Annotated in this window: 49 protein-coding genes and 2 riboswitches (2 of these 51 cut by a window edge); of the genes, 28 read left to right on the top strand and 21 right to left on the bottom strand. The window is 75.9% G+C overall.

Going from position 1 to position 57,671, the window contains the following annotated elements; translation table 11 throughout:
- Positions 1-1,822 carry the 5' portion of an alpha/beta hydrolase family protein gene (locus H7K62_RS00720; protein WP_186715483.1) on the bottom strand. Its footprint begins 257 nt before the window's first position, so 1,822 of the gene's 2,079 nt are visible here — the first part of the coding sequence; it begins with the start codon at positions 1,820-1,822; its stop codon lies off the left edge, out of view.
- Positions 1,823-1,867: 45 nt separating this feature from the next.
- Positions 1,868-2,341, bottom strand: a complete 474-nt coding sequence (locus H7K62_RS00715) for a tRNA (cytidine(34)-2'-O)-methyltransferase (protein ID WP_186715481.1) — start codon at positions 2,339-2,341, stop codon at positions 1,868-1,870.
- Positions 2,342-2,613: 272 nt separating this feature from the next.
- Here H7K62_RS00715 and H7K62_RS00710 point away from each other — a divergent pair, with 272 nt between their 5' ends.
- Complete coding sequence (locus H7K62_RS00710; protein ID WP_186715479.1) at positions 2,614-3,195, top strand: hypothetical protein; 582 nt, start codon at positions 2,614-2,616, stop codon at positions 3,193-3,195.
- 65 nt (positions 3,196-3,260) lie between these two features.
- The gene (locus tag H7K62_RS00705) at positions 3,261-4,475 is read left to right on the top strand and encodes an NADP-dependent isocitrate dehydrogenase (RefSeq protein ID WP_186715477.1); all 1,215 of its coding nucleotides are present in this window, start codon (positions 3,261-3,263) and stop codon (positions 4,473-4,475) included.
- Between the two features lie 114 nt (positions 4,476-4,589).
- Here H7K62_RS00705 and ribH read toward each other — a convergent pair whose 3' ends face one another.
- From ribH to ribD, 4 genes are read right to left on the bottom strand one after another with little or no spacing between them, the layout of a single operon-like run.
- Complete coding sequence (ribH, locus tag H7K62_RS00700; protein WP_186715475.1) at positions 4,590-5,090, bottom strand: 6,7-dimethyl-8-ribityllumazine synthase; 501 nt, start codon at positions 5,088-5,090, stop codon at positions 4,590-4,592.
- On the bottom strand, positions 5,087-6,505 hold the full coding sequence (ribB, locus tag H7K62_RS23235) for a 3,4-dihydroxy-2-butanone-4-phosphate synthase (protein ID WP_186715473.1): 1,419 nt from the start codon (positions 6,503-6,505) through the stop codon (positions 5,087-5,089). The genes ribH and ribB overlap by 4 nt, the downstream gene beginning before the upstream one ends.
- Positions 6,502-7,155 carry a riboflavin synthase gene (locus H7K62_RS00690; RefSeq protein WP_186715471.1) on the bottom strand — a complete coding sequence of 218 codons (654 nt, stop codon included), beginning with the start codon at positions 7,153-7,155 and terminating at the stop codon, positions 6,502-6,504. Before H7K62_RS00690 ends, ribB begins: the two co-directional genes overlap by 4 nt.
- Positions 7,155-8,210, bottom strand: coding sequence for a bifunctional diaminohydroxyphosphoribosylaminopyrimidine deaminase/5-amino-6-(5-phosphoribosylamino)uracil reductase RibD (gene ribD, locus H7K62_RS00685; protein ID WP_370591538.1), 1,056 nt, complete (start codon positions 8,208-8,210; stop codon positions 7,155-7,157). Before ribD ends, H7K62_RS00690 begins: the two co-directional genes overlap by 1 nt.
- A 231-nt stretch (positions 8,211-8,441) precedes the next feature.
- Positions 8,442-8,569, bottom strand: a riboswitch (FMN riboswitch).
- Positions 8,570-8,741: 172 nt separating this feature from the next.
- Between ribD and H7K62_RS00680 the strand changes: the two genes are divergently transcribed.
- The 9 genes from H7K62_RS00680 to H7K62_RS00640 all read left to right on the top strand — a co-directional run bounded on the left by H7K62_RS00680 (position 8,742) and on the right by H7K62_RS00640 (position 17,408).
- Entirely contained in the window at positions 8,742-9,917 is a 1,176-nt protein-coding gene (locus H7K62_RS00680; RefSeq protein WP_186715467.1) for an ROK family transcriptional regulator, read from the top strand.
- A gap of 120 nt (positions 9,918-10,037) precedes the next feature.
- Positions 10,038-10,790 carry an ATP-binding cassette domain-containing protein gene (locus H7K62_RS00675; RefSeq protein ID WP_186715465.1) on the top strand — a complete coding sequence of 251 codons (753 nt, stop codon included), beginning with the start codon at positions 10,038-10,040 and terminating at the stop codon, positions 10,788-10,790.
- Positions 10,787-11,671: an SGNH/GDSL hydrolase family protein gene (locus H7K62_RS00670; RefSeq protein ID WP_186715463.1), complete on the top strand. Its 885-nt coding sequence runs from the start codon at positions 10,787-10,789 to the stop codon at positions 11,669-11,671. The genes H7K62_RS00675 and H7K62_RS00670 overlap by 4 nt, the downstream gene beginning before the upstream one ends.
- A gap of 65 nt (positions 11,672-11,736) precedes the next feature.
- A complete protein-coding gene (locus H7K62_RS00665) occupies positions 11,737-12,741 on the top strand; it encodes a sugar ABC transporter substrate-binding protein (RefSeq protein WP_186715461.1) in 1,005 nt (334 codons plus the stop codon).
- Between the two features lie 62 nt (positions 12,742-12,803).
- Positions 12,804-13,760: an ABC transporter permease gene (locus H7K62_RS00660; protein ID WP_186715459.1), complete on the top strand. Its 957-nt coding sequence runs from the start codon at positions 12,804-12,806 to the stop codon at positions 13,758-13,760.
- 99 nt (positions 13,761-13,859) lie between these two features.
- Positions 13,860-14,435: a sigma-70 family RNA polymerase sigma factor gene (locus H7K62_RS00655; protein ID WP_222436850.1), complete on the top strand. Its 576-nt coding sequence runs from the start codon at positions 13,860-13,862 to the stop codon at positions 14,433-14,435.
- Positions 14,435-15,562, top strand: coding sequence for a hypothetical protein (locus H7K62_RS00650; protein ID WP_186715457.1), 1,128 nt, complete (start codon positions 14,435-14,437; stop codon positions 15,560-15,562). Before H7K62_RS00655 ends, H7K62_RS00650 begins: the two co-directional genes overlap by 1 nt.
- Before the next feature lie 35 nt (positions 15,563-15,597).
- Positions 15,598-16,566, top strand: a complete 969-nt coding sequence (locus H7K62_RS00645) for an ABC transporter ATP-binding protein (protein WP_222436849.1) — start codon at positions 15,598-15,600, stop codon at positions 16,564-16,566.
- Positions 16,563-17,408 carry an ABC transporter permease subunit gene (locus H7K62_RS00640; protein WP_222436848.1) on the top strand — a complete coding sequence of 282 codons (846 nt, stop codon included), beginning with the start codon at positions 16,563-16,565 and terminating at the stop codon, positions 17,406-17,408. The genes H7K62_RS00645 and H7K62_RS00640 overlap by 4 nt, the downstream gene beginning before the upstream one ends.
- A 62-nt stretch (positions 17,409-17,470) precedes the next feature.
- Here H7K62_RS00640 and H7K62_RS00635 read toward each other — a convergent pair whose 3' ends face one another.
- Both H7K62_RS00635 and H7K62_RS00630 read right to left on the bottom strand, forming a co-directional pair.
- Positions 17,471-18,562, bottom strand: a complete 1,092-nt coding sequence (locus H7K62_RS00635) for a GGDEF domain-containing protein (RefSeq protein ID WP_186715455.1) — start codon at positions 18,560-18,562, stop codon at positions 17,471-17,473.
- Positions 18,563-18,609: 47 nt separating this feature from the next.
- Positions 18,610-19,965, bottom strand: coding sequence for an MFS transporter (locus H7K62_RS00630; protein ID WP_186715453.1), 1,356 nt, complete (start codon positions 19,963-19,965; stop codon positions 18,610-18,612).
- A gap of 141 nt (positions 19,966-20,106) precedes the next feature.
- On the opposite strand from H7K62_RS00630, the gene H7K62_RS00625 reads away from it, so the two are divergent.
- Complete coding sequence (locus H7K62_RS00625; RefSeq protein WP_186715451.1) at positions 20,107-20,619, top strand: hypothetical protein; 513 nt, start codon at positions 20,107-20,109, stop codon at positions 20,617-20,619.
- A 16-nt stretch (positions 20,620-20,635) separates the two neighbouring features.
- On the opposite strand, the gene H7K62_RS00620 is transcribed toward H7K62_RS00625, so the two are convergent.
- Entirely contained in the window at positions 20,636-20,947 is a 312-nt protein-coding gene (locus H7K62_RS00620; RefSeq protein ID WP_370591537.1) for a putative quinol monooxygenase, read from the bottom strand.
- Positions 20,948-20,996: 49 nt separating this feature from the next.
- On the bottom strand, positions 20,997-21,887 hold the full coding sequence (gene purU, locus H7K62_RS00615; protein WP_186715449.1) for a formyltetrahydrofolate deformylase: 891 nt from the start codon (positions 21,885-21,887) through the stop codon (positions 20,997-20,999).
- Positions 21,888-21,940: 53 nt separating this feature from the next.
- On the opposite strand from purU, the gene H7K62_RS00610 reads away from it, so the two are divergent.
- The 5 genes from H7K62_RS00610 to H7K62_RS00590 all read left to right on the top strand — a co-directional run bounded on the left by H7K62_RS00610 (position 21,941) and on the right by H7K62_RS00590 (position 28,401).
- Positions 21,941-23,281, top strand: coding sequence for an MFS transporter (locus H7K62_RS00610; protein ID WP_222436847.1), 1,341 nt, complete (start codon positions 21,941-21,943; stop codon positions 23,279-23,281).
- 71 nt (positions 23,282-23,352) lie between these two features.
- The gene (locus tag H7K62_RS00605; RefSeq protein WP_370591536.1) at positions 23,353-24,825 is read left to right on the top strand and encodes a glucose-6-phosphate dehydrogenase; all 1,473 of its coding nucleotides are present in this window, start codon (positions 23,353-23,355) and stop codon (positions 24,823-24,825) included.
- A gap of 118 nt (positions 24,826-24,943) precedes the next feature.
- Positions 24,944-25,029, top strand: a riboswitch (ZMP/ZTP riboswitch).
- A 62-nt stretch (positions 25,030-25,091) separates the two neighbouring features.
- Positions 25,092-26,408, top strand: coding sequence for a serine hydroxymethyltransferase (gene glyA / locus H7K62_RS00600; protein WP_370591535.1), 1,317 nt, complete (start codon positions 25,092-25,094; stop codon positions 26,406-26,408).
- The gene (locus tag H7K62_RS00595) at positions 26,408-27,298 is read left to right on the top strand and encodes a bifunctional methylenetetrahydrofolate dehydrogenase/methenyltetrahydrofolate cyclohydrolase (RefSeq protein ID WP_186715448.1); all 891 of its coding nucleotides are present in this window, start codon (positions 26,408-26,410) and stop codon (positions 27,296-27,298) included. The genes glyA and H7K62_RS00595 overlap by 1 nt, the downstream gene beginning before the upstream one ends.
- A 206-nt stretch (positions 27,299-27,504) precedes the next feature.
- Complete coding sequence (locus tag H7K62_RS00590; RefSeq protein WP_186715446.1) at positions 27,505-28,401, top strand: ATP-grasp domain-containing protein; 897 nt, start codon at positions 27,505-27,507, stop codon at positions 28,399-28,401.
- Between the two features lie 31 nt (positions 28,402-28,432).
- On the opposite strand, the gene H7K62_RS00585 is transcribed toward H7K62_RS00590, so the two are convergent.
- The 3 genes from H7K62_RS00585 to H7K62_RS00575 all read right to left on the bottom strand — a co-directional run bounded on the left by H7K62_RS00585 (position 28,433) and on the right by H7K62_RS00575 (position 32,858).
- Positions 28,433-29,899 (bottom strand): metallopeptidase TldD-related protein, encoded by a 1,467-nt coding sequence (locus H7K62_RS00585; protein ID WP_186715444.1) that lies wholly within the window; start codon positions 29,897-29,899, stop codon positions 28,433-28,435.
- Positions 29,896-31,458 carry a TldD/PmbA family protein gene (locus tag H7K62_RS00580; RefSeq protein WP_186715442.1) on the bottom strand — a complete coding sequence of 521 codons (1,563 nt, stop codon included), beginning with the start codon at positions 31,456-31,458 and terminating at the stop codon, positions 29,896-29,898. The genes H7K62_RS00585 and H7K62_RS00580 overlap by 4 nt, the downstream gene beginning before the upstream one ends.
- A 137-nt stretch (positions 31,459-31,595) precedes the next feature.
- On the bottom strand, positions 31,596-32,858 hold the full coding sequence (locus H7K62_RS00575) for a helix-turn-helix domain-containing protein (RefSeq protein ID WP_186715436.1): 1,263 nt from the start codon (positions 32,856-32,858) through the stop codon (positions 31,596-31,598).
- A 213-nt stretch (positions 32,859-33,071) separates the two neighbouring features.
- On the opposite strand from H7K62_RS00575, the gene H7K62_RS00570 reads away from it, so the two are divergent.
- The gene (locus H7K62_RS00570; RefSeq protein ID WP_186715427.1) at positions 33,072-34,988 is read left to right on the top strand and encodes a flavin-containing monooxygenase; all 1,917 of its coding nucleotides are present in this window, start codon (positions 33,072-33,074) and stop codon (positions 34,986-34,988) included.
- A complete protein-coding gene (locus H7K62_RS00565) occupies positions 34,988-36,049 on the top strand; it encodes a 2,3-butanediol dehydrogenase (RefSeq protein WP_186715425.1) in 1,062 nt (353 codons plus the stop codon). The genes H7K62_RS00570 and H7K62_RS00565 overlap by 1 nt, the downstream gene beginning before the upstream one ends.
- Positions 36,050-36,118: 69 nt before the next feature.
- Here H7K62_RS00565 and H7K62_RS00560 read toward each other — a convergent pair whose 3' ends face one another.
- Both H7K62_RS00560 and H7K62_RS00555 read right to left on the bottom strand, forming a co-directional pair.
- On the bottom strand, positions 36,119-36,826 hold the full coding sequence (locus H7K62_RS00560) for an NAD(P)-binding oxidoreductase (RefSeq protein WP_186715423.1): 708 nt from the start codon (positions 36,824-36,826) through the stop codon (positions 36,119-36,121).
- An 87-nt stretch (positions 36,827-36,913) separates the two neighbouring features.
- Complete coding sequence (locus H7K62_RS00555; protein ID WP_186715421.1) at positions 36,914-38,938, bottom strand: penicillin-binding transpeptidase domain-containing protein; 2,025 nt, start codon at positions 38,936-38,938, stop codon at positions 36,914-36,916.
- Positions 38,939-39,039: 101 nt separating this feature from the next.
- On the opposite strand from H7K62_RS00555, the gene H7K62_RS00550 reads away from it, so the two are divergent.
- The 5 genes from H7K62_RS00550 to H7K62_RS00530 all read left to right on the top strand — a co-directional run bounded on the left by H7K62_RS00550 (position 39,040) and on the right by H7K62_RS00530 (position 45,377).
- Entirely contained in the window at positions 39,040-39,864 is an 825-nt protein-coding gene (locus H7K62_RS00550; protein WP_222436938.1) for an exodeoxyribonuclease III, read from the top strand.
- A gap of 99 nt (positions 39,865-39,963) precedes the next feature.
- Entirely contained in the window at positions 39,964-40,389 is a 426-nt protein-coding gene (locus H7K62_RS00545) for an ATP-binding protein (RefSeq protein WP_186715418.1), read from the top strand.
- A 96-nt stretch (positions 40,390-40,485) separates the two neighbouring features.
- On the top strand, positions 40,486-42,360 hold the full coding sequence (locus H7K62_RS00540) for an N-acetylglutaminylglutamine amidotransferase (protein ID WP_186715416.1): 1,875 nt from the start codon (positions 40,486-40,488) through the stop codon (positions 42,358-42,360).
- Entirely contained in the window at positions 42,360-44,135 is a 1,776-nt protein-coding gene (gene ngg, locus H7K62_RS00535; protein WP_186715414.1) for an N-acetylglutaminylglutamine synthetase, read from the top strand. Before H7K62_RS00540 ends, ngg begins: the two co-directional genes overlap by 1 nt.
- 51 nt (positions 44,136-44,186) lie before the next feature.
- Positions 44,187-45,377, top strand: coding sequence for an osmoprotectant NAGGN system M42 family peptidase (locus H7K62_RS00530; protein WP_370591534.1), 1,191 nt, complete (start codon positions 44,187-44,189; stop codon positions 45,375-45,377).
- Positions 45,378-45,436: 59 nt separating this feature from the next.
- Here H7K62_RS00530 and H7K62_RS00525 read toward each other — a convergent pair whose 3' ends face one another.
- From H7K62_RS00525 to H7K62_RS00500, 6 genes are all read right to left on the bottom strand, one after another.
- Positions 45,437-46,369, bottom strand: coding sequence for a carbohydrate ABC transporter permease (locus H7K62_RS00525; protein ID WP_186715412.1), 933 nt, complete (start codon positions 46,367-46,369; stop codon positions 45,437-45,439).
- A complete protein-coding gene (locus tag H7K62_RS00520; RefSeq protein ID WP_186716383.1) occupies positions 46,366-47,214 on the bottom strand; it encodes a carbohydrate ABC transporter permease in 849 nt (282 codons plus the stop codon). The genes H7K62_RS00525 and H7K62_RS00520 overlap by 4 nt, the downstream gene beginning before the upstream one ends.
- A 116-nt stretch (positions 47,215-47,330) precedes the next feature.
- Positions 47,331-48,785 (bottom strand): ABC transporter substrate-binding protein, encoded by a 1,455-nt coding sequence (locus tag H7K62_RS00515; RefSeq protein WP_222436846.1) that lies wholly within the window; start codon positions 48,783-48,785, stop codon positions 47,331-47,333.
- A 168-nt stretch (positions 48,786-48,953) separates the two neighbouring features.
- Positions 48,954-50,309, bottom strand: coding sequence for a galactokinase (gene galK, locus H7K62_RS00510; RefSeq protein ID WP_222436845.1), 1,356 nt, complete (start codon positions 50,307-50,309; stop codon positions 48,954-48,956).
- Complete coding sequence (galT, locus tag H7K62_RS00505) at positions 50,306-51,445, bottom strand: galactose-1-phosphate uridylyltransferase (protein WP_186715411.1); 1,140 nt, start codon at positions 51,443-51,445, stop codon at positions 50,306-50,308. Before galT ends, galK begins: the two co-directional genes overlap by 4 nt.
- A gap of 132 nt (positions 51,446-51,577) precedes the next feature.
- A complete protein-coding gene (locus H7K62_RS00500; RefSeq protein ID WP_186715409.1) occupies positions 51,578-52,384 on the bottom strand; it encodes a DeoR/GlpR family DNA-binding transcription regulator in 807 nt (268 codons plus the stop codon).
- A 131-nt stretch (positions 52,385-52,515) separates the two neighbouring features.
- Here H7K62_RS00500 and trpS point away from each other — a divergent pair, with 131 nt between their 5' ends.
- The 4 genes from trpS to H7K62_RS00480 form a co-directional block, all read left to right on the top strand.
- Positions 52,516-53,520 carry a tryptophan--tRNA ligase gene (gene trpS, locus H7K62_RS00495; protein WP_370591533.1) on the top strand — a complete coding sequence of 335 codons (1,005 nt, stop codon included), beginning with the start codon at positions 52,516-52,518 and terminating at the stop codon, positions 53,518-53,520.
- Positions 53,521-53,544: 24 nt separating this feature from the next.
- Positions 53,545-54,147 carry a 2'-5' RNA ligase family protein gene (locus H7K62_RS00490; protein ID WP_370591532.1) on the top strand — a complete coding sequence of 201 codons (603 nt, stop codon included), beginning with the start codon at positions 53,545-53,547 and terminating at the stop codon, positions 54,145-54,147.
- Between the two features lie 90 nt (positions 54,148-54,237).
- Positions 54,238-55,353: a YihY/virulence factor BrkB family protein gene (locus H7K62_RS00485; RefSeq protein ID WP_186715407.1), complete on the top strand. Its 1,116-nt coding sequence runs from the start codon at positions 54,238-54,240 to the stop codon at positions 55,351-55,353.
- A 29-nt stretch (positions 55,354-55,382) separates the two neighbouring features.
- Positions 55,383-57,671, top strand: the 5' portion of a protein-coding gene (locus tag H7K62_RS00480) for a glutamate--cysteine ligase (protein ID WP_370591531.1). The gene runs 237 nt beyond the window's last position; only the first 2,289 of its 2,526 coding nucleotides appear in the window; it begins with the start codon at positions 55,383-55,385; its stop codon lies beyond the right edge, outside the window.

The raw sequence follows: 57,671 nt of genomic DNA, 5'->3' as shown, positions 1-57,671 counted from the left end.
TGGCCTCCTCCGAACCGTGCAGCTGGTCGGGGAAGTACCAGCCGATGTCGGCCGACCCCACGAAGCTCGTCGCGTCGAGGTAGCCGCGCTCGACGACGGCGGCGGCGAACCGCTGCGTGCGCGTGGTGAGCAGCGCCGTCATGTAGCCGCCGTAGCTGCCGCCCATGATCCCCACCCGCTCGCGGTCCAGGGGGAGGGACGCGTCGCCGAGCACGCCGTCCAGGAGCGCCTCGACGTCGTCGGCGTCCACCGAGCCCAGCGCGCCCAGCACGGCCTCGCCGTGCGCCAGGCCGTACCCGGCCGACCCCCGCGGGTTGCCCATCACCACGGCGTACCCGGCGCCCGCGGCCACCTGCGCCTCGTCGAACAGCCCCCACCCGTACTGGGCGTGCGGACCGCCGTGGACCATCAGCAGCACCGGGTGCGGCCCGGCGCCGTAGCGCGTTTCGTCGGGCAGCACCACCCACCCGTGCACCGGGTGTCCGTCGCCGCTGGGGTGCTCGACCTCCAGCAGCGGGCGCAGGCGCCCCGTGGCGCGCAGCGGACCCCCGACGTCGGTCAGCGGCAGCGGCTCCCCGCCCTGGGAGTCCTGGGCGTCCTCGGCGCCCCCGGGACCGACCCGGACCAGCTCGCCGCGGCTCGCCTGGTCGGCCACCACCGCCACGAGCCCGGTCCCGTCGGGCGTGCTGGCCGCCGCGGTCACCTGCAGCGGGCCGCCCAGCAGCACCTCCCGGGCGCCGTCCGGACGAACGCGCAGCAGCCGCAGCGCCCCGCGGTGGCGCTCGGCCACCAGCGCGCCCGCGGCGTCGACCAGCAGGAACCCGGCGGGGTCGCCGAGGTCGACGTCCGGCGGGGTGAGCCGCAGCGCCCTCCCGGCGCCCGCCGGGACCGCGCTGCCGGGCCCGCCCGGGTCGGCGTCGGGGACCAGGACGGCGGTGAACAGCGACTCCGGCTGCGCCACGGCGCCGAGCCCGCGCTCGTCCAGCTCCGTCGCGAGCAGCCACAGCCGCCGGCCGTCGGGGTCGGGGGCCACCTGGCTGACGGCGAGGTCACCGCCGACCACCGGGTCGAGCTGGCTCTGGCGGTGCGCGGTCGCCTCCACCCGGTGCACGCCGCGGCGCAGGTCGTGCCCGGCGGAGCCGTGGCGCGCCGAGACGACGAGCAGCGCCAGCCCGTCCGCCGTCCACGCGACGCCGGTGTCGTCGGCGTCGCCGTCGGTGACCTGTCGCGGGGCGGGCCGGTCGGGCGCGGCGACGCGCTGGCCGGCGTCCAGCGCCGCCCGGTCCACGTCCAGCACGAACGCGTGCTGGCGGCGGTCGAGCGTGAAGCCCACGCCGTCGACGCGGTGCGCCGGAGCGGTGATGAGGCGCGGCGGCTCGGCGTCGGGACCGCGCAGGTGCGCGGGACCGGTGGACGTGCCGTAGCGGCCCGGCTCCGGCACCCGCGCGCTGAAGGCGAGCGCGGCGCCGCTGGGGGACCACACGGGCGCGCCAGCGCCCAGCGGCAGCTGCTCGGCGGTGGTCAGGGCCACCGGTTCACCACCGGCCAGCTCCACCAGGTGCAGCTGCGGTCGCCCACCGGGCTCCGCCCGCAGGAACGCCACCCAGCGGCCGTCGGGGCTGAGCGCGGGGGCCGTGTCGCGGTGGCCGCGGGTGAGGCGGTGCGGGGGAGCGGTGCCGTCGGTGGCGACCCTCCACAGGTCACCGGCCTCCTCGTCAGTGGCGAGGTCCGGGGCGGTGACCGACACGACGGCGGTGAGCCCGTCCGGGGTGAGCGAGGGGCTATAGCAGCCCGCGAGCAGGGGCAGGTCTGAGGGGAGCATCGGCCTCGACGCTACGCCCGGGACGCGGCCGGGGCCCCGTGGCGGTCAGGCGCCGCCGGCGAAGCCGTGCTGTCGCCACGCCTCGTGGACGACGACGGCGACGGCGTTGGACGCGTTCAGCGAGCGCCGCTGCGCCAGCATCGGGATGCGCAGCCGGTCCGTGACGCGCGGGTCGGCCAGGACCCGCTCGGGCAGGCCCACCGACTCCCGGCCGAACAGCAGCGCGTCGCCCTCGGCGTAGGCGACGTCCGTGTACCAGCGCGTGGCCGAGGACGTCAGCGCGAACGCCCGCCGCGAGCCCAGCTCGGCCAGCGCCCCCCAGAGCGCCTCGACGTCGTCGTGCACGGTGGTGCGGGCGAGGTCGTGGTAGTCGAGCCCGGCGCGCCGGAGCTTGGAGTCCTCCAGGTCGAAGCCCAGCGGGCGCACCAGGTGGAGGTGGGCGCCGGTGGTGGCCGACAGCCGGATGGCGGCGCCGGCGTTGCCGGGGATCTCCGGCTCGACGAGGACGACGTGGAACACGTGCCCAGTCTGCCGTCCGCCCCTGCCGCGAGCGTGAGGCCGGCGGACCCCCGAGCCCCGTCCGGGCCGCTCCCGAGCGGCTCCCGGGACCCGTTTCCTGGAGACCGGAGCCCTGTCCGACAGGGCTCCGGTCTCCGGGAGGGCCGTCCCCCGGCCGGTGCTGGGCGAGGCACCGGCGGACTACCGCCCGCACCCCGCCCCGCCGCCTGGTCGTCCACAGGACCCCGGGCCGCCGCGAGCGGGGGTGCCCGGGCTGCGGGCAGGCTCCCGCTGTGCCTGGTGAGGAGCAGACCGACGTCGACGGCGAGCCGGAGGCCGCCGAGGACGAGGGGTGGACCGACGAGCTCGACCACGACGAGTGGACCGACGAGGAGCTGGGCTTCGCGGCGGACGAGCCCGTCGCCGTCCTCGTGCCGCGGCCTCCTCGGCGCCTGCGGCAGCAGCGGCGCGGGCTCCTCCCCGGTGGCCTGCGCGCCGAGCGCGCCTGGTGGACCCCCGACGGGCGGGTGTCCTGGCCCTGGAGCGCCGGGCACGACCGGCCTCCGGCCGACGCCCGCCAGGACGGGTGGCACGAGCAGCTGCCCGGCTGGCGGCCGCGGCGTCGGGGTGAGCCGGAGCGCTCCAGGACGGCGCACGAGGAGTCGCTGAGGATCCACCGGCGACCGGGAGGGCAGCCGCTGGAGCGGTTCGACGGCCGGGACGGCGGTGACCGCGGCGCATCCCCTCGCGTGTCCTCCAGGATGCCCGTCTGGCTGCACGAGCGCCTCGTCGACGAGGCGCGGCGTCGCGGGAGGACCCCGTCGGACGTGGTCCGCGAGGCGGTCGAGGAGCACCTGCGACGTGCTGCGCGATGAGACCTGGGTAGGTTCGGGGGGAAGGCTCCAGGTACCGGCTGCTCCGACGGAGGACAGGGACGCGCATGGCGAAGATCAAGGTCGAGGGCAAGGTCGTCGAGCTCGACGGCGACGAGATGACGCGGATCATCTGGCAGTTCATCAAGGACCGCCTGATCCACCCCTACCTCGACGTCGACCTCGAGTACTACGACCTCGGCATCGAGCACCGCGACGCCACCGACGACCAGGTGACGATCGACTCCGCCAACGCCATCAAGAAGCACGGCGTCGGCGTCAAGTGCGCCACCATCACGCCCGACGAGGCGCGGGTGGAGGAGTTCGGCCTCAAGAAGATGTGGCGCTCCCCGAACGGGACCATCCGCAACATCCTCGGCGGCGTGATCTTCCGCGAGCCGATCATCATCAGCAACATCCCGCGGCTCGTCCCGGGGTGGACCAAGCCGATCATCGTGGGCCGCCACGCCTTCGGCGACCAGTACCGCGCCACCGACTTCACGTTCCCCTCCGCGGGCACGCTGACGGTGACGTTCACCCCGTCCGACGGCTCCCAGCCGATCGAGCACGAGGTCTTCCAGGCCCCCGGTGCCGGCGTGAGCCTGTCGATGTACAACCTCGACAGCTCCATCCGCGACTTCGCGCGCGCGTCGATGAACTACGGCCTGGCCCGGAACTACCCGGTGTACCTGTCGACGAAGAACACGATCCTCAAGGCCTACGACGGCCGGTTCAAGGACATCTTCGCCGAGGTCTTCGAGACCGAGTTCAAGGACCAGTTCGAGAAGGCGGGCATCACCTACGAGCACCGCCTCATCGACGACATGGTCGCCTCCGCCCTGAAGTGGGAGGGCGGCTACGTCTGGGCCACCAAGAACTACGACGGCGACGTCCAGTCCGACACCGTCGCGCAGGGCTTCGGCTCCCTCGGCCTCATGACCTCCGTCCTGGCCACGCCGGACGGGCGCACGGTGGAGGCCGAGGCCGCGCACGGCACGGTGACGCGCCACTACCGCCAGCACCAGGCGGGCAAGCCGACGTCCACCAACCCGATCGCCTCGATCTACGCGTGGACCCGCGGGCTGGACCACCGCGGCAAGCTCGACGGCACCCCCGCGGTGCGCGAGTTCGCCGAGAAGCTCGAGCAGGTCGTCATCTCCACCGTCGAGAGCGGCAAGATGACCAAGGACCTCGCGCTGCTGGTGGGCCCGGAGCAGCCGTTCCAGACCACCGAGGAGTTCCTCGCCACGCTGGACGAGAACCTCGCGAAGGCCCTCGCCTGACCTGAGGCCGGAGCTCTCCGCAGCACGGCGACCACCGGCGGCACCCCTCGGGTGCCGCCGGTGGTCGCCGTCCAGGGCCGCCGTGGCGCGGCCGTCGTCGTCGCGGAGGTCGGGTCAGGTGAGCGCGGGCTGGCGAGGACCCAGCGCCCCCGCCGCGCGCAGCGCGGCGAGCGTGCCCAGCACCGCCTCCGCCGCCTCGGCGCCCTTGTCCTCCTTGCTGCCCGGCAGGCCGGCGCGGTCCAGCGCCTGCGCGTCGGTGTCGCACGTCAGCACCCCGAACCCGACCGGCACGCCGGTGCGCACGGCCACCTCGGTGAGCCCGGTGGTGGCCGCGGAGCAGACGTACTCGAAGTGCGGCGTGCCGCCGCGGACCACCACGCCCAGCGCCACCACGGCGTCGTAGCCGGCTGCCGCCAGGCGGGCCGCCGCCACCGGCAGCTCGAAGGTCCCGGGCACGCGCACCACGGTGGGCTCCGGAGCGCCGGCCGCCTCCAGCGCGCGCAGCGCGCCGGCCAGCAGGCCCTCCACCACCTCGGTGTGCCACAGCCCGGCGACCACGGCGACGCGCACGCCGCTCCCGTCCACCTGCAGCGCCGGTGCTCCGTGTCCGCTCATGCCTGCTCCTCCTGCGTCGTCGTCGTGTCCTGCTTGCTCGCCGCGGAGAGCGCGGAAGCGGGCGTGGGGGGCGTGTGGCCCATCCGGGCGCGCTTGGTGGCGAGGTAGGCCTCCCGCAGCGGGGCGGTGCCGCTCCCGGGCCGGCCCACGTGCAGGCCCACCTGCTCGACCACCTGCACGCCGTGCTCGCCGAGCCCGGCGGCCTTGGCCGGGTTGTTGGTCAGCAGCCGCACCCGCTCCACGCCGAGCGCGCGCAGCACCGCTGCCGCGCCGCCGTACTCGCGGGCGTCGACGGGCAGCCCCAGCTCGAGGTTCGCGTCCACGGTGTCGGCGCCGCCGTCCTGCAGCGCGTAGGCCGCGACCTTGGCGGACAGGCCGATGGCCCGCCCCTCGTGGCCGCCCAGGTGCACCAGCACCCCGCCCTCAGCGCCGATCCGGTCCAGGGCCGCGCCCAGCTGCGGCCCGCAGTCGCAGCGCAGCGACCCGAACGCGTCGCCGGTGAGGCACTCCGAGTGCACCCGCACCAGCGGCGCGACCGCCTGCGGGGAGGACGGGGACGACGACGCGCGCGGCGGCCGTCCGACCACCGCGAGGTGCTCGGCGCCCGTGGCGAGGTCGCGGAAGGCGACGGCGGTGAAGTCGCCGTGCTCCGTGGGCAGCGCGGCGCGGGCCACCTCGACCACGCGCTGCCGCTCGGGCGCGCGGCGGGAGGTGGCCGCGGTGGCCGCGGTGGCCGACCGCCCCTCGCGGGGGGTGGGGGTGGCGGCCTCGGCGCGCAGGTGGGCGGCGAGCTGCTCGATGGTGATGACGGGCAGGTCGTGCTGGGCGCCGAGCGCCACGACGCCCGGGCCGCGGAGCATGTCGCCGTCGGGGTCGTCGAGGTCCACGAGCTCGGTGATGATCGCGACGGGGGGCAGCCCGGCCAGGCGGCACAGGTCGACGGCGGCCTCGGTGTGCCCGCGGCGCTCCAGCACGCCGCCGGGCCGGGCGCGCAGCGGCAGCACGTGCCCGGGGCGGATGAGGTCGGCGGGGCCGGAGGCCGAGTCGGCGAGCACCCGCGCGGTGCGGGCGCGGTCGGCGGCGCTGATGCCGGTGGTGACGCCGGAGGCGGCGTCCACGGTGACCGTGTACGCGGTGCGCAGCGAGTCCTCGTTGCGCTCGACCATGTCGGGCAGGCCCAGGGAGTCGGCGAGCACGGCGGGCATCGGGGCGCACAGCAGGCCGGAGCCGTGCTTGACGGTCCACGCGACCCACGAGGGCGTGGCGAGCGAGGCGGCGAGGATGACGTCGCCCTCGTCCTCGCGGTCGTCGTCGTCGAGCACGAGGACCGGACGGCCGCAGCGCAGCGCGGCGAGCGCCTCCTCGACGGTGCTCAGGCCGTCGAGACCGGTCTGGGAGGAGGTGCAGGCGCTCATCGCACGGACTCCGCCAGCCCGGCGACCGCGCGGTCCGCGAGCAGCCTCTCGACGTGCTTGGCCAGCACGTCCACCTCGAGGTTCACGGGGTCCCCGACGCCCTTGCGGCCCAGCGTGGTGGCGCGCAGCGTCTCCGGGATGAGGGAGACGGAGAACCACGCCCGCTCGGCGCCCGCGCCGCTGACCTCCGTCACCGTGAGGGAGACGCCGTCGACGGCGACCGAGCCCTTCTCCACCACGTACTTCGCCAGGTCGGCCGGCACCGACACCGTGACGACCTCCCAGCGGTCGCCGGGCACGCGCGCCGCGACCTCACCGACGCCGTCGACGTGGCCCTGCACCACGTGACCGCCGAGCCTGCCGCCGGCGGCCACCGGGCGCTCCAGGTCCACGCGGTCCCCGGGGCGCAGCGCACCGAGGGTGGTGCGCTCCAGGGTCTCGAGCATGGCGTCGGCGGTGAAGCCGACCGGTGCGCCGTCGTCGTCGCGCTGGATCTCGACCACGGTGAGGCAGCAGCCGTCCACGGCGATGGACGCGCCGTGGACGGCGTCGCCGGTGACGAGCGGGCCGCGGACGGTGAGGCGGGCGGAGGTCTCGCCGCGCTCCAGCGCCACGACCTCTCCGAGCTCCTCGACGATGCCGGTGAACATCAGGCCTCCTGCTGCTGGTCGGACTTCTGCTGCTGGTCTGCGGGGTCGAGGGGGCGGGCGAGGACGACGACGTCGCCGCCGAGCACCGACGCGTCGACGAGCTCCAGCCGGAGCGCGTCGCCGATGGAGGTGGCGCCGAGGTCACCCAGGGCGCTGCGACCGGCGCCGAGCAGCGCGGGGGCGAGGTGCGCGACGACGTCGTCGACCAGCCCGGCCCGCCAGAACGCCGCCGCCAGCTGCGGTCCGCCCTCCAGCCACACCGAGCGCACCCCGCGCTCCCACAGCGCGCTCAGCGCCTCGCGGGGGTCGCGGGTGCGCAGGTGCACCGTCTCGGCGGAGGCGTCGAGCAGCCGCGCACCGGCGGGCAGGTCGCGCAGGCCCACCACCACCCGCAGCGGCTGCCGAGGCAGCGGTGCGCCGGAGGCGTCGCGGACGGTGAGGGCGGGGTCGTCGGCCAGGGCGGTGCCGGTGCCGACGAGCACGGCGTCGTGCTGGGCGCGGCGGGCGTGCACGTCGGCGCGGGCCACGGGCCCGGTGATCCAGCGGCTGGAGCCGTCGGCGGCGGCGCTGTACCCGTCGAGCGTAGCGGCGTACTTCCACGTCACGGTGGGACGGCGGTGGCGGTGGGCGCGCGTCCACGGCCTCAGCAGCTCGGCGGCCCGGGGGTCGTCGAGGACGACGACGTCGACACCGGCCGCGCGCAGCTCAGCGGCTCCGCCGCCCGCGGTGGGCGTCGGGTCGGGGGTGCCGACCACCACGCGAGCCACGCCGGCGTCGAGCAGGGCGCGCGTGCAGGGGCCCGTGCGGCCGGTGTGCCGGCACGGCTCGAGGGTCACGACAGCGGTCCAGCCGGTGGCCCGCGCGAGGTCGTGGCCCCGTGCCGCGGCGTCGGCCAGGGCGGCGACCTCCGCGTGGGCCGTGCCCGCGCCGCGGTGCCAGCCCTCGCCGAGGACCGCCCCGTCAGGGGCGACGAGCACGCACCCGACCTGCGGGTTCTCCGTCTGAGGGCCACGGCGCGCCAGCTCCAGCGCGCGCTCGACCGAACGGTTGTCCACAGGTCCGTCCACAGGGCTGTGGACACCGCTGTGGAGGCCCGTGAGGCCCTGCTCGCTGCTCAACCCCGTCCCCTCCCGCATCGGTGCAGGCTCCGGGGTGCTGCGGGGGAGGGCGACGGCGGCGGACGACCCCCTGCGGTGGCCGGGCACCCGCCCCGGGAGGCGGACGACGCGGCGGGCCGCTGGGCCCTGCCGACGGCGCTGCGGGAGGGTCCCCTCGCGGGGCCCCTCCGCGTGCTCCTCCCCTCCGGACTCTCACCGTCGGTCCTGGGGTTCCACCAGGTCCACCGGCCGCTGGCTGCGGTCGGGTCGCGGACTGTCACCGCCGGTTCGGAATTGCACCGACCCCGGAGCGCGCGTCGTTCAGCTGTTGATGCTGCCACGACGGGGTCCGGGAGTGCCACTCGTCCAGCCTGGGAGGTGCCTGGGTGGGCAGGAGCGCATGGCCTGCCGGGTAAGCCGCCGGGGTGATCCGGAAGTCGCGCTGCGTTCACCTCCTGAAGTGTCGGGCCGGAGACCTAGACTCCGGGCGTGACGACATTCCGAGATGTCGCCGGTGTCGACCCGTCCACCACCCGTTACCGCACCGTCGCGGCGCTGCGGGACCACGGGGTGCTCAGCCGCGCCGGCCTCGCCCGCGCCACCTCGTTGGCGCCCTCCACCATCACCGCGGTGGTGCGGGGGCTCTCTGACGAGGGGCTGGTGGTCGAGGCCGGGCCCCCGGCCGGCGGGAGGGGCACCGCCCTCCGCGTGAAGGGCCAGCTGGCCACGGTCGCGGGTGTCGACTTCGGGTTCCGCACCGTCCGCCTGCTCGTGGCCGACGTGCACGCCACCGAGCTGGCACGTGCCGAGAGGGCGCTCCCGGACGGGTACGACAGCGCCCGGGGCCTGCAGGTAGTCCGCGAGATGATCGACGACACCCTGGGGGCCTCCGGCCTGGCCGGGCGCGCGTTGTCCGGGATCGGCGTCGCCCTGCCGGGACCTGTGGACTCCGAGCGGCAGGAGGTCGCCCCCTCCTCGGTGCTCCCCGGGTGGGCCGGCACCACCGCGTCCGCGGTGTCGGCCGCGCTCGGCGCCCCCGCCGTCATCGAGAACGACGCCAACCTCGCAGCGCTGGGGGAGCACGTCTACGGAGCGGGGCGCCAGGGTTCGAGCACGCTGACCGTCAAGATCCACAGCGGCATCGGTGCCGGGATCGTGCTCGGCGACCGGCTCGTCACCGGGTCGGCCGGGGGGGCGGGGGAGATCGGCCACGTGCTGGTGGACCGCCTCGGTCCGCTGTGCCGCTGCGGCAAGCGCGGCTGCCTCGACACCGTTGCCGCGGTGCCGGCGGTCCTCGCCAGCATGAGCCCGCTGCACCCGGGACTGCGCTTCGCCGACTTCCTCGCCATGGTCGCTGCCGACGACCCCGGTGCCCGGCGGATCGCTGCGGACGCCGCCGAGCTGGTGGGCGGAGTCGTCGCGACCGCCTGCCTGCTGGTGGCTCCTGACACCGTCGTGGTCGTGGGGGCCCTGGCGCGCGCGGGGGAGGTGGTGGTGGAGCCCGTGCGGCGGGCGGTCCAGGAGGCCGCCGTGCCCGGCCGGGCCGCACCCGTCGTGAGCGCAGGGCAGCTGGGCGACCGGCACACGGCCATGGGGGCCGTGGCACTGGCTCTGGGCGGCCTGGGGTGGCGTCGGATGGCCGGGGCGAAGGCCCTCCTGTCCTGAGCTGCGTCTGACGAATCGGCAGCCGTCATGTGGCGCCCTGAGAGGTGTTGAGTTTTCATCTCGTGAAGTCCAGGCTCCTGATCTGTCGACGCCGTCGTCGCGATCGGAAGGAGCGAGCCCGTGGACGCGCCCGCGCTGCAGCTCAAGGGGATCACCAAGACCTTCGGACAGGTGACCGCCCTCTCCGAGGTCGACCTCGAGGCCCACCGCGGGGAGGTCCTCGCTGTCGTCGGCGACAACGGAGCCGGCAAGTCGAGCGTCATCCGCACCATCAGCGGGATCCACCGCCCGGACAGCGGTGAGGTGCGTGTGGACGGTGTCCCGTACGACTTCCACAGCCCTGCTGACGCCCGGCGCGCGGGCGTGGCGGCGGTCTTCCAGGACCTGGCCCTCGTCGAGGTGCTCGACGTGGCCACCAACATGTTCCTGGGCGACTTCCCCCGCCGGGGCCCGTTCGTCGACCGCCGCGGCATGGAGCGCGAGGCCAGGCGCGTCTTGGACGACCTCGCCGTCACCGTCGCCGACGTGCGCACCGAGATCGGCATGCTGTCCGGCGGCCAGCGCCAGATGGTCGCCATCGCCAGGGCGATGCGCTCGGGCGGCCACGTGGTGCTCCTCGACGAGCCGACCGCGGCCCTCGGAGTCCGTGAGACCGCACAGGCCGCTGACCTCGTCCGGCGCCTGCGCGACAGGGGGGCAGCGGTGATCATCGTCAGTCACGACCTCGAGCTGGTGGCCCAGCTCTCCGACCGCGTCCAGGTCATGCGCCTGGGGCGGGTGGCCGGCGTGCGGCGCACGGCCGACACCAGCCGCGACGAGGTGGTCGGCCTCATCACCGGCTCCCTCGCCGCCGACAGGGGGAGGGTGGCGTGACCGCCCGCAGCCTCCCGCGCGACCCCTCCGAGCTGAGCGACCTGCGTGACTCGACGACCGCGAGCGACCTCGCCGTCCGCTTCTTCCACCTGGAGAAGTCGCTCCCCCTCGCGTCGGCGCAGAGGAGCGCCGCTGAGGCGGAGGCCGTCAACGCCCTCGTCGCGGGTCTGCCGAGCCCCGACTACCGCGCCGTCCGTGCGGGCCTGGAGGACGAGGCGCGCACCGCCGGCGAGCAGCTGGCGCGAGACCCTTCCCTGCGAGAGGCCTTCGCCGCCCTCCCCCTCACGGGCGAGGACCGCGTCGTCCTGCTCGGTGACTCCATCACCGACGACCTGTGCTCGTGGGGCCACCTCCTCTCCGCCGCCCTCGCCGTGCACCGACCCGGTGCGGTGGTCGTCAACAACGGCTGGACCGGGAGCACCACGCAGGAGGCCGTCTCGCGCTTCGAGCTGGTGGCCGCCGCTCGTCCCACGTGGGTGCTGCAGATGCTCGGCACCAACGACGTGCGCCGCCACGGGCGCCTCCGCGTGCCCACCACCAGCACCCGCGAGAGCGCTCGTGACCTGCGCGCGCTGGAGGAGATGGTCGCCTCCGTGCCTGGAGCCCGCCACGTGGTCCTCACCCCACCACCGGTGGACGGCCAGCTCGCCGCCGCCTGGCCGGGCTTCCAGGCCGAGGTCATCAGCTGGGACGGGGAGGACCTCGACGGCCTCGTCGCCGTGATCCGCGAACAGGCCTCCGTCCCCCTCATCGACGTCCACCGCGCGCTCGCCGACCTGGACCCCGCCCGGTGGCTCCTGCCCGACGGGGTCCACCCCAGCCGGGGCGGGCAGCGGCTCATCGCCGAGGTCGTGGTGCGGGGTCTCGCCGCCCTGCACTGACCGGCACCGCAGCCCGACGCGCCCGCCCCCCCCGACACCACCTGACACGACAGAGAGGTCGTCCCATGAGCCACCAGCCTGCCCGCCGCCCCCTGCTGACCGCCCTCGCCGCGACAGCTCTCCTGATGACCTCCACCGCCTGCGGTGCGGTCAGCGGCGGCTCCGTCGACGCCGCCTCCGGCAGCGCCTCGGGCTCGTCCTCGGCCTCCGCGTCGCTGCGACCGGTCAAGACCATCACCTACGTCAACCCGGCGCCCTTCTACCCCGCCTTCACCGACGTCGGGGACTGCCTGACCAAGCAGGCCGACACCTACGGCTGGAAGACCAACGAGGTCGGCACCCCGGGGAGCGCCGTCGACAACCAGGGAGCGATCGACCTCATCTCCCAGGCGATCGCGAACGGCACGGACGCCCTCGTGGTCTTCCCCACGATCCCTGAGCTCTTCACCCCCGTCATCCAGGAGGCCCGCGCCAAGGGCATCTACGTGGTGGCCCAGAACGCCGGCGCGCCCAGCACCGGGCAGCAGACCCAGGTCGGCACCGACGCCAAGCAGCTCGGCGGCATCATCGCCGAGGGTCTGGGCGCCAAGCAGCCCGACGCCCAGGTCGGAGTGCTGTCGGGGTCGGCGAGCACCACCCCGCACGTCGACGAGATCAAGGGCTTCCAGGACGCGGCCGCGTCGAAGTTCCCCGGGATCAAGGTCGTCGCCGGTGACTACACCAACGGTGACGCCACCAAGGCGCCCGAGCTGTGGAGCAACATGCTGACCGCCCACCCCGAGATCACCACGCTCTTCGCGGTGCAGGGGACCGACGTGGCGGCGGCCATCACGGCCGTCAAGGAGCGCGGCCTGACCGGCAAGGTCACGGTCGTCGCGAACGACCTCACCCCGGACCACCGCGCCGCCATCGAGGACGGCTCCCTCCTCGGCGTCGGCGAGCAGGGCTGGTGCGAGGCGGGCACGAAGGCCGCAGAGGCCGTCAAGAGCCTCTCCGAGGGGCAGCAGCTGCCGGAGTTCATCCCCACCACGAGCACCTACTACGACAAGAGCAACCTCCCGGCGCAGTGAGCGCAGCGCCGGCGACGGACGCCACCGGTCCAGCAGTCCCCTCCCGCACCCGAGGAGCTCCCGTGCTCGCCTCCCTGCGCCGCGCCGCCTCCGGCCAGCAGCTCGGCATCGTGATCATCATCGCCGTGCTGCTCGCCCTCGCGGCGGCCTCCAACCCCGTCGCGCTGTCAGGCGCCAACCTCATCGAGGTGCTGCGCTCGGCGTCGATCTACTTCATCGGCGCCAGCGCAGCGACGCTCCTCATCATCGGAGGCGGCCTCGACCTGTCCATCGGCTCGGTCTTCGCGGTCGGCGGGGTCTCGACGGGCTTCCTGCTCAACGCCGGGGTGCCCTGGCAGCTGGCCCTCGTGGGTGGGCTCCTGGCCAGCGCCGTCATCGGTCTCGTCAACGCCCTGCTCATCGTGGTGATCGGCATCCCGCCGTTCATCGCGACCCTCTCCACGCTCTTCGTCGGCAGCGGGCTGGTGGTCGTGAGCACGTCGGGAACCCCGAGGTTCGGCTTTCCGAGCGGGTTCACGGACGTCGCGCAGCTCAACCTGTTCGGCGTTCCCTTCCTCGTGCTGTACGCACTGCTCATCGGGGTCGTGGCTCACGTGGTCCTCACCCACACCCGCTTCGGGTACGACGCGCGAGCCCTCGGCGGCAACACCGCCGCGGCCCGGGCCAACGGGGTGAGGCCCGCGGTCATGAACACCGCGCTCTACACGGCCAGCGCCGTCGTCGCGGGCCTGTGCGGCATCCTCCTGGCCTCCAGGGTCGCCACCGCCGACCCAGGAGCCGGAGGCACCGGCTTCACCTTCCAGGTGATCGCCGCGGTCATCATCGGCGGGACGAGCCTGTTCGGGGGAGTGGGCACGATCGGCGGCACAGCGCTGGGCGCCCTGCTCTTCGCCGTCATCAACAACACGCTCTCGCTGACGGGCACCAACCCGCAGTGGGGCAACGTCGTGACCGGCGTGATCCTGGCCCTGGCGGTGGCGGTGGACCAGCTGCGGCGGGCCCGGCGCTTCCGCTCCTAGCGACACGCCCCAGCGGCTGACGAGGGCGCTCGCGCTGGCTCGTCACATCCTGGGCACCGGCGGTGCTGAGGGGGTGTGGAGCGTGTCGAGACCGCAGGGGTGCTCAGGGCCGTCGGCCCGCCCGTCGCCGCCCGTCGCGCCGTCGGCGAGGCGCGCACCGGTGACCGGGCCGCCATGAGGGCCGACCTCGAGGCGGTCTTCCGGCGCGACTACGCCCTGGTGGCCGGTGTCGCGGCCCGCGTGCTCGGCTCGCGGCAGCAGGCCGACGACGTGGCGCAGGAGGTCTTCCTGTCCTTCGCCAGGTCCTCGGCCGCCACCGTCCCGGCCGAGGCCGCGCGCGGCTGGCTGTGCGTGGCAGCCAGCCACACCGCGCTGAACCTCCTGCGCTCGGGGCGGCGCCGCACCGCCCGAGAGGACGCTGCGGCCACCCGCGACGCCGCCCTCACCGGCGGGGCCACCCCCGACGTCGCGGAGGGCGTCGTCGCCGGCGAGGAGCGCCGCCGCGTCCGGGAAGCCCTCGCCCGCCTGCCCCGCCGGCAGGCCACCGCCCTGGTGCTGCGGCACTCCGGCCTGTCGTACGCCGAGGTCGCGGCGGCCCTGCACCTGTCACCCACCAGCGTCGGCACCACCGTCCGACGCGCCGAGAGCGCCCTGCGCGAGGAGCTGACCCGCTGATGTCCTCCAGGAAGCACCCCGCCGACGGCGTCCTGCGCCGCCTCGTCGACGAGCCCGCCGGGGTCTCCGACCCCGACCGCGCCCACGTGGCCGCCTGCACCCGCTGCCAGCACGCGGTGTCGGTCGCTCGCCAGGACGCGTCGGCGGTGTCCGCGCTGCTCGGCGCCGAGCACGCCGGCTCGCCCACCGCGCAGGACGGCGACGCCGCCTGGCAGCGCCTGAGCGGGTCCGCCGCGGCGGGCACGGGCGACCGCAGCTCCGTGGTCGCGCTCGACCCCGCGCGCCGCCGCTCGGGCCGGCGCAGCGCCTGGCGCCGCCCGGGAGTCGTGGCGCTCGGTGTCGCCGTCGTCGTCGCCGGTGCGGGCACGGCCGCCGCGTCGGACTGGCTGCGCATCTTCCAGGTGCAGCAGGTGGCGCCGGTGAGCGTCACCTCCGCCGACCTCGCGGGCCTCGGGCAGCTGCCCGACCCCAGCGCCTTCGGCGACGCGGTGACCACGAAGCCCGTCGAGGTCCGGCAGGTCGCTGACGCGGCCAGCGCGGCGCAGGCCACGGGCCTGCAGGTGCCGCGCGTGGCCGAGCTGCCCCGCGGCGTGACCGGGCAGCCGACCTACCAGGTGGGCGACGCCGGCCAGGTCAGCTTCACGTTCTCCTCCGCGAAGGCCGCCGCCTCCGCCCGGGCCGCGGGCGGGCAGCTCCCGCCGGTGCCCGCGGGCCTGGACGGCAGTGTCGTCCGGCTCACCGCCGGCCCGGGGGTGGCGGCCACCTGGTCGTCGTCGTCCGGGGCGCCCGCCCTGGTGGTCGGCCGGGCGAAGGCCCCCACGGCCGAGTCGACGGGCGTGCCCTTCACGCAGGTGCGCGACTACCTGCTCTCGCTGCCCGGGATCCCCGCCGACCTCGCCGACCAGCTGGCCACGTTCACGGGTGACGGCTCTACGCTGCCGCTGCCCGTGCCCGCCGACCGCGCCACCACGTCCACCGCGGACGTCGACGGCGTGCCGGCCACCGTGGTCCGCGCGAACGACGGCACGATGGCCGCCGTGGTCTGGGTGCGCGACGGCGTCGTGACGGCGGTGGCCGGCTCCCTGAGCACCGACGAGCTGCTCGCCGTGGCCCGGGGCCTGCGCTGACCACTGCAGCCGCGGCACACACCGCGGGCGGGCCCGTGCCGGACTCGCCCGCGGTGTGGTGCTCCCACCTGCGCAAGCGGTTCCGGCGCCACCAGGCCGTGCACGACGTGTCCCTGCAGGTGGGCCGCGGTGAGGTGGTCGGCCTGCTGGGCCCCAACGGCGCCGGCAAGACCACCGTCATCAAGATGCTGCTGGGCCTGGTCACCCCCGACGACGGCGAGGTGCTGCTGCTGGGCAGGCCGGTGGCCGACCCCGCTGCCCGCGCCGGCGTCGGCTACCTGCCCGAGCTGTTCCGCTACCAGCCGTGGCTGTCCGCCGCGGAGGTGCTCGCGCTGCACGTGCGGCTGTCCGGCGCCGACGTCAGCGCCGCCGAGCAGCGGGACCGGCTCGACCTCGTGGGCCTGGGCGCGCGCGCCGCGGACCGGGTGGGCGGGTTCTCCAAGGGCATGCAGCAGCGCCTGGGCCTGGCCGTGGCGCTGGTGGCGCGGCCCCGCTTCGTCGTCCTCGACGAGCCGACCAGCGCCCTCGACCCGCTGGGCCGCGCCGACGTCCGCGACGTCGTCCTCGGTCTGCGGGACCAGGGCGTGGCGGTGCTGCTGAACTCCCACCTCATCGGCGAGGTGGAGCGCGTCTGCGACCGCGTGGTGGTCCTGGAACGGGGGCGGGTGGCGGCCGCCGGGTCGCTGGAGGAGCTGCTGGGCCAGCGGCAGGTGCGGCTGCGGCTCACCGGGCTCACCCCGGCCGCCGAGCAGCGGCTCGCCCGGGCCGGAGCGGTGCACCGCGGGGGAGACGGCCCCGACGTCCTCACCCTCTCCCTGTGCCACGACGGGGCTGAGGACGACGACGGCGGGCGCGCTGTGCCCGCCCTGGTGCGCGACCTGGTGGCGCTCGGGGTGGACGTGCACGCCGTCGAGCCGGTCCGCGTCAGCCTGGAGGACCGGCTGCTCGGCATCCTGCGCGGAGCCGCGCAGGAGCGGGCGGCCAGCGAGGAGGCTGCGCGGTGAGCCACCAGCTGCGCGTGGTGGCCGTGGTGGCGCTGCTCACCCTGCGGGAGGCGTCCCGGCGCCGCGTGGTGCTGGCCCTCGTGGGGCTGACGCTGCTGCTGCTGGCGCTGTCGGGCTGGGGGTTCTGGCGCCTCGCTCAGGAGCTCACCAGCGGGGAGGCGCTCGTGGCCGCCTCGCAGGTGCTCAACCTCGTGATGTTCGGGCTCTCGCTCATCGGAGCCCTCGGCACGGCGTTCCTGTCAGGGCCCACCCTGTCCGGCGAGACCGAGTCGGGCGCGGTGCTGTCGGTGCTGGCGCGCCCGGTGCGCCGCTGGGCGTGGCTGCTCGGCAAGTGGCTCGGCCTGGCGGTGTTCGGCGGGGCCTACGTGGTGGTGGCGGGAGCGGCGCTGTGCCTGGTGGTGCTCGCCACCGTCGGCTACTGGCCGCCGCACCCGCTCGCGGGTCTGCTGCTGCTCGCCGGGCAGACCGCCGTGCTCCTCGCCCTGTCGGTGCTGCTGGCCACCGTCGTGTCCCCGATGGCGTCCGGGGTGGTGTCGGTGGGGCTGTTCGGCGCGGCGTGGATCGCGGGGGTGGTCGGCGGTGTCGGGTCGGCGCTGGGCAACGAGGGCGTGGCCCGCGTGGGCACGGTCTCGCGCGTGGTGCTGCCCACCGACGGGCTGTGGCGCGGGGCGATGAGCGCCTTCCAGGACCCGTCGGCGGTGACCGCCCTGGGGCGCGGCGCTGAGGCGTTCCCGTTCCTGTCGACCAGCTCCCCGACACCGGCGTACCTGGTGTGGGCGGCGCTGTGGGTCGCCATGGTGCTCGCCCTGGCGGCCGCGGTGCTGGCCCGCAAGGACCTCTGAGGGCCCCGCCGCACCTCCTGGGCTCCCGGCTGCCGGCTGCTCCCAGCTGGTGTCAGCTGCCGTCAGCCGTGGGCGACGGGGTCTGCGACCACCACGCGGTCGCGGCCGGCGGCCTTCGCGGCGTACAGCGCCCGGTCGGCCGCCACCAGCAGCCGGGAGAGGACCGCGGGCCCGTCGGCGGGTTCGCCGTCGTCGAGGCCGCGGGGGTCCAGGACGGCGACCCCGGCGCTCACCGTCACGGGGCGGCCGGCGCCGGCCGTGGCCGCGGCGACCCTCGAGCGCAGGCGCTCCGCCGCGGTGACGGCGGCGTCCGCGGCGGGCCAGGGGGCCACCCACGCCAGCTCCTCACCACCCAGGCGCACCAGCAGGTCCCCCGAGCGCGCCCCGGCCCGCAGGGCGTCCGCCACCGCCACGAGCACGGCGTCGCCGACGTCGTGGCCGAAGGAGTCGTTGACGGCCTTGAACGCGTCGACGTCCGCCACCACCACCGCGACGACCTCTCCGCGCGCCGCAGACCGCCGCTGCATGGCGCCGAACCGCTCCTGCAGCCCGCGGCGGTTGAGCAGCCGCGTCAGGGGGTCCGTGGTCGCCGCCTCGGCGAGGGCCCGCACGCCGCTGCGCCGCGAGTGCTCGAGCCACACGATGACGGCGCTGGTCGCGACCGTCGCGGCGAGGGCGGTGGCGGTGTCGGCCGCGTACCGCGCGGTGTCCGCGGCGGTGTCCGCGGCGTGGACGAGCACCGCCTGACCCACCACCGCGGGCAGCACGACGAGCGGGACGTGGCGCGGCCGGGTCAGCAGCGCCGACGCCGCGCAGATGGCGATCATGCCCACGGCCGCGGCCACGAGGTTCCCGGGTCGCGGGGGCGACAGCCCCGACAGCGTCAGCACCACGGCGTCCAGCGCCAGCGCCGCCGCCACCAGCCCCTGCGGCACCGCGGCCTCGCGGCGCAGGGCCCGCACGGCCAGCACGGCCAGCGCCGTCCACAGCAGGAAGCTGACGGCCACCGAGCCCAGGGGCGCCCACGCCGGGCGCCCCAGGGCCACGACGAGCCCGGGCAGGTGCACCGCGGCGAAGGTGGTGAAGACCGCCAGCTCCGTGCGCCGCGGGCGCAGCCGGCCCGTGCCGGCCGGGTCCGAGCGCACGTGGTCCACGTCCTCCCCTCGGCGGGTCCGGGCCCGGGGGACAGCCCCGTGGGACGTCACCACCCGGACGGCCCGTCGCGGGCGCCGTCGGCGCGCCGCCACGCGCCCTGCGAGACCAGGGCGACGACGGCGGCGAGCCCCAGCGCAGCGGCCGCCGCACCGAAGGCGGCTGCCACCCCGGCCGCCTCGATGACCGCTCCGCCCGCGGCCGTGCCCAGGGCGCCGCCGGTGGTGACCGCGGTGGACAGCCACGCCTGCGCCTCGGTGGTGCGACCCGCGGGTGACAGCCCGTCCACGAGGGCCTGCTGGATGATGAGGCTGGGCGCGATGACGAGCCCCACCACGAACAGCACGCCCAGCAGCACGGGCGTGGGCGGGCTGCCGGGCGCGGCGAGCACCAGGGCGACACCGCCCAGCCCGGCTCCGAACACCCCGAGCAGGACCGGCAGCAGCCGCGCGCCGGAGCGGTGTCCGCCGAGGGCTCCGTAGGCGAGCCCCCCGAGCGTGCTGCCACCGGCGATGGCGGCGAAGAGCAGGCCCAGCGCGGCGTCGTCACCGAGCACGGTGCGCGCGGTCGCGGCCAGGGAGGTGTCGGTGGCACCGAAGGCCAGCGCCATCGCCAGGCCGCTGGCCAGCACCGCCAGCAGCGGCGCGGAGGTCAGCAGCGCCCGCGCGGCGGGCGGCGCACCCACCTCCGCCGTCCCCGCCGTCCCCGCCGTCCCCGCCGTCCCCGCCGCCCCTGCCGCTCCCGCCGCCCCTGCGGGGGCGGCACCGGGGGACCGGTCGTGGGGGTCCTGGCGCGCGGAGCCCGTGGCCGCGTAGCCCAGCCCCCCGACCAGCAGCACCGCCGCGGTGACGAGCAGCGGCCCCGAGGTCGGCAGCGCGACCAGCAGCCCCGACAGCAGCAGCGGACCCAGCACGAACAGCGCCTCCACCGCGGCCGCGTCGAGCGCGTACCCGGCGCGGCGGTGGCCGGGGTCGGCGAGCAGCACGCGCCAGGAGGCGCGCATGGCGGCGCTGAAGGGCGGGAAGGTCAGGCCCGCCGCGAGCGCGGTGCCGGCCAGCACCGCGGCGGGTGCGCCCCGCGGAGCGGACAGCGCGAGCACGGCGAGCAGCGCGGCGCTCGCGGTGACGGCGGGCGCCAGGACGCGGGCCTGGGCGCGGGCGTCCATGGCCCGGCCCCACACGGGGGCACCGGCGGCCGTGCCGACGGCGAAGGCCGCGGTGACGGCGCCAGCCGTGGCGTACGAGCCGGACGTGCGCTCCACGAGGAGCACCATCCCGAGCGGGGCCATGGCGATGGGGAGCCGGGCGAGCACGGACGCCGCGAACGTCAGCCCGGTCCCGGGCCGCCGGAGCACGGTCCCGTAGACGGCGACCCCGCGCGCCGGTGCCCCGGCGTGCGACGTCACCCGGCGAGGCTACGCGGCGGCCCGCGCGGACGCCGACCGGGTGAATCGACGAAGAGTGATGATCCGAACGCTCAGGGTGAGAGCACGCTCGGTGGTGACCACGCGGGCACCGGGCCCGCCGGTCGGCACCGGGAGGTCGCGATGGCGTTCGACGCGGGGCTGCCGCCCACGGGCTGGGGGACCACCTCCGCCGCGGGACCCTGGTGGGCGCGCAGCGCAGCAGCCCCCTCCTCGGGGGTGGACCCGGTCGCGGCCAGCTCGACGGCCAGCTCGACCGCCGGCTCTGCCGGCATCCCCAGGCAGGACGCGCTGACCCTCGGCTCCGACGGGCCGGGCTCGTCCTCCCCGCTCGACCCCCTGGGCCCCGACGGCACCGGGGTCCTGTACTCCCCGGCGTCCGTGCTGGGAGGTGCCGCGCTGGCCGCCGCGCCGCCGGACGAGCGGGACGCCCTCGGCGACGCCGACGAGCAGGCCGGGCTCGGGGGAGGGCTCTCCAGCGCGGACACCGGCGGGCTCCCGGCGCTGCAGGACCAGCGGGTCGGCGCGGGCGACGCCGCGGCGCAGTCCTCGCAGTGGCTCAGTGCGTTCGCGCAGGTGGCCGGCCGCGGCGGGACCGGCGCGACCGGGGCGCTGGGCCTCGACGTGGTGGTCTGAGCCCGCGCCGGCCGTCTCAGACGCCGTCGGCCGTGGTGAACCGGGTCAGCCGCGGCGGGCCCGCCAGCACCTCGCCCAGGCGCGAGGCGCCCTCGGGCGTGCGGCGCCACGCGCGGTAGGCGTCGTCGTGGGCCAGCGAGGCCCACCGCTCGAGCACCACCAGGTGCGCCGGGTCCTCGACGTCCTCCAGGACGTCGCAGCCCAGGCACCCGTCGAAGGCGCGGGTGGCCTGGAGCGTCTGGCTGACCACGGCGTCGGTGGCGGCGCGGTCGGCCACCGCCTCCGCAGTCAGGGTGAGCTCGAGCAGGGACGTCACGGAGGAGGACACGTCGGACATGGTGCCCACGGGTCGCCCCCGGGCGCGCGCCGACCGGTGGTCAGCGGAAGACGACCGTGCGGTGACCGTCCAGCAGCACCCGGTGCTCGGCGTGCCAGCGCACCGCCCTGGCCAGCACCTGCGCCTCGACGTCCTGCCCGATGGACTGCAGCTCGGCCACGGTCATGCCGTGGTCGACCCGGTGGACGTCCTGCTCGATGATCGGGCCCTCGTCGAGGTCGGGCGTCACGTAGTGCGCCGTCGCACCGATGATCTTCACGCCGCGCACGTGCGCCTGGGCGTACGGCCGCGCGCCCTTGAAGCTGGGCAGGAACGAGTGGTGGATGTTGATGGCCCGCCCGCTCAGCGCCCGGCACAGCTGCGGCGACAGGATCTGCATGTACCGGGCCAGCACCACCAGCTCCACGTCGAGGGAGTCCACCAGCCCCAGCAGCGCCGCCTCCGCGGCCTCCAGGGACCCGGGCTCGCCCGCGGCCACGGACCTGTCCACCGGCAGGTGGTGGAACGGCACCCCGTAGAAGCCCGCCAGCGGCTCGAGGTCGCGGTGGTTGCCCGCGACGGCGACGACGTCCACCGGGAGCTGGCCGGCGCGCGTGCGGAACAGCAGGTCGTTGAGGCAGTGGCCGGCCCGGGAGACCATCACCAGCGTCCGCAGCGGGCGCCCCAGCTCGTCCAGGGTCCACTCCATGCCGAAGCGCTGCGCCACCGGAGCGAACGCCCCCCGCAGCGCGGGCTCGTCCAGGTCGGCGCTGACCTGCACGCGCATGTGGAACCGGCCGGTGTCCGGGTCGCCGAACTGCTGGCTGTCGGTGATGTTGCCGCCCAGGTGCGCCAGCACCCCGGTCACGGCGTGCACGATGCCCGGGCCGTCGGGGCAGGCCAGCGCGATCACGTAGTGCTTCGAGGGGGTCGTCGGTGCGGAGGCGGACACGACCGACGAGGGTAGCCAGCGCGGGGGGCGTCCGGTCCGCCTAGCGTCAGGGGGTGCCCCACCCCTCCCGGGCGGACACCGGTCCGCCGGAGCCGCCCGCCCCCTCCCCGCTGGCGGGGGGCGCCGCCCGCTCGCGGGCGTCGGCTCTGCCGGTCCTCGCCCTCGCGGCCGTGGTGCTCGTGGCGCTCAACGTGCGCGGCCCCCTGGCGGCGCTGCCGCCGGTCGCGGTGGAGCTGCGCTCGGACCTGGCGGTCAGCGCCGGCGCCGTGGGGCTGCTGACCACGCTCCCGGTGCTCTGCTTCGGCGCCGCCACCCCCTTCGGGGCGTGGGTGACCGCCCGGTTCGGGCTGCGGACCGCCGTGCTCGCCTGCCTCGGCGGGGTGCTGCTGGGCACCCTCGTGCGCTCCGCGGGCGGCTACCCCGCGGCCCTGGCCGGCACCGTGGTGCTGGGGATGGCCATCACCATCGGCAACATCGCGATGCCCGTGCTCATCTCGGAGGACTTCCCCAGCGCCGTCGGCCTCGTCACCGCGCTGTACGCCGCGTCCTTCAACGTGGGCAGCGCCCTCACCACCGCCGTGACGCCGCTGGTCGCCGTCCCCCTGGGCTGGCGGACCGCCACGGCGGTGTGGGCGGTGCTGGCCGTGGTCGCCGCCGTCGTCGTCCTGCGGGCCCACCGCCGCTCCCGCGGCGGCCCGGGGACCGCGCCGGCCGGGTCCGACCGCACCGGCCGCACGGACCGCGCGGGCCGCGCCGGCCGCGCCGACGGCGGGCGCCTCGACCCCCACCCCGTGCCCGTCCGCCGGCGCGCCACCACCTGGCTGCTGGTGGCCGCCTGCGCCGCGCAGTCGTTCTCCTACTACGGCACCACGGCCTGGCTGCCCGAGCTGCTCGCCGACCGGCTCGGCGCCGGCCCCGAGGCCGCCGGGGTGAGCGCCGCCGTCTTCCAGGTGGCCGCCGTGGTCGGGGCGTTCGGGGTGCCCGCCGTGCTGCGCGCCACCGCCCGCCCCCGCGTCGCGCTGTGGCTGGTCTGCGCCGGCTGGGCCACCCTGCCGCTCGGGCTGCTGCTGGCGCCGCAGCTGTGGTGGTGCTGGGCGGCGCTCGCGGGGGCCGCCCAGGGCGGCGGGATCACCGTGGTGCTGGTCTCAGCGGTGGCCCGCGGCCGCGAGGTGCGGGCAGGCCGCGCGGGCGGTCCCGCCGACGTGCGGGCCGCCTCGGCGCTGGTGCAGGGCGGCGGCTACCTGGCCGGTGCCCTGGGACCGGTGGTGGTGGGCGCCGCGCACGACGCGAGCGGCGGGTGGACGGCGCCGCTGCTCGTGCTGCTGACCGCCGTGGCCGTGCTGCTGGCGACGGGCACGGCGGGGGTGCCCCGGCGCGAGCCGGCACCGGTCTGAGCAGCCCCTCCGCCCGATGTCCGGCCCGGGGAGCGGGCGCGCCGCGCCGGGGCCGAATACGGTGGCTGGTCGTGACCGACGCATCGTCCGAGACCTCCACCGACGACCACGGTGCGGCCACGCCCACCGCGGTCTCCACCCCCACCGTCTTCGTCCTCTTCGGCGCCACGGGAGACCTCGCGGCGCGCATGGTGCTGCCCGCCTTCGGAGCGCTCGCCAAGCACGGGCTGCTCCCCGACAACTGGCGCCTCATCGGCAACGGGCGCGGGCACCAGACCCACGACGAGTTCCGCGAGCACGTCAAGAAGGTGCTGGACGACGCCAAGACCGGCCTGAGCGGGCGCCAGTGGCGCGGCTTCTCCTCCTCGCTGCGCTTCGCCGGCGGCGGGTTCACCGAGTCCGACCCGGGCGAGCTGGCCGACGTGGTGGCCGAGGCGAAGGACGACCTCGGCGGCGGCGACGACGTGCAGCTGGTGCACTACATCGCGCTGCCCCCCTCGACCTTCGAGCCGTACACGAAGGCGCTGGACGCGCACGGCCTGGCCGAGGGCGCGCGGGTGGTCTACGAGAAGCCCTTCGGCACCGACTCCGAGAGCTTCGAGCGCCTCGACGAGCTGGTCCTGTCGATCTTCCCCGAGGAGCGCGTCTTCCGGATCGACCACTTCCTCGGCAAGGAGGCGACCCAGCAGCTGCACGTGCTGCGCTTCAACAACCGCCTGCTCGAGCAGGTCTGGAACCGCTACCACGTGGCCGCCGTGCAGATCGACATCCCGGAGACCCTCGGGGTGAGCAACCGCGCCGGCTTCTACGACGAGACCGGCGCCACCCTGGACATGCTCGTCACCCACCAGCTCCAGGTGATGGCGGAGGTGGCGCTCGAGCCCCCGGCCGACGCCTCGCCGGAGGCGCTGCTGGAGGCTCGCGAGGCGGTGCTCAAGGACTTCCGCCCCATGGACCCCTCCGAGGCCGTGCTCGGCCAGGTCGAGGGCTACCGGGACATCGAGGAGGTCGACGACGACTCCCAGACGGACACCTTCGTGGCCGCCAAGGTCTGGATCGACAACGACCGCTGGGAGGGCGTCCCCTTCCTGCTGCGCACCGGCAAGCAGCTCAAGGAGAGCCACCAGCACGTGACGCTGGTGCTGCGCCGCCCGCAGACCCGCGGGTTCGGCGAGCGCCCGCCGCGCCCGGAGACCATCGCGTTCTCCCTGGCCGGCAACGGCACCGTGGCGGCCACCGTGACGGCCCAGCGCCCCGGGGCCCCGGGCGACCTGGTGGCCGGCTCGCTCCTGCTCGACCTCGAGGACCTGCCCCGCGCCGAGCCGCTGCCCGCGTACGCCTCGCTGCTGCGGGACGTGCTGGCGGGTGACCGGGCGCTGTTCACCACGGCGACCGGCCTGCGCGAGGCCTGGCGCGTGGCGGCGCCGCTGCTGGACAACCGCCCGCAGGTGCAGCCCTACGCCCCCGGGTCCTGGGGTCCCGAGGCGGCCAAGGAGATCGCGGCCCCCCACGGCTGGCTCTCGCAGAACAGCCTGGATGACTGATACAACAGTCTGAAGGTCAAGGGTCGCCGCTGCCCGCCCCGCCGGGGCGGGCAGCGGCGACCCGGCGTCACGGCGCTGCGGGAAGGGAGTCGACCGGGAGGGTGCTCGCCGTCTACCCTGGCGGCGTCGCGACTGGCGAAGGTGGGTCACCACCGGGGAGCGGCGGGAGAGCAGCCGATCGGGTCGTCCGCCTGGGCCCGTTCGCGACGTGAGCCGACCGCAGCCCGACCGCCGCCGAACCGCCGCTGAACCGCGAGGAGCGCCCCGTGACGCAGACCGCTCTGCCCGCCCAGTCCCTCACCGACGCCCCGCTGGCCGAGGTCGACCCGGAGATCGCCGCCGTCCTGGACGGGGAGCTCCGCCGCCAGCAGGACACCCTCGAGATGATCGCCAGCGAGAACTTCGCGCCCCGCGCGGTCATGGCGGCCCAGGGGTCGGTGCTCACCAACAAGTACGCCGAGGGCTACCCCGGTCGCCGCTACTACGGCGGCTGCGAGCAGGTCGACGTGGCCGAGGAGCTGGCCCGCGAGCGCGCCAAGGCGCTCTTCGGCGCCGAGCACGCCAACGTCCAGCCGCACTCCGGCGCCCAGGCCAACGCGGCCGTCATGCACGCGCTGATCCGTCCGGGTGACACCATCCTCGGCCTGGAGCTGGCCCACGGCGGCCACCTCACGCACGGCATGAAGATCAACTTCTCCGGCCGCCTGTTCGACGTGGCCAGCTACGGCGTGGACCCCGAGACCTTCCTCGTGGACATGGACGTCGTGCGGAAGGTCGCCCTCGAGCGCCGTCCCAAGCTCATCATCGCCGGCTGGTCGGCCTACTCCCGCCAGCTCGACTTCGCCGCCTTCCGCGAGATCGCCGACGAGGTCGGCGCGCTGCTCATGGTGGACATGGCGCACTTCGCGGGTCTCGTGGCCGCCGGGCTGCACCCCAACCCGGTGCCGCACGCCGACGTCGTGACCTCCACCGTGCACAAGACCCTGGCCGGCCCGCGCTCCGGTGTCATCCTGTGCCGCGCCGAGCACGCCAAGAAGATCGACTCCGCGGTCTTCCCCGGCCAGCAGGGCGGCCCGCTCATGCACGTCATCGCCGGCAAGGCCGTCGCCTTCAAGATCGCCGCGAGCGAGGCGTTCAAGGAGCGCCAGCAGCGCACCCTGGAGGGCGCCAAGATCATCGCGAACCGGCTGCTCGAGCCCGACGTCGACGCGGTCGGCGCCTCCGTGCTCACCGGTGGCACCGACGTGCACCTCGCCCTGGTCGACCTGCGCCGCTCCGAGCTGGACGGCAAGCAGGCCGAGGACCGCCTCCACGAGGCCGGCATCACGGTCAACCGCAACGCGGTGCCGTTCGACCCGCGCCCCCCGATGGTCACCTCCGGCCTGCGCATCGGCACGCCCGCCCTGGCCACCCGCGGCTTCGGGGCCACCGAGTTCACCGAGGTCGCCGACATCATCGCCGGCGCCCTCGACCCGGCCGCCCCCGTGGCGCCCCTGCGCGAGCGCGTCCGCAGCCTCACCGAGGCGTTCCCGCTCTACCCCGGCCTGCCCGCGGCCGGCGCCGCGGGCGAGACCGGCGCCTGATGGTCGCGCAGCTCCTCGACGGCAGGGCCGCCGCGGCGAGCACCAAGGACGACCTGCGCCAGCGGGTCGCCCGCCTCGCCGAGGCCGGGCTGCGGCCCGGCCTCGGCACCGTGCTCGTCGGAGACGACCCGGGCAGCCAGGTCTACGTGGCGGGCAAGCACCGCGACTGCGAGGAGGTGGGCATCGCCTCGATCCGCGAGGACCTGCCCGCCGACGCCGCCCAGGCCGACGTCGAGGCCGCCATCACCCGGCTCAACGAGAACCCGGCCTGCACCGGCTTCATCGTGCAGCTGCCGCTGCCGAAGGGCCTCGACGAGCAGCGGGTGCTCGAGCTCATCGACCCCGCCAAGGACGCCGACGGGCTGCACCCCACCAACCTGGGGCGGCTCGTGCTGCGGCTGTCGGGCCCGATCGACTCTCCGCTGCCGTGCACTCCGCGCGGCTGCCTCGACCTGCTCGAGCGGGCCGGGGTGCCGCTGCGCGGCGCGCACGTCGTCGTCGTCGGCCGGGGGACCACGGTGGGCCGCTCCATCGGCCTGCTGCTGACGCGGCGGGGGGTGGACGCCACCGTGACCCTCACCCACACGGGCACCAAGGACCTCGGCGAGCACGTCCGCCGCGCCGACGTCGTGGTGGCCGCCGCGGGATCGGCGCACCTCATCACCGCCGACATGGTCAAGCCGGGCGCCGCCGTGCTCGACGTGGGGGTGACCCGCGCCCTCGACGAGCAGACCGGGAAGAGCCGCCTCCTGGGGGACGTCCACCCCGACGTCGCGCAGGTCGCGGGGCACCTGTCCCCGAACCCCGGCGGTGTCGGGCCCATGACGCGGGCGCTGCTGCTCACCAACGTCGTGGAGTCCGCCGAGAGGGCGCTCGCCGCCCGCCGCTGACCACCACCCCCGTCCGTGATCATGGACTTCCGGTGCACCTTCCGACCGTGATCATGGGCTTCCCGCGCACGAAGACCCCCGGTGCTCGTCGCCGGGGGTCTTCGTCGTCGAGGGCCTGCGCGGGAGGTCCATGATCACGGGGACCGCGACCACGCGGGCGGTCGGCGCCTCGCGCCCGTCGGAACGGGTGGGCCAGGATCGGGCGCGTGCTGCTCCTCGTCCCGTGCGACCCCGTCGACCCGCGCCGCCCCGACGAGCACCTCGCCGCCGAGGCCCGGGCCGCCCGCGAGGCGGGGGCGGCGGTGGCACTGGTCGACCACGACGCCCTGGCGCGCGGTGACGCCGCCGAGGGCGTGCGCCGCGTGCGCCGCGCCGCCGTCGAGGACGACGACGCCGCGGACGCCGTCTACCGCGGGTGGATGCTGCGCACGGAGCACTACGACGCCTTGGAGGGCGCGCTCGCCGAGCGCGGCGTCCAGCTGCGCACCTCGGCCGACCAGTACCGCACCGCGCACGAGCTGCCCGGGTGGGTCGACGCGCTAGCGCCGGTGACACCGCGCTCCCGCTGGACCACCGGCGCGGACCTCGACGCCGTCATCGCCGCCGGTGCCGCGCTGGGGCCCGTTCCGGCGGTGCTGCGCGACTGGACCAAGTCCCTCAAGCACTCCTGGGACGAGGCGGCCTTCGTGCCCGACGCCGCCGACGCCGCTGCCGTCCGGCGGGTCGCCTCGCGCTTCCTGGAGCTGCGCGGGGACGACCTCACCGGCGGGCTCGTGCTGCGCCGCTTCGAGCGCTTCACGGGCCCGGAGACGCGCACCTGGTGGACCACCGGCCCTTCCGGGACGCGCTGCGCGCTCCTCACGCCCCACCCCGACGGCGATGGCGACGGCGATGGCGATGGCGACGTGACCGTCCAGCCCGACCTCTCGCTGGTCGAGCCGCTGGTCAGCGCGCTCGCGCTGCCGTTCGTGACCGTCGACGTGGTCCAGCGCGACGACGGCGCCTGGCGCGTGGTGGAGCTGGGCGACGGCCAGGTCAGCGACCGTCCCCGCTCCACCGACCCGGCCGCGCTGGTGGCCGCCCTGCTCGCCGCCGCTCCGTGACCACGGCGGGGGCGGCGGGGGCGGCCGGGGATCAGGTGGCCGCGCCCCCGGTGACGTTCCAGCGCGCCAGGCGCAGCGGCGGGACCACGACCCGCGCCGTCTGCCAGGCCATCGGGGCGAGCGCGCGGGGGAGCGCCTCGGCCTGGGAGCCGACGCTCACGGCGCCGGGGGAGAGCGCCTCGAGGTAGGACTGCGTGAACCGCAGCACGCCCACCGGCCCGACCACCTCGCCGTCGCGCACGAGGAACGTCCCGTTGCGCGTCAGCCCGGTCCACACCGAGCGCCGCGCCTCCGCGAGCCGCGTGTACCAGAGGTCGCACACGAGCAGCCCGTGCTCCAGGCCGGCGACCAGGTCCTCGACCGAGCCACCGCCGCCGCAGGAGAGCACCGGTGCCTGCGCCGCCGGCCCCCAGGTGTCGCTGGCGTCGTGGGCGCCCGCGGTCGTCGGCAGCCCCCGGTGGCTGCTGCCGGTCGCGCGCAGGGCCGCGGCGGTGCGCCGGTCGGTGGTGACCGCCCGAGGCACGCCGTCGCGCACCAGCTCGGTGCGCACCGCCGGGGTGCCCTCGGTGTCGAAGGGGAGCGCTGTGGACGCCGGGTCGAGCGGGTCGTCCAGCAGCGTCAGCGACGGGTCGAGCTGCTGCTCGCCGAGCCGGGCCCCGCTCGTCCCCTCGACCAGCCCCCGCCCGCTGAAGGTGGAGCTCAGCAGTCCGGCCACGACGTCGAGCACCGCTGACGGCTCCAGCACCACGGGCAGCTCACCGCGGCGCAGCGGTTGGGCCGGGGCCGCCTGCGCCCGGGCGCGGCGCGCGGCGCGCGCCCCGAGGGCGGCGGCGTCGAGGTCGGCCAGGGCGCGGACGGCAGCCCTGCCGACGCCGTCGGCGCGGAAGGAGGCGTCACCTGACGGCCCGGGGCCACCGTCCAGGCCCGGCGCCGGCAGGGCGCGCGCGATGCCGTCGACCACCGCCCCCGTGGCGGTGGCGCGGGCGTGAAGCCCGGCGGTGTCGGCGATCGCGCTGGTCAGCACGGTGGTCTGCGCGTACCCGGCGGTCTCCAGCCCTCCGGCGGCCTCGACGAACGCCGCCACGAGGGCCGCCCGCTCGGCGGGGCCGGCGGCCGCGGTGGCGTCGTCGGGGCCCGCCCCGGCCGGCACGGGCGCCGGCCCGGACAGCCCGGGCCAGGCGGCGTCGCGCGGACTCAGCCGCGCGGCGGCCAGCGCAGCGGACACCAGGTCCGCGAGCGCCGTCGTCGTCGTCCTCGTGGTCGAGACGGACGCGCTGCGGCCGCCGTCCAGCGCGACGCGCAGGTGCACGGTGGTCCGGTCGTCCTCGGTGTTCTGGTGGATCCCCGAGCCGGCGAAGCGCGTGAGCGCCAGGCGGTGGTGGTCGGCGCGGGCGGTGGCCTCGACCGGCCCCGCCGCCGCGCCGCCCTGGCGGCGCACCTCGTCGAGCACCCGCTCGACGACGGCGTCCAGCTGCTGGTCCACGTGCTGGGCGCTCATCCGCGCACCCCCACCCGCACGCCGGTGAACCGGGCGGGCGCGGCCCCGTGGCCGGTGTGCCCGACCTGGCCCGGCTGGCCCTTGCCGCAGTTGGGCGTGCCCCAGGCCCGCCACTCGCCGGGCTCGCGGCCGGCCAGCATGTCCAGGCTGTTCCAGAACACCGGGCCGGTGCCCGTGTAGGAGGGGTTGCGCAGCATCCGGCCGCGCCGCCCGCCCTTCACCTCCCAGCCGATCTCGCAGCCGAACTGGAAGTCGAGCCGCTTGTCGTCGATCGACCAGGACCTGTTGTGCTCCATGAGCACGCCGTCGTCGGTGGCGGCGACCATCTCCTCCAGCGAGTGCGGCCCGGGCTCGAGGCCCACGTTGGTCATCCGGACCATCGGCAGGCGGCCGTAGCCGTCGGCGCGCACGGAGCCGGCGTGGTCGTACCCGGCCAGCGCGGCGGAGTCGCGTCCGGCCAGCACGCCCGTCCAGATCCCGTTCCGCACCGCGTCGCGCGGGGCGGCCGGCGTGCCCTCGTCGTCGTACCCGAACGAGCCGAGCGCGCCCGGGATGGTCGGGTCGATGGTGATGGTCATGAGCTCGGAGCCGAAGCGCAGGTCCCCGAGCCGTGACAGGTCCAGCCAGGACGTGCCCGCGTAGGCCGCCTCCCACCCGAGGATGCGGTCCAGCTCGATGGCGTGGCCCACCGACTCGTGGATCTGCAGGCTCATCTGCTCCCCGCCGAGCAGGAGCGTGGTCTCGGTGCTCGGGCACAGCGGCGCGCTGAGCAGGGCGGCGGCCTCCTCCGCGATCCGGTCGGCGTGGGCGGGCAGGTCGAGCTCGTCCACGAGCTCCCACCCGCGGGTGCCGTACTGGCCGCGGAAGGCCGGGTAGGAGCGGCGCTGCACCTCGTGCTCGCCCAGGGCCAGGCAGTGCATGCCCGCACCGGTCTCGCGCACGTGCTGCCCGACCCGGGCGCCCTCGCTGGAGACGTAGGCGGTGCGGGTGTCCCACGCCGCGGAGAGCGCCTCGGCGACGCCGATGACGGAGCCGCCGGCGCTCCGCATGGCCCGGGTGACGCCCACGAGGAGGTCGGCCTTCTCCGCCAGCGGGACCTCGAACGGGTCGCGCGCGCAGCCGCTGCTCCAGCCGCCGCGCTGCGGCGGCACGGGCAGCAGCTCCACGCGCCCAGCTCCCGGTGCGCGGACGGCGGCGCTGGCCCGGGCGACGGCGACGGCGCGCTCACCCGTGGCGCGGGCGTCGCGCTCGCCGGTCGGGTCGGCCAGCGCGGCGAAGCCCCAGCCGTCACCGACCAGCGCGCGCACGCCGAGGCCCGCCTCGGTGGTCTGGGAGAGCTGGCGCAGGTCGCCGTCGCGGGCGGTCAGCGCCTCGTGCCGGCGGTCGACCACGCGGGCGTCGGCGAACCGGGCGCCCGCGGCGAGCGCGGCCTTGACGGCGGCGCTCGCCAGGTCGAAGGCCGCCGAGGGCACGGCGTCGGGCGGAGCGCTGGTGGCGGTGGGGGGCGGCGTGGCCGTCGCGGAGCCGGCGGCACCGGCGGGGCTGGCTGTGCTGAGCATCGCGCTCCACCCTGCCCCCGCCGCGCGCGCCAGGCACCCCCACCCCACCCCCGCACGCCCCGTGATCATGGGCGTTGTGCGCACCACTGGCCGTGATCATGGGCGTTCTGCGCAGCGGACGTGCACCACGCCCATGATCACGAGGGGTCGTGGGCAGAACGTCCATGATCACGGTGGGGGAGGGTGGTGCAGGGGACGGCCAGGCGGTACGGCTGGTGCGCCAGCAGCGGTCCCAGCGCCCGCCGCAGCCGCGACAGCTCCGCCCGCACCGTGACGGTGCGCGCGGCGTCCCCGAACACCTCCGTCGCCAGCTGCGCGGCGCTCAGCCCCTCCGGGTGCGCCGCCAGCGCCGCCACGAGCTCGGTGTGCCGCGGGGTGAGCCGGTGCTCCCACGCGCCGTCGCCGCCGGCCACCCGCAGCCGCGCCGGGCGCGAGCGCAGGTCCAGCACCACGCCGGTGGCGGCCGCGCCGTCGTCGTCCCCGTCGCCGTCCGCCGCTGAGCCCGCGCGCGGGCGCAGCAGCCAGCCGCCCGGCAGCGGCTCCGCGGTCCACGCGCCCAGCGCCGGCAGCCACAGCGCACCCGGCTGCAGCCCGGTCGGCAGCCACACCCGGCCGGGCACCTCCACCCCGCGCGCCGCCGCGGTGGCGCCGTCGGGGGCGACGACGACGGCGGGCCCGCCCACCTGCGCCAGCACCGGCTCCGCGACCTCCCGCAGCGCCGCCAGGCGGGCGTCGGACTCGGCGCGCAGCTCCAGCTCCACAAGCCGCGCCACCGCGTCGACCAGCGACACGGTGCTCTGGTGCACCGTGTGCGCGGGCCCGGACAGGTCCACCACCCCCAGCGGGGCCCGGGTCACCGGGTCGTGCAGGGGCGCTGCCGCGCAGGTCCACGGGGTGTGGGACTCGGCGTAGTGCTCCGCGCCGAAGACGTGCACCGCCTCGCCGGTGACGATCGAGGTGCCGATGGCGTTGGTGCCCACGGTGGACTCGTCCCACGCCGACCCCTCGACGAAGCCGAGCCGGTCCGCGCGGTGGCGCACGTCGGGTCCGCCCTCGCGCCACAGGACCCGGCCCTCGTCGTCGGCGACCACCATGATCTGGCCGGCGGCTTCCGCAGCGGGCAGCAGCCGCGTGCGCAGCAGCGGCATCAGCGGCTCCAGCCCGCTCGCGGCGCGGCGCTGCGTCAGGTCAGCGCCCACCAGCGGCGGCACCTCGGCGGCCTGCCCCGGGTCGAGGCCCCGGCGGCGGGCCCGGCGCCAGGAGGCGCCGATGACCGTCCGGGCCGCCTGCGGCGGCTCGGCCCCGGACAGCGCCTGCAGCCGGATCCGGTGCAGCGCCCGCGCGTGCTCGCGCGGGTCGCTCCCGGCGGGCAGCGCGCTCTGCCCGGCGCTGTGCGTCACGAGACCTCCTCTGCGGCGCGTCCGGTCCTCCTCGACCGGACCGCGCAGCAGCACCACCCTGCGGTCCGCGGGGTGCGGCCGTCCAGGGCTGCAACCCGGCCTGCAACCCCCGCTGCAACCCCTGCGCGGGCCGCCGAGGCGGGCGCAGCCTCGGTGGTGTCGCCGCCGGCAGCGGAGCCGGCGGCAGCACGCACCCACGGGAGGCGCTCACCGATGAGCCAGACCCTCGACCACCCCGAGGTGGACCTGCGCGAGCAGGCCGCCGGCGGGGAGCCCACCGCCCAGCAGCGCGCCGACGCCTGGCTCGCCGCCTTCGAGGCGGCGCTCGGGCGCGCGGACGCCGACGCCGTCGCCGACCTCTTCGCCACCGACTCCTACTGGCGGGACCTCGTGGCCTTCACCTGGAACATCACCACCGCCGAGGGGCGCGGCCAGGTCGCCGAGCGCGTGCGCGCCACCGCGGCGCGCACCGGCGCGCGCAGCTTCTCCACCAGCGAGCCCGCCACCGACGCCGCCGCACCCGACGGCCGCCCCACCGTCGAGGCCTGGATCACCTTCGAGACGGAGGTCGGCCGCGGCAAGGGCCTGCTGCGGCTGGTGGAGGAGGACGATGACGGCGAGGGCGGCGGCCAGCGCGACGTCGCGTGGACGCTGCTCACCACCCTCTACGAGCTGAAGGGCTTCGAGGAGCACCAGGACGGGCGCCGTCCGCGCGGCGCCGAGCACGGCGTCCAGCGCGACCGCACCTCGTGGCGCGAGCGCCGCGACGCGAGCCAGGAGGGCTGGGGGGAGGACCGCCAGCCGCACGTCCTCGTCGTCGGCGGTGGGCAGGGCGGCATCGCGCTGGGCGCGCGGCTGCGCCAGCTGGACGTGCCCGCCCTCGTCGTCGACGCCCACGAGCGCCCCGGCGACCAGTGGCGCGGACGCTACAAGAGCCTGTGCCTGCACGACCCGGTCTGGTACGACCACCTGCCCTACCTGCCGTTCCCGCGGAACTGGCCGGTCTTCGCCCCCAAGGACAAGATCGGCGACTGGCTCGAGATGTACGTGCGGGTCATGGAGGTCGACTACTGGGGCTCCACCCGCGTCACCTCCGCCCGCCGCGACACCGACAGCGGCACCTGGGAGGTGCACCTCGAGCGGACGACCAGCGACGGCGTCCAGCACGTCGTCCTGCGACCCACCGAGCTGGTGCTCGCCACCGGCATGTCCGGCAAGCCGAACGTGCCCACCTTCCCCGGCGCGCAGACCTTCCGCGGGGACCAGCACCACTCCAGCGCCCACCCCGGCCCCGACGCCTACCGCGGCAAGAAGGCCGTGATCATCGGGGCGAACAACTCCGCGCACGACATCGCCGCCGCCCTGTGGGAGCACGGGGCCGAGGTGACGGTGGTGCAGCGGTCCTCCACGCACATCGTGAGGTCGGACTCGCTCATGGAGGTCGGGCTGGGGGCGCTGTACTCCGAGGAGGCCCTCGCGAACGGGGTCACCACGGAGAAGGCCGACCTCGTCTTCGCCTCGCTGCCGTACAAGATCATGCACGAGTTCCAGATCCCGCTGTACCAGGAGATCGAGCGGCGCGACCGCGACTTCTACGACCGGCTCGAGGCCGCCGGGTTCTGGCTGGACTTCGGCGACGACGGCTCCGGCCTGTTCATGAAGTACCTGCGCCGCGGCTCGGGCTACTACATCGACGTGGGCGCCAGCGAGCTCATCGCGAACGGCAGCGTGGCCGTGGTGCACGAGCCGGTGCGGGAGCTCGTGGAGGACGCCGTGGTGCTCGACGACGGCACCCCGGAGGGGAAGCGGCTGCCGGCGGACCTCGTCGTCTACGCCACCGGCTACGGGTCGATGAACGGCTGGGCCGCCGACCTCATCTCCCCGGAGGTCGCCGACCGGGTCGGCAAGGTCTGGGGCCTCGGCTCGGACACCACCAAGGACCCCGGCCCGTGGGAGGGCGAGCAGCGCAACATGTGGAAGCCCACCCAGCAGGAGGGCCTGTGGTTCCACGGCGGCAACCTGCACCAGTCGCGGCACTACTCCCTGTACCTGTCGCTGCAGCTCAAGGCCCGCTACGAGGGGCTGGACACCCCCGTGCACGAGCTCGCGCCCGTGCACCACACCCGCTGATGCGCGCCGCGAGGTGGCACGCCCGGGGGGACGTGCGGGTCGAGGAGGTGCCGGACCCGGAGCTCGCGCCCGGGACGGTGGCGATCGACGTCGCCTGGTGCGGCATCTGCGGCACCGACCTGCACGAGTACACCGAGGGCCCGATCTTCATCCCGGCACCGGGGCACCCGCACCCGGTCTCGGGGGAGAGCGCCCCGCTGGTCATCGGCCACGAGTTCTCCGGTGTGGTGAGCGCGCTGGGGGAGGGCGTCGACGACCTGCGGGTGGGGGAGTCGGTGGTGGTCGAGCCGTACATCCTGCGGCCCGGCACACCCACCGGCGACGACGACAGCTACCAGCTGAGCCCCGACATGAACTTCATCGGGCTCGGCGGGCGCGGCGGCGGGCTGGCCGAGCGGATCGCGGTGGAGCGGCGGTGGGTGCACCCCGTCGGGGACGTGCCGCTCGACCAGGCGGCGCTCATCGAGCCGCTCGCGGTCGGCCACCACGCCTACCGCCGCAGCGGCGCGGGGGCCGGTGACGTCGCGCTGGTCGGCGGCGCGGGGCCCATCGGCCTGCTGCTGGCGGCGCTGCTGAGGGCCGAGGGGCTGAGGGTGCTGCTCACCGAGGTCAGCGAGGCCCGCAAGGCCAAGGCGCGGGACACCGGCGTGGCCGAGGAGGTGCTCGACCCGCGCGACGGGTCCGTGGCCGACCGGGTCCGCGAGCTCACCGGCGGGCGGGGTGCCGACGTGTGCTTCGAGTGCTCCAGCGTGCAGCCGGTGCTCGACACCCTCGTCGACGCCGTCAAGCCCGGCGGGGTGGTGGTCAACGTGTCGATCTGGGGGCACCGCGCCTCGCTCGACATCCAGTCCTTGGTGCTCAAGGAGGTCGACCTGCGCGGCACCATCGGCTACGCGGGCGACCACCCCGCCACCATCCGCCTGGTGCAGGAGGGGAAGGTCGACCTGGCGCCGTTCATCACCCACCGCATCGGGCTCGACGAGCTGGTGGACGTCGGCTACGACACCCTGCTCCACCGCACTGAGACGGCGGTGAAGATCCTCGTCAGCCCCACCCTCTGACCACCCGCTCCGTGATCATGGGCGGTCGGCCACCAGGTGGCCGACCGCCCATGATCACGGAGATCGGGGTCAGGCGGCGGGGGCGGGCGTCAGGGAGCGGGCCACCGCGGCGTCGACGGGCTCGTCGCCCGCCATCAGCTCCAGCACCGGCCCCTCCTCGGCGGGCAGCAGCGACGTCGCCCGCAGCAGGGCCGCCAGCACCGCCGCCACGTCGTCCCGCGAGACCTGCCCGCGCGGCAGGGAGCGCTCCAGCGAGACGGTGCCGGTGCCCGGGGAGTCCGTGAGCCCACCCGGCCGCAGCACCACCAGCTCGAACGCCCCCGCCGCAGCCCTGGCCAGCAGGTCCTCCTCGGCGGCGAGCTTGGCGCGCAGGTAGGCCACGAACACGGGGTCCACGCCGTCGGGGGTGGCGCCGTCGCGGACCGCGTCCACGCCGTAGGAGCTGACCAGCACGTACCGCCCTACGCCCGCCGCCTGCGCGGCGTCGGCCAGGAGCAGCGCCGCCGCCCTGTCGACGGTGTCCTTGCGCGCCTCGCCGCTGCCCGCCCCGGCGCCGGCGGCGAACACCACGGCGTCGGCGCCGGACACCGCCGACGCCACGTCCTCCACGTCGGCGGACTCCAGGTCCACGACGACGGCGCGGGCGCCGTCCGCCCGGACGTCGTCGACGTGGTCGGGGTTGCGCACCAGCCCGACCACCTCGTCACCGCCCTCGGCCAGGAGGCGGACGAGACGGCGGGCGACCTGCCCGTGGGCTCCGGCGACAGCGACGATCACCCCTCCAGCGTGCCCCCCGGTGCCGCCCGGCGCCTCCCGGCGCCTCGAGCACCCCGGTGGAACGAGGGGCGAGGACGGGGCAGGGGATCACGCCAGGGCCCGCAGGAAGGTCTCGGCCACCGGCACCGCCGTCGTGCCGCCGCTGGAGCCGTTCTCCACGAGCACCGCGAACGCGAGGTCGCCCTGGAAGCCGATCACCCAGGCGTGCGTGGGCGGGGTGTCGCCGGAGCCGTACTCCGCGGTGCCGGTCTTGGCGTGCACGGGAGCGCCCGGCACGTCGGACAGCGCGCTGGCCGTGCCCGAGGTCACCACCTGCCGCATGAGGTCGCGGACGACGGCGAGGCGCGCGGCGTCCGGCTGCGGCTCCGCCGCGGCGCCCGCGGACGCGCTGGTGGGAGAGCTGGTGGACGTGCCCGTGCCCTCGGCGGCCCCGGGAGCCGGGTCCAGCACGAGGTGGGGCGCCGTCCAGGTCCCGCGGGCGATCGTCGAGGCGGCCACCGCCATGGCCAGCGGGCTGGCGAGGACCGTGCCCTGGCCGATGGAGGCGGCGGCCCGGGCCACGGGGTCGTCGTCGGCGGGCACGTCACCGGTGGAGGCGTCCACGCCGAGCCCGCTCGCCCAGCCGCCCCCGATCCCCACCGCCGCGGCGGCGTCGGGCAGGTCCTGCGCGCCGAGCCGGCTGGCCAGGCCCACGAAGGCCGTGTTGCACGACTGCGCGAAGTCGACGGCGAAGGGCACGGACCCCAGCGCCTCGCCCTCGAAGTTGCGGAAGCTGCGCCCGTCCACCGTCGTCGTCGCCGGGCACGGCACCACCCGGTCGGGCGCCAGGCCCGTGGCCAGCAGCGCCGTGGTGGTCACGGCCTTGAAGGTCGACCCGGGCGGGTAGCGCCCGGTCAGGGCGCGGTCCGCGCCGGTGGTGGGGGTGTTGGCGACGGCGAGGACGTCACCGCTGGGCACGTCCACGGCGACGAGCGCCGCGGCCGGCTGGGCGTCCTTGCTCTTCGCGGTGGCCAGCGCGGCGTCGGCGGCCCGCTGCACGCGGGCGTCCAGGGAGAGCTGCACGGGCCGCCCCGCCACCGCGTCGGCGGTGAGCAGGGACCGCGGCCCACCCTGCGCGCCCTCGTCGGGCACGGCCTGGACCGTGGTGCCGGCCGTGCCGGCCAGGCGCTCGTCGTACGTGCGCTGCAGCCCCGACAGGCCCGTGGTGTCCCCGGCCGCGATGCGCCCGCCGCTGGACCCCACCAGCTCGGAGGTCGCCTGCCCGACCCTGCCGAGCAGCGCCCGGGCGAACGCCGGGGTCGGCGCCAGCGGCAGCGTCGACTCGCGGAACACCGTGCCCGGCAGCGGCTTGAGCTGCGCGCTGAGCGCGTCGTAGTCGGCGCGGCGCAGCGTGATGACGGGCACGAAGGCGTCCGGGGAGGCGCTGGTGACCCGGCGGGCGAGGTCGTCGCCGTCCACGTCGAGCAGCGCGGCCAGCCGGGTGGCCAGCCCGGAGGGGTCGGTGGTGCGGCTCGGCTGCACCCCGACGTCCACCACCGGGGAGTCGGCGACGATCGCGGCGCCGTCGCGGCCCAGCACCTGGCCGCGCTGCGCGGGCGTGCGCTGCACCGCCAGCCGCTCGGTGGCCGACAGGCTCGGCTCGACCACGGAGGGCGTGAAGACCGACCCCCAGGTCCCGTCCCCGGAGGACAGCGGCCTCAGGGCTGCCTGCGTGGTGTACGACCAGCCCTGCCCCACGGGCCAGGTGACGGCCAGCCGTGCCGTGGCCCGCTCCCCGTCGCGCTCGACGGAGGCCACCGCCACCTGCGGGCGCAGACCGTCCATCCCCTCCAGGACCGTCGCCAGCTCGGTCGCCGCGCCGGGGTCGGCGCCCCCGGCGTCGTCGACCGGGCGCGCCCCGCCGAGGTCTCCGGCCGCCAGGCCGGCGGCGAGCGCCACCGCGGCCGCCCGCGCGGCGTCGTCGCGGTCTCGCTCGCGCCCCTGCCAGACCAGCGCGGTGGCGGTGCCGCCCGCCGCCAGCGCCACGGCCACCCCGGCGGCGACCAGCGCGGTGGTCCGGCTGGGTCTGCGCCCGGGGCGGGGAGCAGGGGCGGCTGCGCGTCGACCGGGCACCCTGCGCAGTCAACCGGAGGCAGCGGCCCATCACGGCGGGAACGGCCGGTCCCGGCCCCCTCGGGAGCGATCACGGGGTGGGGCAGGATCAGCGGGTGCCCCTGAGCCTCGCCACCGTGAACGTCAACGGCATCCGGGCGGCGGTGCGCCGCGGCATGCCCGCCTGGCTGGAGCAGCGCCGCCCCGACGTCCTCGCGCTCCAGGAGGTCCGCGCCGACGACGCCACCCTCACCGGCCTGCTGGAGGAGGCCCTGGGCGGCGGCTGGCACGTCGCGCACGTCGAGCCGACCGACGCGGGCAGTAAGGGCCGCGCCGGCGTCGCCGTCGCCACCCGGCTGCCCGCCGGGGAGGCGCGCACCGCCCTGCACGATCGCTTCGACGGCGCCGGCCGCTGGGTGGAGCTCGACGTCGAGGTGCCGTCCAGCCCCGGCGGCGTCGTGACCGTGGTGTCGGTCTACGTCCACTCCGGTGAGGCGGGGACCCCCAAGCAGGACGACAAGATGGCCTTCCTCGACGCGGTCGGCGCGCGCATGACCGCGCTGCACGCCGCCGCGGCGGACGGCGGTCCGCAGGCGGTGGTCTGCGGCGACCTCAACATCGCCCACACCGAGCTCGACATCAGGAACTGGAAGGGCAACCTCACGAAGGCCGGCTTCCTGCCGGAGGAGCGTGCCCACCTCGACGGCTGGGCGGCGCAGGGGTGGGTGGACGTCGCCCGGCGGCTCGCCGGCCCCGTGGACGGTCCCTACTCCTGGTGGAGCTGGCGGGGGCAGGCCTTCGACCGCGACACCGGCTGGCGCATCGATGCGCAGTGGGCGACCCCCGGCCTGGCCGACGTCGCGACCTCCTGCGAGGTGGACCGCGCCGCCACCTACGCCGAGCGCTTCAGCGACCACGCGCCCGTCGTCGCGGTGTACGGCGGGTGACCCCGTGTTGACCGGACGGGGGACACCGGGTGCGCTCGGACGCCGCCGACCTGCTCGGTCACCGGGCGTGGCGGCCCGTCCGGGGCTACCGTCGTCGGCATGCCTGAGCGGGCGGTGAGGGGTGGGCTGGCGCCGGTCACCCTGCTGGCCGGGGGAGCGCCGGTCGCCGAGCTGACCATGGCGCGCGTGCCCGCGTCGGTCGGCCACGTGCGCCTCCTCGTGGACGACGCCCTCTCCGACCACGGCGTGACCGACAGGTCCCTCATCGACGCGGCCGTGCTGCTCGCCTCCGAGCTCGCCACCGACGGCGTCCGCCACGGCGCGGGAGAGGACCTCCACGTCGAGCTCTCCCTGGGCCCCCGCCGGGTGCAGCTGACCGTCACCACCGCTGCCGAGCGCCGCCCCGGGGAGCCCGTGCCCGCGATCGCGGGCCACAGCGAGCAGCTCCTCGACATGCTCACCAGCGCCTGGGACGTGCGCTGCGGCGCTGGTCAGCGCGTCGCCTGGTACCGCCTCGACCGCTGAGCCACCTCGCTGCCAGCGGCGGCGTCCCCCGTGCGCAGGACGGCGATCCACCCGACCGGCTGGCGCTCGCGGCGCGGGCGCGGTTGGCTGCCAGGGGTGTGCGGACTCTCCGGTGAGCTCAGGTTCGACGGCGCCTCGGCCGACGCGGACGCCGTGCGCTGCATGTCGGAGGTCCTCGCGCCGCGGGGTCCGGACGGCGAGGGGGAGTGGGCCCGCGGCCCCGTGGCCCTCGCCCACCGCCGTCTGGCGATCATCGACCTCTCCGAGGCCGGCGCCCAGCCGATGGTGGACCGTCCCGAGGGCGGCAGCGCGGACGACGAGGTCGTCGCGGTCTTCAACGGCTGCATCTACAACTACCCGCAGCTGCGGGAGGAGCTGACGGCGAAGGGGCACCGCTTCCGGTCCACCTCCGACACCGAGGTGATCCTCAAGGGCTACCGGGAGTGGGGCGAGGACGTCGTCGACCACCTCGTGGGGATGTTCGCCGTCGTCCTGCACGAGCCGCGGACCGGGCGCGTGGTCATGGCCCGCGACCGGCTGGGCATCAAGCCGCTCTACCTCGCCGAGAGTCGCGGCGCCGTGAGGTTCGCCTCCAGCCTGCCGGCCCTGGTGGCCGCCGGCCGCCGGGACGGCAGCCTCGACACGAGCATCGACCCGGTGGCGCTGCACCACTACCTGTCCTGGCACGCCGTCGTCCCCGCGCCGCGCACCCTGCTGCGCGGGGTGCGCAAGCTGCCGCCCGCCACCGTGCGCGTCTACGAGCCCGGCTGCGGGCCCGACGGCTACCGCGACCGCGTCTACTGGCAGCCGTCCTACGAGCGCGACCCCGCCAAGGCCGGCTGGACCGCGCGCGACTGGGAGGACGCCGTCGAGGAGGCGCTGCGCACCGCCGTCCGCCGCCGCCTCGTGGCCGACGTGCCGGTCGGGGTGCTGCTCTCGGGCGGGCTCGACTCCAGCCTCATCGTCGGCCTGCTCGCCGAGGAGGGGCAGACCGGCCTGGCCACCTTCTCCATCGGCTTCGACGCCGCCGGCGGCCGCGAGGGCGACGAGTTCCAGTACTCGGACGTCATCGCCGCGCACTACGGCACGGACCACCACAAGATCGCCGTCGACAGCCCGTCGCTGGTGGACGCGCTCGGCCACGCCGTCGGCGCCATGAGCGAGCCGATGGTCAGCCACGACGTCGTCGCCTTCGACCTCCTGTGCCAGCGGGTGGCGCAGGAGATCCGCGTGGTGCAGTCAGGCCAGGGCGCCGACGAGGTCTTCGCCGGGTACCACTGGTACCCGCCGATGGGCCGGGTGCCGTCCGCGGCCGGTGGCGGGTTCGACGTCGAGGCCGCGACCAGCACGTACGCCCGCGCGTTCTTCGACCGCGGCCCCGACGGACCGGGAGGGATGTCGTGGCTGGTCGGCGACGGCGTCCTGGAGGGGATGCTCGCCGAGGGCGGGCCCGACCCGTCCCGCGCCTTCGTCGCAGCCCACCTGGGCCGTCCCGGCGCCGCCACCGCCGTCGACGCAGCGCTGCGCCTCGACACCGAGGTCATGCTCGTGGACGACCCGGTCAAGCGGGTCGACAACACCTCCATGGCCTGGGGCCTGGAGGCCCGGGTGCCCTTCCTCGACCACGACCTCGTCACCCTGGCCGCGCAGGTCCCGCCGGAGCTCAAGCTCGCCGACGGCGGCAAGGGCATCCTCAAGGCCATCGGCCGGCGCACCATCCCGAGCGAGGTCATCGACAGGCCCAAGGGCTACTTCCCGGTGCCGGCGCTCACGCACCTCGAGGGCGGCGTGCTCGACCTCGTGCGCGACGCGCTGTCCTCCGACGCCGCCCGGAGGCGGGGGCTCTTCCGCCCCTCCGCCGTGGCGGAGCTCCTCGCCGACCCGAACTCCGAGCTGACCCCGCTCAAGGGCAACCGCCTGTGGCAGGTGGGTCTGCTGGAGCTCTGGCTGCAGACGCACGGGGTCGCCTGATGGCGGGCACCGCGGGGCTGCGCCGCCACCGGCAGGTGGCAGGGCTGCGCGCCCGACGGCCGGACCTCGGCACCGGGCACCCTCGTCACGGCACCGACCCCGACGTCGTCCTCGACATGGGGTGGGGCCGGCTGGTGTTCGGCAGCACCTTCGCCGAGCCCAGCGGGGTGCTCGACGCGCTGCGCGACGAGGCCAGCGGCCAGCGCGACATCGCCTGCTACGTCCCGGACCCGCAGGTGCTGGTGGGCACCTCCCCCCACGAGCTGTTCGTGGACCCGTCCTACACGTTCCGGCTCGACCTGCACTCCTACCGCCAGCGCCGTGACGCGGTCCGCGACGTCGAGGTGCGCACCGTGCAGGCCCGCGAGGAGCTCGAGCAGGTCAACCGCATCTACGCGACGGCGCGCATGGTGGAGGCCGACGTCGACACCATGTGGGCCAACCAGCGCACCCGCACCTTCACCCACCTCGTGGCCCTGGACCAGCGCCGCAGCGCGCACGACGGGCAGGAGCCGCCGCGCGTGGTCGGCACCGTCACCGGCGTCGACCACGTGCTCGCCTTCGGGGACCCCGAGGGCGGCGCCAGCCTGTGGTGCCTCGCCGTGGACCCCGACGCCGCGCCCCCCGGCACCGGGGAGGCCCTCGTGCGCCGGCTCGCGGAGCGGTACGCGGCGCGCGGGCGCGCCCACCTGGACCTGTCGGTGCTGCACAGCAACACCGGCGCCATCGCGCTGTACCGCAAGCTCGGGTTCACCCCCACCCCGGCGGTCTGCGTCAAGCGCAAGAACCCCATCAACCAGGCGCTCTACTCCCCGCGGCCGGCGGGCCTGGACGACGTCAACCCCTACGCGCGGATCATCGCCGACGAGGCCATGCGCCGCGGGCTGCGCGTGGAGGTCACCGACGCGCCGTCGGGGGAGCTGCGGATCTCCTCCGGCGCGCGCAGCGTCCTCACCCGCGAGTCGCTGTCCGAGCTCACCAGCGCCGTCGCCATGAGCCGCTGCGACGACAAGCGCGTCACCTCCCGGCTCCTCGCCGGCGCCGGCCTGCGCGTGCCGCGCGCCGCGGAGACCACGGGCGCCGGCGACGACGACCTGCGTCCCGTGCGGTCCCTGCTCGCCGAGGTCGGCGACGTGGTCGTCAAGCCCGCCCGCGGCGAGCAGGGCCGGGGCATCACCGTCGGGGTCGCCGACGACGACGCCCTGGTCGCGGCCGTGCGCCGGGCGCTGGCGTTCTGCCCGGACGTGGTGGTGGAGGAGCGCGTCGACGGGGAGGACCTGCGCGTCGTCGTCATCGACCACGAGGTGGTGGCCGCCGCGGTGCGCCGCCCCGCGCAGGTGGTGGGCACCGGGCGTGACTCCGTCGCGGAGCTGGTGCGCCGGCACTCCCGGCGGCGCGCGCAGGCCACCGGCGGGGAGAGCACCATCCCCCTGGACGAGACCACCGAGGCCGTGGTGGCCGCCGCCGGGTACCGCCTGGCCGACGTCCTCCCGCGCGGGGAGGTGCTGCCGGTGCGGCGCACCGCCAACCTCCACACCGGCGGCACCATCGACGACGTCACCGACCGGCTCCACCCCGTGGTGGCGGAGGCGGCGCGGCGCGCGAGCCGGGTCATCGGGATCCCCGTCACCGGGCTCGACTTCCTCGTGCCCGACGTCGAGGGCGACGAGTACGTGATCATCGAGGCGAACGAGCGGCCGGGGCTGGCCAACCACGAGCCGCAGCCGACCGCGGAGCGCTTCGTGGACCTCCTGTTCCCCGAGACCCGGCGGTGACCGGCGGCCTCGACAGGACGGCGGGGCCCGGCAGCCCTAGCGTGACCGGTCGTGCCCACCGCTCCTGAGCTGGACCCCGCTCCCCGCGACCTGCCGGTCGACGAGGAGTACCTGCGCTCCACCGCGGTCGACCTGCTGCTCACCCCCAGCCCGTCGGGCCGCACCGACGCGGTGATGCAGCTGGTGGGCGACCGGATCTCCGCGCTCGGGCTGCCGTTCGACCTGACCCGCCGCGGGCTGCTGCGGGCGCGGCTCGGCTCCGGGTCGACGGTGCGCCGCGCCGTCGTCGTCCACGCCGACACGATCGGGTGCATGGTCAAGCGGCTCAAGGAGAACGGCCGCCTGGAGGTGGTGCCGGTCGGCTCGCACAGCGCGCGCTTCTCCGAGGGCGCCCACGTCACCGTGATGACCGACGACCCCGACCGCGTCCACACCGGCACCGTGCTGCCGCTGCTGTCCGCCGGGCACGCCTTCGGCGACGACATCGACACCCAGGGCGTCGGCTGGCACCAGGTGGAGGTCCGCGTGGACGAGCCCGTCTCCGACGCGGCCGGGCTCGAGGCGCTGGGGATCCAGGTGGGCGACTTCGTGGCGCTCGACGCCGACCCGCGGATCACACCCGCTGGCTTCGTCAAGAGCCGCCACCTCGACGACAAGGCCGGGCTGGCCGCGTGCCTGACCGCGCTGAAGGCGCTCGCCGACGCCGGGGTGGTGCCGCGGGTGGGCGCGCAGCTGCTCGTGACCATCGGCGAGGAGGTCGGGTTCGGCGCCACGCACGGCCTGGACCGGGACGTCTCCGAGCTCGTCGCCGTCGACAACGCCGTCGTGGCCCCCGGCCAGGCGAGCTCGGAGCGCACGGCCAACGTCGGCATGATGGACATGACCGGGCCGTTCGACTACCACCTGTCGCGCCGGCTGCTGGCCCTCGGCGCCGAGCACGGGGTGCCCGTGCGCCGCGACGTGTACCGCCACTACCGCTCCGACGCCGCCCCCGCGCTGGAGGCGGGCATCGAGGCGCGGGCCGCGCTGCTCGGGGCGGGTGTCGACTCCGGTCACGGCCACGAGCGCACGCACCTCGACGGCCTGGTGGCGCTGACGCGCCTGCTGGTGCTGTACCTGCAGACCGACCTGACGTTCTCCGACTGGGACCGCCGCCCGGCCGGGCCGCTGGAGGAGTTCCCCTCGGAGTCGGTGCAGCCCGCGCCGCGCGAACCCGCCCGCGAGGACGCCACCGGCGCCTGACCCCCCCCCGCCCCGCTCCACCGCAGCCGAGCGCTCGGCTGCGGTGGACCGCGGGCCGGTCAGTCCTTCACCGCGCCCTCCGTCAGGCCGCCGCGCCAGTACCGCTGCAGGACGAGCATCGCGATCGCCAGCGGGACCACGCTGACCAGCACGCCCGCCGTGGTCAGCTGGTAGAACTCCGGCAGCCGGTCCACCTGGCTGCGCCACGCCGTCAGGCCCAGCGTCACCGGGTACAGCCGCTGGTCGGCGAGCATCACCAGCGGCAGGAAGTAGTTGTTCCAGATCCCGACGACCTGGAACAGCAGCACCGTGACCAGCGCCGGCGCCAGCGCCCGCAGCGCGAACACGTGGAAGATGCGCAGCTCGCCCGCGCCGTCCAGCCGCGCCGCCTCCACCATCGAGTCCGGCACGGTCGCCCTCGCGTACACCTGCACGAGGAACACCCCGAACGGGCTGACCAGGCTGGGCACGAGCACGCCCCAGTACGTGTTGGCCAGGCCCATCTGCGAGAACAGCAGGAACAGCGGCAGCGCTGTCGCCGTCCCCGGCACCAGGACACCGCCCAGCACGAGCGCCTGCACCAGGCCGCGCCCGCGGAAGTCGTACTTGGCCAGGGCGTACCCGGCCGCCGCGGCGAAGTAGGTGGCGAGCACCGCGCCCAGGCCGGCGTACAGCAGGCTGTTGAGCAGCCAGCGCACGAAGATCCCGCCGTCGTAGGTGAAGACCGCGCCGAGGTTGCTCAGCAGCTGCGGACGTGCGGAGAACCAGAAGCCGTTCGTGCCGAACAGGTCCTGCGTCGACTTCGTCGCCGCGACCACCACCCAGTACACGGGCAGCAGGAAGTACGCGGTGACGACGGCGAGCACGGCGGTGACCAGCACGGTCGTGCCTCGTCTGCGGCGTGCTCCCTCGCCGGCCTCCTGCCGGGGCGCAGCGGGCCCCTCGCCGGCAGTGCTCGTCGTCGTGGATCCGGGGGTGCTGGTGGTGGTCATCGGCGTCCCCTGTTCGTCAGGCCCAGGAAGACCGCGCTCAGCACGAACGCCGCGAGGGCGATGAGCACGGCCTGCGCCGAGGCCACCCCGTAGTCGTTGTAGTTGAAGGCGGAGTTGTACGCGGCGAGGTTGGGCGTGTAGTCGTTGCTGATCGCCGGGGAGACCGCCTGCAGCACCTGCGGCTCCGCGAACAGCTGCAGCGTCCCGATGATCGAGAAGACCGTCGCCAGCACGAGCGCCGGACGCACCAGCGGCAGCTGCAGGGACCGGGCGATGCGCAGCGGGCCGGCGCCGTCCACCCGCGCCGCCTCGTACAGCTCCTTCGGGATCGACTTCAGCTGCGCGACGATGATCAGCATGTTGTAGCCGGTGTAGGCCCAGGTCACGATGTTGGCGATCGACCACAGCACGGTGCTCGGGGCGAGCGGGTCCAGGTCGATCCCCACCGCGGCGAGCAGCCCCAGCACCGGGGAGATGCCGGGCACGTACAGGAAGCTCCACAGGATGGTCGCGATGACGCCCGGGATGCCGTAGGGCAGGAAGTACGCCGTGCGGAAGAAGCCCGGCCACCTCGCCGAGGCCGACTCCAGCAGCAGCGCCAGCACGGTCGCCGCGACGATCATCACGGTCACCTGGACGACGCCGAACAGCAGCACGCGGCCCACCGACGCGGCGAAGCCGCCGTCCGACAGCGCCCGCGCGTAGTTCTCGAACCCGGCGAACCCCGACGACGCGCCGGCCTGCCCGAACAGCCCCTCGCGGGTCACCCGCGTGAAGCTCTGCCCGACCGCGTAGAGCACCGGGGCGACGAACGTCAGCGCGAAGAGCAGCAGGAACGGCGCCATGAGCAGCCACGGCGCCCTCCGCTGGGCGCCCCCCGCGCGCCGGCGGCGCGGGACGGGCGCCGACCGCGCGCCCGTCGTCGTCCTGCTGGTCTCCTGCCCGGAGGCCTCCACGGCGCTCACGAGGCGGCCCTCACGGCCAGGCCCTTGTCGCGGTGCGCGGCCACCACCTGCGGCTGCGCCGCGGCGAGGGCGTCCAGGCAGGTGCGGTACCCGCCGGTGAGCCGGGCGCGGAACGCGTCAGCCACGATGTTGATGGCCTGCAGCGTGACCGGCGACCAGGTCCAGTCGGTGCGCTGCTGCTGCGCGGCCGGCTGGAAGACCTCGGTGTTGTAGGACTGGCCGCTGAAGAACTCCGACGGCTGCTGGCGGGCCTTCCCGATGTAGTCGCTGGCCGGCGACCAGCCGATGCCGCTGTACTGGATCATCGCGTCGATGCCCTCCGGGTCGGTGGTCATCCAGGTGGCGAACGCCAGCGCCTCGCGCGGGTGGGCGCAGGTGGAGGTGATGGCCGCCGTCGAGCCACCGAGGTAGCTCGAGCCGACGGCCTTCGTCAGGCTCGGGTCGGAGGCCCAGGTGGGCACCGGCGCGACGCGCCACTGGCCCTCTCCGCCGGTGGTGCCCTCGATGAGCGCGTCGGCCCACGAGCCGGACACCAGGCTGGCGATGGCGCCGCTGCCGGCCGCGGCGAACCAGCCGACGGAGAACGGGGGGAGGGCGGTGTTGAGCAGGCCCTCGTCGAGAGCGGTGTCGAAGAGCGTCGCGACGGCGGCGGTGGCGTCGTCGGTCATGTCGATGACCCACTCCTCGCCCTCCGGTTTGAACCAGGTGGCCCCGGCCTGGGTGGCGATGGAGATGAAGGTGGTGGGGTCGCCGGCGTTGAAGCTGTCGATCCAGTGGCCGGCGTCGTTGCCGTGGATGGCACGCGCGACCTCCAGCCACTCCTCCCACGTGGACGGTGGCTGCGCGCCGACGGCCTCGAGGCTCTCGGTGCGGTAGAAGAAGCCGATCGGGCCGGAGTCCTGCGGGACGCCCCACAGCCTGCCGTCCAGGCGGACCTGGCTGGCCAGGCCCTCGTCGTAGGACCCGATGACGTCCCCGAAGCCGTACGCGGACAGGTCTGCGAGGCCGTTCTGGAGCAGGTAGCTGGGCAGCGTGCGGACCTCGATCTGCGCGAGGTCCGGGCCCGAGCCGGCGGCCAGCGCGGAGAAGATCTTCTGGTAGCCGCCGGAGTTGCCACCGGGGATCCAGACGGCCTCCACCTGCACCGAGGGGTTCTTGGCGTTCCACACGTCGCAGACCTTCTGCAGGTCCTTCAGCCACGCCCAGTACTGCAGCCTCACCACCTCGCCGGGGCTCGCGGCCGGCAGCGGAGCGCCGGCGGCCGGGGCGGTGCCGGGGGTGCCGCAGGCAGCCGTGGCACCGAGGGCGCCCAGGCCCGCGATGCCGAGACCGGCGGCGCGCAGCACCTGGCGGCGCGTCGGCGGTGGGCTCGGTCGCCTGCTGCTGCGTGGTCGGGTGAGCGGTGTCCACGGATCGGGCACGTCGACCTCCTCGTCGTCGGACCTGGTCACCGAGCGTCCCTGCTCCGTGACTGGATCAGGCTAACCCGACCGTCCGGTAAGCACCTTTCCTCCCGATCTCGAAGCCATCACGACCGCAGCCGAGCGCCGGGATGCGGTTCCGGAGGGGGCGGGAACCGCGAGCAGGCGCTCGGCTGCGACGAGGGAGGAGGAGGGTGGTCAGCGCAGGCGGGAGGCTCCCGGAGAGGCGAGGGCCCGCAGGAACGCCGGCTCGGGGTGGCCCGCCTCCAGCGCCGCCGCGCGGACCGCCGCGGCCACGGCCTCCTCGGTCCCGGCGCGCACCAGCGCCACCGCCGACCCGCCGAACCCGCCGCCGGTCATCCGCGCGCCCAGCGCGCCGGCGGCCTCCGCCGCCGCGCACACCACGTCGAGCTCGGGGCAGGAGATCTCGTAGTCGTCCCGCATCGACGCGTGCGACGCCGACAGCACCGGGCCCACGTCGTCGATGCACGCCACCGCGCCCACGCCGCTGACGCCGACGCAGCTGCCCTGCGCCGCCGACGTCAGCAGCGACACCACCTGGTGCACCCGGGCGGTCTCGGTGATGACGTGGCGGGTGCGGCGCACCAGCTCCTCGACGCGCTCGGGCGTCTCGCTGGCCGCCACGGCCGCAGACCGGAGCCGCTCCAGCACCGCCGACGCGCCCTCCGCCGTCCCGCCCGACTCGGCCACCGCCTCCGCCAGCAGCCCGTACCCGAGCAGCGAGGCCGCCCGCTCCGAGGCAGCGCGCCGGGAGCCGTACTCGCCGTCGGCGTGGCGGTGCGGCGCGCGGGTGTCCATGACCAGCAGAGCCCTGCCGTGCTCGGCCAGCGGCAGCGGCACCTGCGTGACCGCTCCGCTGGCGCTGTCGAGCCTCAGCGCGTGCTCGGCGGTGCACCGCAGCGACGCCGCCTGGTCCATCCCACCGGTGGAGGCGCGGGCCACCTCGTTCTCGGCGCGCACGCACGCCGCGGCCAGCCCGGCGCGGAACGCGTCGGCCGAGGTCTCGCCGAGCCGGCCCAGGTCGGCCACGGCCAGGGCCACCACGCACTCCAGCGCCGCGGAGCTCGACAGCCCCGCGCCCAGCGGCACGGTCGAGACGACGGCGGCGTCCACACCGCCGACGGCGTGGCCGGCCTGCGCCAGCGCCCACAGCACGCCCGCCACGTAGGCGGCCCACCCCTCGGGCGCTCCCGGGCCGACGTCGGACAGGTGCCCCTGCCACACGCTCGGCTCCGATCCCAGGTCGGCGGACGACACCACGCGCACCACGCCGTCGTGGCGCGCGCGCACCGCGGCCACCGTGCTGTGCGGCAGGGCCAGCGGCAGCACCGGGCCGCCGTTGTAGTCGAGGTGCTCGCCGATGAGGTTGACCCGTCCGGGCGCGGACCAGACGCCGTCGGCCTGGCCCTCCCAGCGCCCGGCGAACAGCGCCACCGCGGCGTCGGCCGCCGCCGACGGCGGCGCGGCCTCCAGCCACGTCGGCGCGCCCTGCGCCGCTGCGCTCCCAGCGTCCGACGTCGTCGTCGTCGTCACGAAGCCACCTCCCGCAGCCGGTCGGCGATCCGCTCCGGCGTCGTGTCGTTGATCCAGGCGCCGACCCCGGACTCCGAGCCGGCGAGGTACTTGAGCTTGCCCGGCTGGCGCAGCACGGAGAAGGCCTGCAGGTGCAGCCGCCCCAGCTCCCGGTCGGCGCCGAGCGACGCCTGGTGCCAGCCCGAGATGTACGGCAGCGCGTCCACGCCGTCGAAGTAGCGGTCCAGCCGCTGCAGCATCTCCGAGTACACGACCGCCAGCTCGTCGCGCTCGCCGGCGTCCAGCGCCGCGAGGTCGGGCACGTCGCGGTGCGGTGCCAGGTGGAACTCGACGGGCCAGCGCGCGGCGGCCGGCACGTACGCCGTCCAGTGCTCGCCCCGCAGCACCACCCGGGTGCCGGCGCGCTGCTCGGCGGCGAGCACGTCGGCGAGCAGCGACGTGCCGTGCGCGGCGCGGTGCCGCTGGGCCTGCACGAGCAGCTGGGAGGTCCGCGGGGTGGGTGCGGGGTAGGCGTAGATCTGCCCGTGGGGGTGCTGCAGCGTCACCCCGATCTCCTTGCCGCGGTTCTCGAAGACGAACACCTCGCCGCCCTCGCGCACCCCGGCCAGCGACGACAGCTCCGCCGTCCGGTCGGCCCACGCCTCCACGACGGTCCGCACCCGTGACACCGGCAGCGAGGCGAAGGTGGCGGAGTGGTCGGCGGTGAAGCAGACCACCTCGCAGCGCCCGACGGCCGGGCGCACCGGCCACAGGGCATCGCCGTCCACCAGCGACTCCGGCTGCGAGGCGAGGTCCGTGCCCGCCCCCGCGTAGGAGGGGAACCGGTTGGCGAAGACGACCACGTCGTAGTCGGCCTCCGGCACCTCGCCGGGCTCCTTGCCCGGGCGCGCGGGGCACAGGGGGCACAGGTCGGCCGGGGGCATGAAGGTGCGGTCCTGGCGGTGGGCGGCGTGGGCGACCCACTCGCCCGTCAGCACGTCCCACCTCATGGTCGAGGTGGTGGCCACCGCCGGCAGGTCGCGGGTGTCGACCGCGGAGCGCTCCTGGGCCCCGGAGAGCCACGGCTCGGTGTCGTCGAAGTAGTGGATGGGCCGTCCGTCGGCCATCTGCCGGTCGGTGCGCCGCACGTGCGCCATCGACGTCCTCCTGGAGCTGGTGGCCGGCGGTCCGCAGGCCTGCCAGCGAACGCTACTCGCGCGCATCGCTGTGCGGAAGTGTTCGCTCTTGGTGGTTCCTGGTCGTTGTGGGGACGGCGACGAACGCCGCCGTCAGGCCGGTCCCGGGTCCCGCTCCGCGACGACCAGCCGCCCCACCCGCGCGGCCAGCAGCTCGCGGGCGGCCGGCGGGAGGCCGTCGTCGGTGACGAGCACGTCGACGTCCTCCAGCCGCGCGATGCCGGCCAGCCCCACCACGTGCCACTTGGTGGAGTCCGCGACCACCACCACGTGCCGCGCCGCCGCCACCAGCGCCCGGTTGGTCTCGCCCTCGACGAGGTTGGGCGTGGTGAGGCCCGCCTCCGCGTCGACCCCGTGGACGCCGAGCAGCAGCGTGTCGACGTGCAGCGAGCGCAGCGCCGCCACCGCCACCGGGCCCACGAGGGCGTCCGAGGGGGTGCGCTCGCCTCCGGTGAGCACCACCGAGCCGCCGGACGCGCTGGTCCCGTCCGGCCCGCACCACGCCTCGTGCAGCACCTGCGCCACGGGCAGGGAGTTGGTCACCACCGTCAGGCCCGGGGTGTCGACGAGGGCGGACGCGACCGCGTGCGTCGTCGTCCCCGCGGAGATCGCCACCGACGAGCCCGGGGCCACCAGTGCGGCCGCGGCCCGGGCGATCGCCTCCTTCTGGGGCAGCGCCATCCGGGACTTGGCGCTGAAGCCGGGCTCGTCCGACCGCGCCGACAGCGCCGTGGCGCCACCGTGCACCCGCGCCACGAGGCCCTGGCCGGCGAGGATGGTGATGTCGCGCCGGACGGTCATCTCCGAGACCCCGAGGGCGCTCACGAGGTCGCTGACGCGCGCCCCGCCGTGGGAGCGCACCTCCTCCAGGATCCGCTCCTGGCGCTGCCGGGCGAGCACCCCCGCAGGCTACGGCCGTTCGACGCCCGGTGCCGGACCTCCGGACGGGACCAGCCGCCCGACCAGCCGCCCGACCAGCGCTCGGACGCGGCCTGATCCGCGGCGGCGGGGGCTGGTGGTTGACTGGGAGCGTGCCAGCCCGCCTGTTCTCCGGCATGCAGCCGACCGCCGACTCGCTCCACCTCGGCAACTACCTGGGGGCGCTGGTCAACTGGGTGTCGATGCAGGAGACCTACGACGCGACCTACTGCGTGGTCGACCTGCACGCCCTGACCGTCTCCCCGGACCCGGAGGCGCTGCGCCAGCGCACCCGCGTGACCGCGGCCCAGTACCTCGCGGCGGGCATCGACCCGGAGCGCTCCACGCTCTTCGTGCAGAGCCACGCGCCCGAGCACGCGCAGCTGGCGTGGCTGCTCAACTGCCTCACCGGCTTCGGCGAGGCCAGCCGGATGACGCAGTTCAAGGACAAGACCGCCCGCTTCGGCGCCGACCAGCAGAACGTGGGCCTGTTCGCCTACCCGGTGCTGCAGGCCGCCGACATCCTCGTGCACGACGCCGACCGCGTGCCGGTCGGCGAGGACCAGCGCCAGCACCTGGAGCTGACCCGCGACCTCGCCCAGAGGTTCAACGCGCGGTACGGCGACACCTTCGTCGTGCCCGACGTCCACATCGTCGCGGCCACCGCGAAGGTCAACGACCTGCAGAACCCCGGCGCCAAGATGAGCAAGAGCGCGTCCTCGCCCAACGGGATCATCGAGCTCCTCGACGACCCGAAGAAGACCGCCAAGAAGATCCGCTCCGCCGTGACCGACACCGGCACCGAGGTGCGCTTCGACCCGGCCGAGAAGCCCGGCGTCTCCAACCTGCTCACCATCCACTCGGCGCTGTCCGGCGAGAGCATCGCCTCCCTGGAGGACCGGTTCGCCGGCAAGGGGTACGGGCACCTCAAGGTGGAGGTGGCCGACGTCGTGGTGGCGGCCCTCTCCCCGGTGCGCGAGCGCGCCCTGGAGCTGCTGGCAGACCCGGCCGAGCTCGACGCGCTGCTGGCCCGCGGCGCGCAGCGCGCCCGCGAGCGCGCCTCGGCGGTGCTCGCGCGCGCCTTCGACAGGGTGGGCCTGCTGCCCGCCCCCCGCTGAGGGACCGCGCTGGACGAGGACGACGTGACGACGACGAGGTCAGCGGCCGGCGTGGTGCCCGCCGCGGGCGCTGCGGCGCTGACCGGCGTCTTCTCCGTGGTCCCCGCGGCGGGGGAGGTGCTCATCGGGGTGGCGATCGCCGTGCCGCAGCCCTGGGCCGCGGAGCTGGAGGCGTGGCGCCAGCGCTTCGGGGACCCCCTGGGCAGCACGGTGCCCGCGCACGTGACGCTGGTCCCGCCGACGGCGGTGCGGCGCGCTGACCTGCCCGCGGTGCGCGAGCACCTCGCGCGCGCCACGGCGGCGGGGGGCCCGTTCCGCGTGGTGCTCGACGGCACCGGCACCTTCCGGCCCGTCACCCCGGTGGTCTACGTGCGGCTGAGCGCCGGTGCGGGGGAGTGCACGGCCCTGGAGGAGCGGGTGCGCGCCGGGGTGCTGGGCACCCAGCGGCGCTTCCCCTTCCACCCGCACGTCACGGTGGCCCAGCAGCTGGAGGACGAGGCGCTGGACCTCGCCAGCGACCAGCTCGCGGGGTACGACGCCGCCTTCGACGTCGACGAGGTCGACCTGTACGAGCTGGGCGCCGACGGCCGCTGGCGCTCGGTGCAGACGTTCCGCCTGGGCGGCTGAGCCCGGCGCGCGCCGCGGGCCCGGCTGGGCCACGATCGACGGCGTGATCGCCCTTCTCCGCTCCGTCCGCTGCGCGCCGAGGTCCGGCTGATGGGCGCCGTCCTCGGGCTGTGGCAGAGGTACCAGGCCAGCCACCTGGGGCGGGCGCTGGCGCACTACGGCCGTGAGCGCGGGCAGATCCTCGCCGGCGGCCTGGCCTACGTGGCGCTGTTCTCGCTCTCGGCGATCCTCGTGCTGCTCTTCACCGTCTCCGGCAGCGTGCTGGCGGCCAATCCGACGCTGCTCGACACCGTCGTCAGGACCATCAACGGCTACGTCCCCAACCTCCTGGGCGGGAAGGGCTCCGGCGCGGCGCTGGACCCGCAGGCGCTGCTCAGCACCGACGCGCTGTCCACCACCGGCGCCATCACCCTGGTGGTCGCGCTGCTGGCGGGCACGGGCTGGATCGACGCGCTGCGCGAGGGGGTGCGCGCCATGTTCGGCGTCGCCACCGACCAGCGCGCCATCTGGTGGCAGAAGCTGCGCGACCTGGGGATGCTCATCACCCTCGGGCTGGCGCTGCTGTGCTCCGCGGTCGCCTCGATCACCGTGAACGCCGCCGCGCCGTGGCTCCTGGGACTGGTCGGCCTCCAGCAGAGCTGGGTCTCGAAGGCGCTCCTGTACGTCCTCGGCATCGCGATCGTGTTCGCCGTCGACTGGGTGATCTTCCTCATCCTGCTGCGCGTGCTCAGCCGGCTCGCCATCCCGTGGCGCCACCTGCGCTCGGCGGCGCTGCTGGGGGCCGCGCTGTTCGGCGTCCTGAAGATCCTCGCCGGTCAGGGCCTGGGGTTCCTCACCGGGACGTCCAACCCCCTGCTCGCCACCGCCGGCGTCATCGCCGGTCTGCTGGTCTGGCTGAACATCCTCTTCCGCGTGGTCCTCACGACCGCCGCGTGGGCGGCCACCGACCCCGTCGTCGTCGCCCACCTCACCGCCGGTCAGGGCGAGCCGGTCATCGGCCCGCCGGTGGGCCCCGCCGCCGACGCCGCGCTGGCCCGCGCGTCGCTGCCGCACCACGTCCCGTCGCACTCGGAGCGCGCCGCGGACCGGGTGCAGGTGGCCGCGGGCGTGGTGCTCGGCGCGTCGGTGGCGACGGGGGCCGCCCTCCTCGTAGGGGGGACGAGGGGCGTGCTCGCAGCGCTGCGACCCTCGAGGCGCAGGACCTGAGGGCCACCCGTTCGGGCTAGGGTGCGCCCGTGGCCTCCGCGCTGACGCTCGGAGCCGAGGAGGAGCTGCACCTCATCGACCTGGAGTCGCTGCAGCTCTCGGCCCGGGCCCCCCAGGTGCTCTCGCGCCTGCCGCGCGAGGGCTACTCCGCGGAGATCCAGCGCACCACGGTGGAGACCAACACCGCGGTGGTGGACACCCTCGACGGCCTGCGCACCGAGCTGCTGCGCCTGCGGCGCCAGCTGGTGGAGGTGGCCGCGCGCGAGGGGCTCGGCGTGGCGGCGGTGGGCACCGCACCGCGCTCCACCCCGCCCGACTTCGAGCTCACCGCCACCGGGCGGTACGGCCGCATGCAGGAGCAGTACCGGCTCCTGGTGGACGAGCAGCTCATCTGCGGCACGCAGGTGCACGTCGGTGTCGCCGACCGCGACCTCGCGGTGGACATCGCCCAGCGCATCGCCCCCGACCTCCCGGTCCTGCTGGCGCTGTCCGCCAGCTCGCCGTTCTGGAACGGGCAGGACACCGGCTACGCCAGCATCCGGACCACGGTGTGGCAGCGCTGGCCCACCGCCGGCGCCACCGGGCCGCTGGCCTCGGCCGCCGAGTACGACGCGCTCCTGGCGGACCTCATCGGCTCCGGGGTCATCGCCGACGCCAAGATGGCGTACTTCGACGTCAGGCCCTCGGCGCACGCCCCCACCCTGGAGCTGCGGGTCTGCGACGCCTGCCCCCTCGTGGACGACGCCGTGCTCATCGCCGGGCTGTTCCGCGCGCTGGTCCGCGAGGCCGAGGTGGCCGTCGAGCACGGCCTCCCGCTGCGCGACCGGCCCGCACCGCTGCACCGCGCAGCCCTCTGGCAGGCGGCGCGCGGGGGCCTGCGGGGCCGGCTGCTGGACAGGTCCGAGCACCCGCACCCGGTGGCCGCCGCCGACGTCGTCCGCGCCCTCGTCGAGCGCCTCGCGCCGGTGCTGGACGAGCTCGGCGACGGTGAGCAGGTCCGCGCGCTGGCCGAGCGGGCCCTGGCCCGCGGCAACTCCGCCGACCGCCAGCGCGCCGCGATGGCCGAGACCGGGGACCTCGACGACGTCGTCAGGCTCGTCGTGGAGGAGACCCACGGCCCCGCCGGTGGCCGTCCCCCCAGCACCGAGGCGCTGCACCGCTACCGGGTGCGCGCCGGTGACGAGGCGGTGGCGCCGTCGGCGGAGCCGCGCTCCCTGTACGCGCCCGTGCTGCGGGCCCTGGAGGACCTCGGTCCCGCCGAGCTGGTCCGGCGCGAGCACGCCCGCGACGCCTGGGCCGACGCCGCCGCCCTGCACTTCCGGGTGGGCGGGCACGACAGGCGCTTCGCCGTCGACCTCGTCCCCCGCGTCCTGGGCCGCCACGAGTGGGCGCAGCTGCGCGAGGGGCTCGAGCAGCGCGCTGTGGCGCTGGAGCGCTTCCTGCGGGACGTCTACGGCGAGCAGCGCGTGGTCACCGACGGCCTGCTGCCCGCCTCCGCGGCGGTGGGAGCGCCGGGGTGGCGCGAGGAGGGGCGCCGCGTCCCCCCGGGCGCCGTGCGGGCCACCGTCATCGGCTTCGACCTCGTGCGCGGGGAGGACGGCGGCTGGCGCGTCCTGGAGGACAACCTGCGCGACCCCAGCGGCGCCGCGTTCGCTGTGGCCGCCCGCGACCTCCTCGACGCCGTCGTGCCCGAGGTGCCACGCCCGCACGGGCTCGCCGCACCGGCCGCGTACTACGAGCGGCTGCGGGCCACCCTGCTCGCGCACGCCCGCCCCGGCACCCGCGCCGCGCTGCTGTCCAGCGGCCCCGGCTCCGGGGCCTGGTACGAGCACCAGGCCCTCGCCGCCGGTGCCGGCCTGCTGCTCCTGGGGGCGGGCGACCTCGACGTCGTCGACGGCCGGGTGCTCGCCACGGGCGGCCACCGGCGGCCCGAGCGCGTCGGGGCGGTCTACCTGCGCCTCGACGCCGACCTCGCTGACCTCGTCGACGGCGCAGGGCGCCCCGTCGGCGCGATGCTGCTCGACGCGGCCGCCGACGGCGCGGTCGTCCTGGCCAACGCGCCCGGCAACGGCGTCGCGGACGACAAGGCCGTCTACCGCGCCGTCCCCGAGCTCATCGGCTACTACCTGTCCGAGCGCCCGCTCATCGAGCAGGTGCCCACCTACCTGCTCGGCGACGACGCGGAGCGCCGCGCGGCGCTGGAGCGCATCGGCGAGCTGGTCACCAAGCCCGTCGACGGGCACGGCGGCGCGGGCGTCATGATCGGCCCCGCTGCCAGCGCCGCGGAGGTGGTGGCCCGCCGCGCCGAGGTGGCCGCC

The sequence above is a fragment of the Quadrisphaera sp. RL12-1S genome, from assembly GCF_014270065.1.
Classification (GTDB): domain Bacteria; phylum Actinomycetota; class Actinomycetes; order Actinomycetales; family Quadrisphaeraceae; genus Quadrisphaera.
This window is presented reverse-complemented; position numbering and strand designations above follow the sequence as displayed.

Bases quoted from the DNA above. Each gene is read 5' to 3' on its own strand.
- H7K62_RS00625 (WP_186715451.1), top strand. From the start codon at position 20,107: ATGGCGTTCGACGCGGGGCTGCCGCCCACGGGCTGGGGGACCACCTCC.
- H7K62_RS00545 (WP_186715418.1), top strand. From the start codon at position 39,964: ATGCCTGAGCGGGCGGTGAGGGGTGGGCTGGCGCCGGTCACCCTGCTG.
- galT (WP_186715411.1), bottom strand. From the start codon at position 51,445: ATGGCGCACGTGCGGCGCACCGACCGGCAGATGGCCGACGGACGGCCC.
- H7K62_RS00525 (WP_186715412.1), bottom strand. From the start codon at position 46,369: ATGACCACCACCAGCACCCCCGGATCCACGACGACGAGCACTGCCGGC.
- H7K62_RS00585 (WP_186715444.1), bottom strand. From the start codon at position 29,899: ATGAGCGCCCAGCACGTGGACCAGCAGCTGGACGCCGTCGTCGAGCGG.
- H7K62_RS00705 (WP_186715477.1), top strand. From the start codon at position 3,261: ATGGCGAAGATCAAGGTCGAGGGCAAGGTCGTCGAGCTCGACGGCGAC.
- H7K62_RS00485 (WP_186715407.1), top strand. From the start codon at position 54,238: ATGGGCGCCGTCCTCGGGCTGTGGCAGAGGTACCAGGCCAGCCACCTG.
- H7K62_RS00595 (WP_186715448.1), top strand. From the start codon at position 26,408: ATGGTCGCGCAGCTCCTCGACGGCAGGGCCGCCGCGGCGAGCACCAAG.
- H7K62_RS00520 (WP_186716383.1), bottom strand. From the start codon at position 47,214: ATGGCGCCGTTCCTGCTGCTCTTCGCGCTGACGTTCGTCGCCCCGGTG.
- H7K62_RS00650 (WP_186715457.1), top strand. From the start codon at position 14,435: ATGTCCTCCAGGAAGCACCCCGCCGACGGCGTCCTGCGCCGCCTCGTC.
- H7K62_RS00665 (WP_186715461.1), top strand. From the start codon at position 11,737: ATGAGCCACCAGCCTGCCCGCCGCCCCCTGCTGACCGCCCTCGCCGCG.
- ngg (WP_186715414.1), top strand. From the start codon at position 42,360: ATGGCGGGCACCGCGGGGCTGCGCCGCCACCGGCAGGTGGCAGGGCTG.
- H7K62_RS00565 (WP_186715425.1), top strand. From the start codon at position 34,988: ATGCGCGCCGCGAGGTGGCACGCCCGGGGGGACGTGCGGGTCGAGGAG.
- ribB (WP_186715473.1), bottom strand. From the start codon at position 6,505: ATGAGCGCCTGCACCTCCTCCCAGACCGGTCTCGACGGCCTGAGCACC.
- ribH (WP_186715475.1), bottom strand. From the start codon at position 5,090: ATGAGCGGACACGGAGCACCGGCGCTGCAGGTGGACGGGAGCGGCGTG.
- H7K62_RS00690 (WP_186715471.1), bottom strand. From the start codon at position 7,155: ATGTTCACCGGCATCGTCGAGGAGCTCGGAGAGGTCGTGGCGCTGGAG.
- H7K62_RS00580 (WP_186715442.1), bottom strand. From the start codon at position 31,458: ATGCTCAGCACAGCCAGCCCCGCCGGTGCCGCCGGCTCCGCGACGGCC.
- H7K62_RS00570 (WP_186715427.1), top strand. From the start codon at position 33,072: ATGAGCCAGACCCTCGACCACCCCGAGGTGGACCTGCGCGAGCAGGCC.